Origin of the sequence: Psychrobacter sp. 4Bb (genome assembly GCF_002836735.1) — a bacterium.
Taxonomy (GTDB): Bacteria; Pseudomonadota; Gammaproteobacteria; order Pseudomonadales; family Moraxellaceae; genus Psychrobacter.
Window position 1 is genome coordinate 1 of record NZ_PJAS01000071.1, and the last position, 57,671, is coordinate 57,671.

Consider the following 57,671-nt stretch of genomic DNA (forward strand, 5'->3'; position numbering starts at 1 on the left):
TATGGACTTCTCTAGTTTTAGAGGAGTTAAATTTAATTCTGGATTAGACTTCTCAAAAACTAACTTAAAAGATACACCTAACTTTCTTAATGTTTATATTAGTCCAATAAACACAAATCGCGAAACATTTAGAATTATAAAAAACTCATTTGATGATGCAGGCAATAAAATTGAGGCAAACAGGTTCTTTATCGAAGAAATGAAGGCTTATAGAAGAGAGCTGAAAATTAAAGGTGGGGAATGGTTTAATCGCTTTATACTTTTTTTCAATAGATGTGCTTCAAATTTTGGTGGTAATTATATTTTACCCATAATTTGGTTAGTAATCAGTGTTGTGATTTACTCAGAAATTATTGATTGGCACAATAGATTTTTTGTTGAAAACGAGTATTTTTGGAATCGTGATTTTAATACTCTATCTGTCAGAGCAAATAGTATTGCAGAAAGTTTTTTACCTTTTAGTAGATTCTTACAGGGTAGAGAGGGTCTCGAATTTACAAGCTTATTATTTTATATATTGTTTGTCATACTTACTTGGCAGACTATTGTTGCGGTAAAGAGGCATACTCAACGTTAAGGAACACCATGAACCATCTCACCGTCGGACAACGCGCGCCTTTAAGCAATCTTGCTATTGACGATACCGCACCAATCACGCTTAAGTTCACACGCCAAAGTCCAATCGAAATGGACATCAGCTGCTTTGCCTTAGACGCAGCGGGCAAACTGATCAATGATGATTACATGGTGTTTTATAATCAGCCAACCTCACCGTGCGGGCAGATCAAGCTCACCCATTATGAGTCGCAGCCAACGGCGAGTAAGGGCATCCAAGCTGAGTTTGAGGTTAACTTATCCAAACTGGATGCGAATATAGACAGCTTGTTTTTTGTGTTATCAGCCGACACGCCGCTGAATCAAATTCAATCGTTAGAGATTGGCATTTGGCAGCAGTCGCAAAAGGCGCAGGCAGAATATCAAGCAGCAGACTTTGCCCAGCAGCAAGCCAGTATGCTGATGCAGCTTTACCGTAAGGGTGGCGTTTGGCGAGTATCTAACGTCGCGCAAGGCTTTAATGGTGGACTTGCCGCCATCGTGCAGCATTTCGGCGGTGACGTAGAAGAGGGCAGCCCACAAGTACTCGAACCGACCGCAGCGCCAGTTCAAGCAAAACCGTCGTTAGAGAAGGTGATGCTAGACAAAGCGCCAAAACTGGTCAATCTGGCTAAAAAAGCCACGATATCGCTTGAGAAACGCCAATTACAACAATTAACGGCAAAAGTGGCGTTGGTGCTAGACGCCTCAGGCTCAATGAATAGACAGTACAAAAAAGGCCGCGTGCAAGAAGTAGTCAATCGCATATTACCATTGGCAGTGAACTTCGATGACGACCAAGCGCTAGACTGCTGGGCATTTGCCCGAGATCCGCAGTATTTGGGCGAGATTGGACTGAGCAATTATGACGGTTTCATTAACAACGCTCATGGCGGCTGGCGCAAATGGGCACTTGGCCCACGCATTAATAATGAAGCAGAGGTCATGAAAGCCGTGACAGAGTTTTATCAAAAGGACGGCTTGGATGTGCCTGTCTACGTGCTATTTATCAGTGATGGCGGGGTAAATGACAATCGCGGTATCACGAGAGTCATGACGGAAGCGGCGAAACTACCGATATTTTGGCAATTTGTGGGCTTGGGTGGTCGTGGTTATGGCATCCTAAAAAAACTAGACGACATGACAGGGCGCGTGATTGATAATTGCGACTTTTTTGAATTAGATGACTTGGATGATATCAGCGAAGAAGCGTTGTATGAAAACATGCTAGAAGAGTTTCCAATGTGGCTAAAAGAAGCCAAGCAACTTGGTATAGTCACTTCACTATAAAAGTATGACTGCGTTAACCTCATTATTCGATTACAGCTCAATAAAAAACCGACATAGCAAACACTATGGCGGTTTTTTATGACTCAAAATATCTTAACTTCTAAAATCTCTACAGCGCCCACAGCGATTGATACTGCTCATCAGTCAAGGTCACGATATCGATTTCAGCTAGCATCTCGCGCAGTTCTTCCCATTTATTTGCATCAGGCTTAATCGGCGTGATCAATCTGCCTAGCGTGTTGTCAATGATGGCATCCATCAGCGTATCTGCTTCGGTTTTACTATAGTCATAATACATACGGTGAGCGGTGGCTGGCTCGTTTTTACACAGTTCTGTCATCTGGTTGGTCACTTGGATAAAGGTATCTATCGCATCTTTTTTCGCGCTATAGATCTCATCCGTTGTCAGAATCTCTAACGCCGAGAAGTTAGGATAAGGTGACAGATGCTGATCGATAAACTCAAAGTCTAATCCTTCATGGGTTGCCTCAACGCCTTCAAAATTATAAAAACAAAGCCATGCGCCATCGAGGCTTGGGTCTTCTTGTAGGTTTTTTATATGATAAAAGTCTTTTTGTACAAAGGTCACATTATCACGGCTAATACTAAAGCCATTTTTCTTGGCATAGCGAGCCAATATCTCAAAGCCAATACGATTGGTTTTTTCCTCAGCAGCAGGGGTACAGATGCGGATAGGCTGATTGTTTTCTAGCTTGTCCATACTAGACTGCTGCATCAATATGCCGCCATCAGTCTCAAAAAAGCAGCCTAGCGCACGTAAATTAGGCGCGTAATGCTCAAACAGATGGATAGGCTCATTGACATGCAGATCGATACTTTGGTTTTGTAATTCGGCAAAGCCATCATAGTGGTCATCTGGCTCGATGATAGTAATATCAATCCCTGCCTGCTCATACGCGCCCGTGGTCACACCAGCGATAAAGGGCAGATGATCAGGGTTTAAAAACCATTCGAGGGTCAGAGTAAGTTTGGTAGTCGGCTGCATGGTTGTTTCCTTTTTAGGTATGGAAAACAATCAGACTGATACTATTAAGGTAAAACAAGAAAGGCCAAATAAGAAAGGTAAAGTCTCGATGCTAACTGTCAGATGCTCGGTATTTGATATGGTCAACACTACCAGTGCATCATCTATAGACTGCTCTTATTTATAGACCTCTGAGGGTATGTCACGCTTGTTTCCTACGTCAGTGCTAACTGCTTCAGGTTCACGGGTGTGTCTCAGCGATGATGTGGGCTGTGTTTACAGCTTTAAATCAAAGCACCCCGACAAGATTGATTGTTATTGCATTATTTTTGAGCAGTACTGCTATTTTTGATTAGTACTGCGAATGGCTATTATCGATAGCTACTGCGTCATCATAGACGACTTACAAGATGGGATGCAAGCGTATCGGGAATGACGATGGCAAGTAATGACTGATGTTCGTTAACCGCTCTTTATAACAGTTCTCATTTGTGACGGCTTTTTATAAGCGCTTTCAATCGACGTGTTAATAGAAGAATGCAGCATTTATTATTAGTACTTACCCAATTACTAACCAAACATACCTATCAATAGCAAAAACCTTATATAAATAGTCTTGAGCGCAGACGGGCGATATTGCATGATTAGCCTTCTATATTAGCCTTCTATATTAGCCTTCTATATTAGCCTTCTATATTAGCCTTCTATATTAGCCTTCTATGCCGCTGCTTATATAATAGGCGCTACTCTAGACAATTGACATTTGGCATAACTGACAACTTACACGACCGACAACTTATATGACCGACAATAAAAAAGCGTTCTATTACCGACCCAAGACTGATCAATCCAACAGCCCAATGCTGCGTTGGACCTTTGTGACGCTTGGTTGGTTGTTTTTTATCTTGGGTATTATCGGTATATTGCTGCCAGTGATGCCTACAGCGCCTTTTATTCTGCTAGCAGCAGGCTGCTGGGCGCGTAGTTCTCGACGCTTTCATTTTTGGCTGATTAATCATAAATACTTTGGTAAATTCGTCCGTGATTGGGAAGAGAATCATGCCGTTCCGCTTTATGCCAAGTGTTTAGCGACGGTTATGATGGCAGCATCGACAATTATGTTATTTTATCGTTTGCCTGCTGATATGATGTGGATGGCATGGGCGGTAGCCACTGTCTGTAGTGGGGTAGCGATATATTTGTTCCGTTTACCAAATGCCTAAATCCGTTGCAATTTGTGCCAAAATCGGTCAATAAACGGCTCTGGTTACACGAAATATGAGATAAGACTTGCGATACTGGGATGTACCCCTTATAATACGCCCAAGCTTAAGAGCAGTTCTGCACCAAATCATTACCTCGTAGTATTAGTTATAATCCTTCGTTTTAATATTTATCGTTCAGTAGCTATTTGCAAGCGTTACCGGTCACTAGACCATTAATAAATTTAAAAGTAGGATTATACTATGTCAGACGTTCAAAAAGGTACAGTTAAGTGGTTCAACGAAGCTAAAGGCTTTGGTTTTATCGCTCCAGAAACTGGCGCAGACGTTTTTGCTCATTACAGCGAAATCACTGGTTCAGGTTTCAAAACTTTGGCTGAAGGCCAAGAAGTTGAGTTCACTGTAACTCAAGGCCAAAAAGGCCCACAAGCACATAACATCGTTGCTATCTAATTTGTCTTTATAGACAGATAGATGAATAGATGTAGAAAAGCGAACCTTCGGGTTCGTTTTTTTTCGTCTGTGATTTGGTATTTAAGATATGAGTACTTAAGCGAGTAGAAGTCTTATTCGAAAGATTTTAACTAATCATATTAGACCGCGACCAATGCAAAAAGGCCTCTAGCTATTTATAACTAGAGGCCTTTTATGTTGTGCAATGAAGTAATAAGCTAAAAATGAACAGTCGAATTATTATATAAAGCTAATGCCGATATTGATCAGACCACCGCCCAGTATCAACCAACCAAACATAATGGCACCCAATATAAGCGGTCTAACGCCAGCTTGCTTGATCGCACTTAGATGCGTGGTCAGACCTAATGCAAACATGGCCATCGTCAGTAGTACATCGTCCAACATAACCATACTGCGTACGATACTCTCAGACATCGGCACCCAAGTATGTATCAACACAATGCCGATAAAAATAAATGCGAACCATGGCACTTTGACTTGTTTGACCCGAGTCATAAATGACGCTGTCTCGTTTTTATTATCTTCTTCTACATCTGCACTATCTACGGTACGATCTTTGGTTAGCGCAAACGATAACACAAGCAGGAAAGGCGCGAGCATCATGACGCGTATCATCTTGGTCACGACCGCGGTATCGCCAATCTCAGTATTGATTGCATTGCCCGCGACTACGACTTGCGCTACTTCATGCACGGTTGAGCCAGTGTACATGCCGTACTGTTGGGCGCTGAGCCAAGGCTGTAACCAACCAAGATGATATAAAAAAGGATAAAGTAGCATTGCGATAGTGCCAAAAACCACCACAGTTGCAACGGCGATAGTGACTTTATGAGCTTGCGCGTTGACGACTGGCTCTGCAGCAATGACAGCAGCAGCACCGCAAATACTTGCCCCTGAGCCAATCAAGATCACCGTTTCTTTATCGACTTTTAACCATCTAGTACCTAACCAATAGGTCAGCATAAAGGTCGATGTTAGTACCAGTGCGTCAGTCATAATCGCTGGCATACCGACGCTCGCAACTTGTGTTATGGTCAGCTTAAACCCATAAAACATAATCGCAAGTCGCAATATCTGACCCTTGGCAAAGCAAACGCCGCCGTTTAAACGTTCAGCGAATTTAGGATAGACGGTATTGCCTAATATCATGCCTAGCAAAATCGCTAACGTTAAAGAGGATAGTCCAACGATACGTCCGTTTGACCATACATCCAGACTACTGTCCAACCATAAGCAAAATAAACTACCAATCAGAACGACTACCAATCCCGCCAAGTGACGGTGATTAGGGGTATAGTTGTGAACGGAGTTGCTGACTGATTGGACGAGTGTGTGCATGATGCGGCATCCTATTACTTATATTAAGATAAGCATAAGCTTATGAATAGACAGTATATGCCCGCTACATTTATAATAAAAACAGATTAATAAGATATAAACTATCGATTTTTTAGGTTAAAGTTTATGATAGAAGTCGATGTACCGCGCATAAGCATCAAAAAAGACAAACGTCACGAATAAAACAGCGCAAAAACTGGCATCAGGCAATATCAATATTATGAAAAAATCTGTGCAGACAGTGCCAAAGATTACGCTTAAGCAGCTTGCTGTTTTTGTCAGTATTTATCAGACAGGCAGCACCAGTCGCGCCAGTGAGGAGCTGCATTTATCACAATCAGCAGTCAGCAGCGCATTGACAGAGCTAGAGTCTAGACTACAGATGCCACTGTTTGAGCGCGTCGGTCGTCGGCTCAATCAACACCCCAATGCCCATCCGATTTATATACAGGCACAGGCTATCTTGGGGCAGTCACTTACGCTGGAGCATTATCATCAGTATCAAGCAGGACAGATTCATATCGGTGCTAGTACCACTATCGGCAACTACGTGCTGCCGTCATTGCTTGGCAAGCTCTATGAGGCGCTACCCGATGCCAATGTCGATATGTATATTGCCAATACGCAAGAGGTAGTGAGCGAAGTTGAGCAACTCAATATCGATATCGCGCTGGTAGAAGGAATGCCGCGTCCGGTAGATATGAAAGTTATTGAGCAGCACAAATGGCGTACCGATACGCTAATGATATTTGCCAAGCGTGATAGCAAGTGGCTAAAGGGTATAGCTACCTATAGCCAAGATAAGGACTACTATCAGCTAAGTATCAATCAGCTAGCGCAGTTGCCGTTACTGGTGCGCGAGGCAGGGTCAGGCACACGGCAGATTATCGATGAGCAATTGCTTAAGTATCTACCTAATGCAGAAGTGGTGAAGGCGATACATCAATCAGAGGCCATCAAGCACATGGTGAATGCAGATATTGGGCTTGGTTGTCTATCGCAGCATGTGATTGAGACAGAGCTTGCGACAGGTGAGCTAGTGCAAGTGAACGTGGCGGGGATTGATCTATCACGCACATGGTGGCTGGTCTGGCATAAAGCCCGTCACCAAAGCCCCATTTGGCAAACCTTTATAGATATTATTCAGTAAGGTTAAACGATGAGTCTGGATGAACCTAAAACCTATTAACCATAAAAAAGCGCAGCGTTAAAAGTTACGCTGCGCTTTTTTTTAGAGATTCTTTAATAATATAAGACAATCAAAGTATATTGTTATGCTGAAACAGGCTTGTCCAGTCGCACCACAAAGCTGTCGCAAGGTACATTGGGCAAGATATTATCCGCAGTTGCCCCACTGATCCATGCAGCTATACCCGTACGCTTATGACGACCGATGACCAATAAATCGACATCGTGTTTATGGCAGTAGCTAACGATACCTTCACTGCTAGAGATGGCAGTCGTGACTTCTGACGTTGCTGCATTTAGCTGATTGCGTTCAAGGAATTGCGCCAGCTTTGCACGTGCTTCTTGGCAGCGTTCATCATCAATCTCATCGTAAAGGCTAGAGGCAGGCACCAGCTCATAGCCGAAGCCAACCATAGTGTCTTTGACAATATGCAAAACAGATAGCTTAGAGCCTGGACGGTTTTCGACGATGCGCTTGGCCTTTTGGGCGACTATATCTGCATCAGAGAGTAAGTCGGTGACCAGTAAAATATGTTCGTAACTCATAGCGTCTTCCTCATGTCAGATAGTATTTACTATAGCACTACTCTAGGGCGCTGTTAAGTAAAGCTTGTCGTCTTTAGCAGCGGATGGGAGCGATACCAATTATTCCAAGACAGGCTGATCAAGCTTCACCACTAAGCTGTCGCAAGGGACATTTGGCAAGATACTATCGGCTGTTGCTCCTACCAACCAAGCAGCGATACCATGACGCTCATGGCGTCCAATGATAAGTAAGTCAACGTCTTTTTCACGGCAATAGTTAATGATACCTTTGCTGTTAGAGATGGCAGCGGTGACCTCAGAGTTGATTGCTTCTAGCTCGTTACGTGCCAAAAATTGCGCTAATTTCGCCCGTGCTTCTTGCCACTTTTCACTATCGACATCACCCGAGAGGCTAGAGGCAGGCACGAGCTCGTAACCGAAGCGAACCATGTCATCTTTGACTATATGCAAGACAGACAGTCTGGCTTCAGGAGAGCCTGCGAGAATACGTTTGGCTTTTAGCGCCACTTTGTCCGCATCGGATAGTAAGTCAGTGACCAGTAAAACATGTTGGTAGCTCATAAGGTACTCCTAGTTAGTCATTAACTTTATAGTAGCAGTGCAAATCACCTTTGTTAAGTAATAAATCCATAATAAAATTGTGGATATTGATAAGTTTGTAACTATAAGGCTTTAATAGCTAAAGTTGCTAGCCGCGTAGGTTATGTGGTGGATTATTGCGTGACTGATGCCTTGACTTATCCATGTCGCAGCCCCACTAATAGCGCTAAGCCAACTCTTTTTCAGCCAATTTATTACTCTATTTTCCCTGGCATTCAGGGCACTATACGCATAATAAGCGATAAGGATAACTATGACGGACACGCCATTTACTGCTGATTTAACCTTGCATCCAGCATTTGAGCTGATTGAGCATCGCCATATTGAGGCGCTATCGATGGATGTGCTGATCAGTCAGCATGTAAAAACAGGAGCGATGCATTATCATCTGGCACACCCAAGTGATGAAAATGCGTTTTTGGTCGGATTTCGCACCCAGCCGATGGATTCAAAAGGCGAGGCGCACATCTTAGAGCACGTGGCATTATGTGGTTCTAATAAGTTCCCAGTACGTGATCCATTTTTCTCAATGATTAAACGTTCATTAAACACATTTATGAATGCGATGACCGCAGCTGATTGGACAGCCTATCCGTATGCAACGCAAAACAAAAATGACTACTTTAACTTGCTTGCTGTATATCTTGATGCGTCGTTTTTCCCAAATATCCATCCGCTCGATTTTGCTCAAGAAGGCATTCGCGTGGAGCTTGATGAAAATGATAAGCCGCAGTTTAAGGGTATCGTTTTTAATGAAATGAAAGGCGCGATGAGTGGCGAGATTGATCAGCTATATCATACGGTTGCTCATCATCTGTTCCCAACGACGACCTATCATTATAATTCAGGCGGCGATCCTGCCGATATTCCTGACTTGACGCACACTGAGTTGACCGAGTTTCACCAGAGTCATTATCATCCGTCAAACAGTGTCATCATGAGCTTCGGTAATATTCCTGTTGCCGAGACGCAAGCGAAAATACACGAAGATGCTTTGATTCAATTTGAGGCAGGCAAGAAGCATGTATCGCGTCCAGAGCAGCGTTTGTCTGCACCAATCAGCGCAGTCGATACTTATACTGCTGATGAAGCGGGCCCAGATCAGACGCATCATGTGGTTGCTTGGTTATTGCCATCGATTACCGATCCTAAGCAGCGCTTAGCGTTACGTCTGCTAGAAGGCGTATTGATTGAGCATGCAGGCTCGCCATTGCGTGCTTATCTTGACAGCCATCCACTGGGTAAAGCGCCAAGTCCGCTATTGGGACTTGATGACAGTCATTATGAGATGGTCTTTTATACGGGACTGCGCGGTTCTAACCCTGAACATGCCGAAGCGGTCGAGCAGGGCATTATTGATTTGCTGATCGAAGTGGCCAATTCACCAGTTGATGATGAGACAATCGAAACCATTCTGCATCAGATTGAGATTGATCAGCGTCACATCGGCGGCGATAGCATTCCTTATGGTCTAAACCTTATGCTAGAGGGCTTTAGTACCGCCATTCATGATGGCAACCCTATCGACGTTTGGGAAGTAGACGAGCATCTACAGTGGCTACGCGAGCAAGTCGTCGATCCACAGTGGCTACCGAACTTGATTAAGACGCATCTATTGGACAATCAGCATCGCGTACGCGTAACGATGACGCCTGATAGCGAAAAAACAGCCCGTTTGGCAGCAGCTGAGCAGACTCGTTTGGATACTATCGCGATGAATTTGACTGCTGATGACAAAGCTATCTTGAAGCAACAAGCCTTAGATCTGGCTGCACGTCAAGCCGCGCCAGATGATTTAAGCTTATTACCAAAAGTAGGTCTAGAAGACGTACCAACAGATATTAGCTTTAAAGAAGGCACCCAAAAGCAGGTGCGTTTGAGCGGGCAAGACAGCACGCTATTTGAGTATGAAGCTGGCACTAATGGCATTTATTACTATCAAGTGATTGTCCCACTCACTGAAGCAATTGGTAATACGAGCGCAGATGCGCTACCAGTTAATGATGTGATTAATCATCCATTGTTGCCTATTTATTTAAGTCTATTATCTGAGCTAGGTACTGACTCGCTTAGTGCTCATGAGATGCAAGCCAAGCAGGCCGCGCATTCTTCTGGTGTGACCGCTCGTATTAGTCAACGTACCAACGTCGATGATAGCCAAGCGATTAGCAGCTACTTTGTCGTGGCAACGCGTGCGCTAAATCGTAAGCCTGAAGCGATTGATTTGCTCAAAGAAGTGATGGAGCACAGTATCTTTTCTGAGCATGACCGTATCAAAGAAATCTTGCAGCAGCGTCAAGCGGGTTGGCAGTCAAACTTAGCGGGCTCAGGGCACTCTTATGCCATGCAAACGGCCAGTCGTGGTATGAGTCGCCAAGCGCAGTTAGAGTATGTGCGCAGCGGTCTGCCAGCACTAAACGCGCTAAAAGATTTCTTAGCCCATGCCAGTACGGATGATGCGCAGTGGGATAAATTGGCAACCAGTCTGATGGATTTACATCAGCGTTTAATCAGCTTGCCTAAGCATGCGGTTATTATCTGTGAAGCCGAGCAAACCGAACGCTTGAGTAGCTTAATCGTCGATAGCTGGAAAGACAGCCAAGCGACGACCGCTTCTAATGATCTAACGAACGAAGCAGCAAATATCCCAAGTGAGTTTGCAAACCTGCAATTAGATACTGCGTTAAATGGTGCGACTGATGCGGGTAAGACGTTAGAGAATGGCGACGATGTTAAAAACGACGTGTTAGATGTTGCAGATTTAGCGTGGTTAGTGCCAACCAACGTCTATCACAATGCCAGTGCTTATACTGTACCTGCTGCTGACCATCCTGATACCGCTGCACTCATGGTATTAGCGCCTTACTTACGTAACGGTTATTTGCACAGTGCGATTCGTGAGCGCGGCGGTGCCTACGGTGGCGGTGCAGGTTACGATGCCAACGCTTGTGCCTTTAAATTCTTTAGCTATCGTGATCCACAATGTGCTGAGACCTTTGCTCACTTTGAAGCCAGTATCGAGTGGTTATTAAACGAGCCACAGACCGATGAGCAATTGGAAGAAGCTATTTTAGGTATTATCTCAGGCATGGATAAGCCAGGCTCTCCTGCAGGAGAAGCAATCAAAGCCTGCTTTGCAAATCTACATCATCGCGGTGTCGACTGGCAGCGCAAAATGCGTGCGTCAATATTGGCCGTGACAGTCGCTGATTTGCAGCGCGTTGCTAAGCAATATCTACAAGGGCAAAAGCATGTACGTGCAGTACTAGCGCCTTACGACAAAGAAGAGACGGTAAAAGGTCTTGGTTTTGAGGTTTGTAGAATAAAGAGCTAAGACAATTAGGTTTATTTTTGATTAAAAGTTAAGCACAGAAAAGCCAAGCATCATGCTTGGCTTTTTGCGGTTAGGTAATTGACTAATATCGTTTGATACTCAAATCTTTGCCAATTTTGTCTTGATGAATCGGAAATTCTGACAACTCGTTATACTGCTTACGATCAGCAAAGTAGCTTTTTAGAGTACGGCGAATGGCTTCAAATGCCAGTGTATCCCATGGGATGTCTTCTTCGCTAAACAGTGCACAGTCGAGACTTTCTGAGCCAATACCATACGCGCCATCTTTTAGATCGGCCAGATAAATAGAGTAGATCTGCCCAATATCTGGCAAATCATAAATGCAGTATAGATGCGGATTTAGTACGATAGCATCAGCTTCTTCGTAGCTCTCGCGCGCAGCACCCTCAGCCATGGTCTCACCATTTTCCATAAAACCTGCAGGTATCGTCCATAGCCCATATTGTGGCTCAATGGCACGGCGGCAGAGTAGTACTCTATTTTCATGTACCACCAGCGAGCCACAGATAACTTTTGGGTTTTCGTAGTGGATATAGTGGCAATTGGGGCATACCAAACGCGGCATATTGTCCGTAGGTGGGATTTTTCGTTCTGCTTCATGACCGCATTGGAGGCAATAGCGCATATCAACTACCTTTATTAATAAATATTGTGTGTCCACTTATCTTAAAAGTTTTTTCGCCATGCTGATGTTTGCTTTTGTATACAGCAACGATAGTGGAAAATGCTTTTAAGCATATCCTTTTACTTTTAATGAGAAAAGCTATTTTATTTAATTTTTATGATTACAATGAAAACGCTCTAACAGCGCATTTCAATCGCCATCAGAGCGTTCTTATCTTATCGAGTATATCCTACTTAGGAATTAGGTCATAAAAATTAGGTCATAGCAGTTAGGTTTTTGTTTCGAGCAACTGTGTGCGTAGACCACCAGCTACCGACGCAGAAATAGGAATCAATGGTGTTACAGTGGCTTGAAAGTCATGATAAAGATCTTCGCGCGTCGGATACACGACCGTACTTAAATTGCCATCTGCATCTACCTCATGACGCCAGCCGCCGTGCTCAAGATCAATCAAAGTACTGGCGATATAATCCCAAGCTAAGCGATAGTAAAGTTCAAAGCGCGGATCATCCGTACGGCGCGATAGCATTAGCGCGGTATTTGCCATTTCAGCCTGTACCCAGTAAGGACGGTTTGATATTGAAATCTCATCATCCCAGCCAATGGTATAAACCATGCCGGACTGACCGTCAGGTGCCCAGCCACGAGAGATAGCGCTATCGAATAATGCAACGGCATCGGGTAACAACCAATCAGGTACGTCATAACCATGCGCGATACATGCAGACTCAATCTTGAGCAGCAGTCCTGCCCATTCTGCAAAATGACCAGGTGTGAGTCCCCAAGGTCGTAGGTCATCAGAAGGTTCATTCGCATCGTAGTCGGGCAACAGATTCCACCCACTATCGAAATGTTCAGGTAGGCGACCATCGTAAGTACTAGGAATATCATGACCGAAACGCTTTGCTAAGTGTAGTGCGCGGTCTAGCCAACGCAGCTCACCCGTGGCATCTGCCAGTGCTAAGCAGGCTTCGGTCGTATGCATGTTACAATTGGCGCCGCGATAATATTCTGGATCAGACCAGTCAGCCGCAAAAGAAGGCAGCATCGATTGTTCATTTTCTAGCCAGAAATACTGATCGATAATGGTTATTGCCGCTTGCATGAGCTCTGAACCGCGCGGGCGACCAGCAATGCTAGCAGAAGCGCCAGCAAGCGCGACAAACGCATGTAGATAGGCGTTTTTGCGTGATGGGTTTTCATGAGTTGAAGAAGCATCACTGAACCAACCGCCATGTACTGAGTCGCGTAATGGGCCATCAAGCAACGCATCTAGGCCATGGTCAGCAAGTGTTGCTGCACCCGGTATACCCATTAGTGCCGCTAGCGCATAGCAGTGAACCATCCTCGCAGTGATGATGCTCTTTGCAGTGTCATCTACCATGTTGCCATCGTGACCGAGAGTAGCAAACCCTGAGGGCACGCGTGCTTTGGCATAATGTTCGAGCAAACGTTGTCCTTCAGCAAGCAACCAATGGCGATGAGTACTGCTATCTGCCCAACAGACAGATAGCAAATCAGAGGAGTCAGGAGAATCCATGATATCAGCCATTGGTAATCATTCCTCCGTTTATGTGCAAGGTCTGACCAGTCACAAAGCTACTGTCTTGGCAAGCCAGGAATACATAGGCAGCACCCATCTCACGTGACTGACCCATACGACCCATTGGTGAAGACATGGACTCTAAAATATCTTTATCAAAGTCTTTAAAAACCAGTTGAATCTCACTCACTACAGGACCTGGCGCCACCTGATTAACACGAATACCGCGACTAAGTAGTTGTTGCGATAGCGCACGGGTGTAGCCAACGATAGCGCCTTTGGTTGCGGTGTACGGCACCAATACATCATTGCCGACATACGCATTCACTGAGGTGGTATTGATGATGCTATCGCCTTCTTTCATATACTCAAGGGCGGCGCGGGTTGCATAAAACATTCCTGCCATATTGACATCAAAATGCTGTTGCCAGTCTTCATCACTGACTTCAGACAGGTCATGATACGGCTTTTGCATACCAGCATTGTTGACTAACACATCAATGCCGCCCCATTTTGTCACGACGGCTTCTACTGCCTCTTTGCAACTACTACTATCTGCGGTATCACCCTGCAATACCAACGCATCTGTGCCTTCTGCTTCAATACCTTCACGCGTCTCATTCGCGCTTTCTTCATCAGAGTGATAAAGGATGGCAACTTTGGCACCTTCGCGTGCCATATGAAAAGCCACTGCGCGACCGATACCACTGTCTCCGCCAGTGATTAAAACGCGCTTATCAGCCAGTTTTCCTGAGCCTTTATAATTATCATTGATGTATTCAGCAGGTGGCATCATGTTGTCGATTTGGTCTGTCATAATCTGTATCCTTCGTTCGTTTGAGGTGTCATCTATTTTTGTTACAGCAAACCTATGACGCTGGCATCGATATTTTTATAATGCTATTTTAGAATGTCCGCCTCATAGCCCTGCTAACAACTATCATAATGCTCAGATACATTTTTTGAAATATTACTAGGTTAATGTTTGGTAATTTAAAATGCGGTTATGAGACTTATTACCATGAACGAATATCAAGAAAAAAGGATATTGGGAAAGTCTTATTCAATAAAGTTATCACCGTCTAAGAAAGACGAGATAAGGAATTTAGTGATTTAAAAAGTTGTGAAGGCACGGAAAAAAAACAGTCATTTAGTTGAAATATTCACCTTGATAGAGACTTAGTCTAGATAACAAAGCATATACATAAGCGGCAAGAAATTTTATATTTATCATAATTACCCGATATATGTATAGCAATCAGCCGATACGTTAATAAGTCGCACTTTGCCTGAAACGACATCAATATGAGATGCATCTACTAAAGCGATAGTCGGACTAATAAGAAAGGCTGCCATACTAGCAACAGGTTATACTGGTATGCTGGCACAGGCATTTTCATGAATAATATGAAGATGACCACTCATAGGATTTGATAATGACCGTACCCGAAAATATTGATTTCTTTAACAAGTTTAGCGTCGCTGTCCCAAGTTTTATTCGTCATCCGACGCTTCGTCAATTAGCTGAACGAGTGCAACATGAGACCTTAAATGCGCTGACAAGTCCGGCGATGTACGAGGCACATAATGCCTCTCATAGTAGCCGTGTATTAGACAGCCTATATCAGACACCGATTGCTGATGCCTCAATACTGGTCGCTATTACTCATGAGCGCAGGCCTAAACTACTATTAACACGCCGCGCCGCCCATATGAACAGTCATGCGGGTGAAGTGTCTTGTGTGGGTGGTAAACATGATCGAGGCGATGGTAATAATGTCGTTACTGCATTGCGTGAAGCCTGTGAAGAAACAGCGCTACCACCCAATAAAGTCCAATTGCTTGGTCAGCTACCGATCCAAACTTCAAAAAGTGGTATGAGCGTACGTCCAATCGTGGCACTCATCGCCCCAGGTCTAGTGCTAGTTCCTGAAGCGGGAGAAATATCACGTATCTTTTGGGCAGACTTAGAATCGTTAGTCACTCAACCAACGGTAGAGTATGAAATTGAGTATAAGATGCAAGAGCAAATGGCTACCATACTGACGCCGAGCTGGCAGGTCGATGGTGAGACAGTGTGGGGACTAACAGGACGGGTAATTGCCAACCTATTAGAAACAGGGTTTGATCGACAGCTCGAATGGTATTACCGCGTAGAAAAAAAACGCTGATAAATGTCATCTACTTATAATATAGTCGATGCAATTCAAAAGTAGTACAAGGCAACCGAGTGTAGATGTATATGTGATACTTCAAACGAGGTTAACGCAGTAATGCTTTTATAGTGGAATGACTATGGTCATCTATTTATAATAATCATCATTTTTCTTAAGCCACCAGTTCATATTGTCTTGGCGCTTGGCACGGAATGCTTCTAGCTTATGAGCAACGGACGAATTATGCTGCCGTGCAGTATCGAGCGCAAAAAGAATCGGTACAGAAGATAACACGCCAAAGCGTATCTTCGATTTTGGTAAGTCCAGCCCATCGCCTATATCATCACCAACTAAGGTGCGAGTGACACTTGCGTTGACCATTTCAACAAAACGTCCACGCCGATTGTCTTCACCCATCAGCTGACGCGGTAAATCATGCAATGCTTTTGCCAATGGCTGACCCATCTTAAAATCTAGCTGCTGTATCGATAGATAGGTATAGAGCCATTCCCAACACGCGGCCTCATCTTTTGGTAAACGATCTAGATCAACACCCATCCAATAACTGGCAAGATTCCATAGATGCAGGATACCTTCAGCTTCTTCTGTGCTAATACGTGCGCCTAACAATCTTAGACCGCGCATAATTAGTAACGAGAACTGTAAGTGGGTGGCAATCATATCGGTTTGATTGATAGGGATGCCCCAATAGTCAGTATTCCAACTACCATCAGGGTTATGATGTTGCTCGGCGTTTGGTATCACGCCTGTAGCAGCATTGCCTTTACCTTTGAGTAGGTTCTGCCTTACCAAGGTATGTATCTGACGTACTTGGATCGATTGTCGCCAGCCCTCAGAGCCAATGGCCAGCACTTGCTCGACAGGTTTATTTTGATTGCCTGCGCTCATATTAGATGAAGGGTGTTCAGACACGGCCAAGATATAGGCATAAGTACGCATCAGTCGTGGTAGCGCATCGTGCATCAGTGCGCCCGTCTGAATGAGCGGTAGCGAGAGGGCAGGGATGCTATAGCCAGCCATCAAAGCAACATTACGCAGTAGCCAAATGAGCATGAGTGGATAGCGCCGATAGGCAACCGCACCTATCCGAGCAAGCTTTGGGTCGAACCAATCAGGATGGCTGCTAAATTGCTCAGTGAGCGCTTTAAATGATGGGTTGGTTGCAAGGTCCTTGTTTACAAGGCCATTGTTCGCAGGATTATGATTTGAATTATCGCCAAGAATAGTATGCTGTAAAGGCTTTGCAAATTTTATGCTTTGAGCAGCTAACGCGTCTGCGAGTGGATCGCCAATATCGTAACCTGCCACGATCTCATCAAGTAGAGCAGGCGATATTGTAAAGTCTTTTGGTAATAGATAACGTTTAATGCGTTTTAAAACCTGCAAATCGCTATGGTCATCGATAGCAGTGGTACGTCCATGACGCTGATAAGCGTTCGATGATGGAGCGTTCGATGACTGAAAGTCAGGTTTGTCAGTTGGAGTACTTGCCGTATTGATGATTTTCTTATCCATAATTATCAAGTACCATTTTCAGAGTGAGGACATGCCTTAGAACGTAAAACTTGCATTGCGATAGCTTCGCATCCCAGTCATTCGTAAAAACTACTGGATCGGTTCAATGAGTCTAATTGCTGCTGTGTTGTTCGGATACGGCGTTTGGTATCACGAATCTCATCAGATAGAGATAGCAGCCGTGCACGGGCTTCTTTTTCATTAGCAAAATCTAGCATTTCACCATTTTCTAACTTATCGAATTCTGATTGGTAAGTATCAAGGAGGCGATTGTCTTTGTCCAACTGACTGTCTAAGGTGTAATAATCTAGCCCTTTTTGATTAGCCGTTTGCAATGTGTTGGCCATAGTAATCGGGCAAACGTTGTTCAACTGACGACCACGTCTACCGATGTTATAGGCATTATTGATGGTGCAGTATTGTTGCAGACCAAGTTTACGACCACGTTCCCATGCTTGATAGTCAGGTGCGACATTGGCTTTGGCACAGGCTTTTGTATGAGATGCTAGGCGATCTGAGTGATAACCTGCCACGCCATCGTTATAGCCGATAACCTGCCAGTCACCGACGAGACATTCTTGCTTGGAGAGTGTTGCACAGCCTGCTAGCAGATAGACACTACCGAACACAGATAATCCTAATGCCAGTTGACGTACAGCATGGTATATAGGTCGGTACATGGTTAGCTCCGATAGCTGTGATAACTATGATAACGATAATAACTATGAACACAAATAAATGATGTAATCAATCACGTTATGTAGTCTTGTCATTGATTGCTAAGTCACTTATAGATATCTCGATAACGCATATACAAATAAAATAGAGCAGCTTATAAGTGGCATCAATATTAGTCAGTACCACTATAAGCTACTCTACGTTTTATTAATGCGGGCGAGTCAAATCGACCGATGTACCGCTAGCATTGTCCTTCAAGCTCATTTTTAGCATGATGTAACCTGCAATACCAGAGACGATTGAACCCATGATAATACCTAAGCGCTCATCAAACATAGTAGTGTCGCCAGCGAACGCCAAGCCACCGATGAACAAACTCATGGTAAAACCAACACCGCACAATAGAGCTGCGCCGTAAATCTGCTTATAGTCCATACCTTTTGGCATGGTTGAGATACCAAGTTTGAAGATTAACCAGCACATGAACATGACGCCTAACTGCTTACCAATAAACAAACCAGCGGCAATACCTAGCGGCACTGAGTGGAATAACTCAGCAAAACCTGCGCCTTCGAGCGAGATACCCGAGTTGGCAAAAGCAAAGATTGGCAAAATACCGAAAGCGACGGTATTGTGCAGATCATGCTCTAGCTCTTCAAGCGGAGAGTGCTCAGGATCAGTGCGGTCGAACATCGGGATAAACAGTGCTAATACCACACCGGCCAATGTTGCATGGATACCAGACTTGAGTACGGCAATCCACATGATCAGACCGATGAGTAGATATGGCGTGATATTGGTGACGTTACGGCGATTAAGAACATATAAGAACGGCAAACATAAACCAGCTACTGCCAATGACTCTAACGACAACTCACTGGTATAAAACAAAGCGATAATCAGAATCGCACCAATGTCATCGAAGATAGCAATAGAGACTAAGAAAACCTTTAGGGAGTTGGGTACGCGATTACCTAAGAGGCTCAAAATACCGAGTGCAAAAGCAATATCTGTCGCAGCAGGAATGGCCCAACCTTTCCAAAACTCAGGCTCGTTGTAGTTAAAGAGCAGATAGACAATCGCCGGCATAATCATACCGCCGAGTGCAGCCCCTGCAGGCAGTATTATTTGCTTGACGTTGGACAGCTCACCGATGAGTACTTCACGCTTAAGCTCTAATCCAACCAAGAAAAAGAAAACCGCCATCAGACCATCGTTGATCCAGTGATGAGCGTCTTTGGCAATCGCAAATTCACCAATCTGAATGGCGACTGGTGCATGAATAAAACCTTCATACCAAACATTAAGAGGGGAGTTGGCAATGATCATTGCAGCAATGGCAGCCAATGCTAAGACGATACCGCCTGCTGCCTCAAATTCAAAAAATGCCTTAATCCTTCGTATTGCCATATCATCCTCATTCGCTAAATACAATTTACTAAATAACCTCAAATATCCATCAATGTCTGCGCTACCTATAATTTCGAGGTAGCAAATAGACAGAAACAGTTTCTCATACTCTTATCAATATAGACAACAAAATACGTTGAGCCAGTGCCAACGGTCTACTTTTTTATATTCACAATAGCAATATTATAAAGAGGATTTGACGAGCACAATAGTTGTAAGTCGTTACATCTTTTTAATAAGTCGCTATTCGGCTGAGCAGATTCGGAACGTTATTAGACAAATTTAGCAGACTTTGTTACGTTTTTGGCTTTTTTTATGGTTTTATCTTTATAATGAGCAGCGCTGTGCGACGTGTCATTATTTCTTTTGCTAGCACTGGTAAGCTGTCAGCTTATCGATAATGATATTTTAGCCTTATCTCATAACTCCTTTTTCTCTTCTTATCATATTTTGCAGGTCAGTGTCATGGACTTAACTTTCTCGTTAGAGATTATTTTAATGCTTACTGCGGTGGCCGCATTGGCAGGATTTATTGATGCTATTGCTGGCGGCGGCGGGTTATTGACTATCCCTGCCATGCTACTGGCCAATATCCCACCAGTATTGACGCTCGGTACCAATAAACTGCAAGCGGCATCAGGCGCACTAGCGGCATCTATTACTATGATTAGAAAAGGGGTCGTCAAACCGCAACGTATCAAAGTAGCTATTATCGCCGCTTTTATTGGTTCCGTTATCGGCACTATCGCTGTACAGATGTCACCACCTGACTTGCTTGAAAAGGTGATTCCATTTTTGATCGCTGCTATCGGTATTTATACGTTATTTGCCCCTAGATTGGGTGAAGTAGAGGCTGCACCGCGTATCTCAGAGAGCAAATGGCAAAAAGTCGTGGCACCGTTGATTGGTTTTTATGATGGTTATATTGGTCCAGGTACTGGTATGTTTTTTGCGCTTGGCAATGTGGCATTACGTGGTCGTCAAATTATCGAAGCAACAGGTACGGCTAAAGTATTGAATTTATCGACCAATATTGGCTCGTTAATTTTCTTTATTTTGGGTGGCAACGTACTGTGGAAAGTGGGGCTAGCGATGATGGTTGGACAAACCATCGGTGCCTATTTTGGCTCGCATATGGTGGTTAAAGGCGGTAGCAAATTGATTCGTCCAGTGATTGTACTGGTCTGTCTGGCGATGTTGACCAAGTATGTGTTTGGCTAATTAATTGTTGATAGAACCGTATCAACCATGATTAGTTACTGGTTATTGATCATAAAAAAACCTCAGCCAACTTGACTGAGGTTTTTTATTTTATGCACTTCTATCTCGCAGGCGTGGGTTAGCGGCGACGATCAACATCATCGTATTCACTACCCATGATGCCATCACTAAAGACTTCAGAGAACTCACGCTCATTGTCTTCATCGATATGACCATCAAATACGTCTTTTGCACCAGCGTTAGGATCGTTGTAAATAGCCAGATCCATTTTGCCTTCTGATTTTGCCACGATAGTAGTAACAGCAGCATCACCACCAACGTTTACAGCAGTACGTAGCATATCAAGGATACGATCCACACCCAAGATTAGACCGATACCTTCGATTGGTAGACCCACTTGAGCGAATACCATAGACAGCATGATTAGACCAACACCAGGTACACCAGCCGTACCAACAGACGCCAGTACTGACATCAAGATGACGGTTAAGTATTCGGTCACGCCCAAATCAATGCCGTAAATGTTGGCAATAAAGATGGTCGCAGTACCCTGCATGATAGCCGTACCATCCATATTGATGGTAGCACCAAAAGGAACAGTGAACGACGCAACTGAGTTGTTTACACCCATACGCTTGGTAACCGTACGCAAGGTAATAGGAATCGTCGCGTTTGAGCTAGAAGTACTAAAAGCAAAGATCTGTACTTCACGCATTTTTGCCAAGAACGTCTTGATAGACAGGCCTGAAGACACTTTAAGTACAATCATCATGGTGATAAAGAAGTGGAAGGCCAATGAACCGACCAATACCGCAACATAACCGAGTAGTGACCAAATCAAGTCTAAACCTAGCTCTGCCATTGCTTTGGTCAATAGCGCAAATACACCATATGGTGCAAGGTTCATGATGATCGTGACCATCTTTAAGATAACTTCGTTGATTAGCTCTAGGCTCTGCACTAAGCCTTTGGCAGGTTTACCGACCATCAAGATACTGACGCCGATCAAAATAGCAAAGAAGATGATCGATAACATATCGCCATTTGCCATCGCGCTGATGGGGTTCGATGGGATAATGTTAGAGAACACATCAAGTAGAGGCGGCGCTGACGCAGCTTCAAACTCGGCTTCCGTTCCGATATTCATGCCTTTACCGATACCGAATAGCGAGCCAAGACCAATTGCAGTCGCAATAGCGAGTGCAGTAGTTATCATATAAATAATGAACGTTTTGGTACCAATACGTCCAAGTAGGCGAATATCACCAATACCGCATACACCGCAAATCAGTGAGATAAGCACCAAAGGTACGACCAACATTTTTAGCGAGTTGACAAATAGTTTACCAACAATGGCAAGGAAGCCATTGGTGATGTAAGTATTAACAAAGCTACCTTCGCCGTTCAATCCTGAGTAGTTTAGAAATAGGCCCAGTCCAATACCGAGCACCATGGCAACAATAATCTTGCCCGTCAGTCCCAAATTCTTCCACATAATTCATATCCTTTGTGTGCATAACAGCTTTATAGTAAGTGTTCATTAGCCAACATGATCGTACTTATCAGCCTTACTACAAAGCTTGTTATGACTATTAAGTTCCCGTGATTGTCGCTCGATGTCACATTTTCGTGGACAATATAAAAGAATAGCTAAGGGCACTGCAAGATTTTTTTCTGATTTTATTCTAAATGTACATTCCTCGTTACAACTATGTGCCCATAATATAGTCAATATTTATTCTAAACGGTTTGTTTCCCATATGAAACAAAATATTCATGAAAGAGTTTTTAGGGTAAGCGAATATGTCAAACTATTGATATCAAACCGTTGATTTTAAATTATCCAAATGCAAAGGAAAGAATATGATTAATTAAGCTTGAAATTTCTAATAGACCAAAAAAAGCCAGACTATCGTTTATAGATAGTCTGGCTAATGAAAAGTAAAAATTTTACTATAAAATCTAATAATACTCAGTTTCTAATACTAATATCAAAAACAGCATAGACCTTTAAACTTTATCGTCTTCTTCGCGTGATAAAGGTGATTGGCGTTCTAAAGGTTTGATATCATTATCACTTACTTCAGTATTGATCTCGTCAGGTGGTGCAATATGACGATTATGATTATTGCCCATACGCTCGTTAAGATGTGATTCAGCATCACGATGGCGATGATCGAGTGCCTCTCTCTCAGGCTTTGACTCTTCAAAATCTGTCTGCGAATTTACTTCTTTGACAGTATCTTGCTCACTGACCAACTCTACATCGCCATCACTTTCATAACCATGATTAGGATTGGCATCGCCAGTATGATTGTCTGTGTTTGCAGGACTGTCTAGATCGTTAATAGTTGGTTCGTTAGTGGCTAGCTCATCGACGACAGATGCATCGGTATCCACAGCGATACCGTTTTTACTCTGAGCTTGTCTTTTTAGCTGTGCGTAATCAGTCAGTTGGTGAACTGCATTTTCAAGCGCATGTGGATTGTCACGTTCTAGCGCTTCCGATAGATGCTCGTCAAACGTATCAGTCAATAATGAATCAAAACGCATGGCGTTATATTGAATCAGAACTTCTGCCTCTTCTTCGGTAATGCCACCATTTTGACTGGCGTGTACCACATGGTCTTCAAAGGTTAGACCTTCAAAGCTGTCTTGATGCTCTGCCTTTTTGAACTTCTGCCACAATGGTTCGATTTCGACTAAGGTCTGATAAGCATGTTCCATACGACCAGTTACATCGTCTGCATCTGTGTTGTAATAAACCATGGTTTTTAGATAATCGCGGAACGGGTTGGCTGCAAAATCATCCATGAAAGTCTCGCCCAACTGGCGTTTTAGCTCATCGCTTGCTGGGGTAAAGATACGTCCACTTGGGAAAGTCACAAAGCTAACCACATTGGCTGCCATACGATTCGGGAAGTTGGCAAAGAATGACACAAAGGCTTCTTGAATCGTGTACAAGCTGTTTTGTAGCGCAACTTCGGCATGTAAGCGCTCAGACTCTGACTTACTACCGTGTTCATAGAATTGCAAAATAGCAGTCGCAATAAATAGATGACTATGAATATCTGCTAAACGACCAGAGAGCATCTCTTTACGCTTTAAATCTCCTGCTAGTAGTCCTAATGCCATATCAGCAGTCAAGGCAAAGCTCGCACTTAAGCGGTTAATATGTTTGTAATAGGGACGGGTAAAGGCGTCTGCGAAACTCGGGGCCTTATCGCTACCACCAATATAGCCTGCGACAAAGGCTTTGGCGCCACGGTTAAACGTATAGCCTAAATGCTTAAAGAAAAGGATATCGAATTTTTCAGTGACAGCCGCTTTATCTTCGCTCTGTAGTAACTGAAGCTCGTCGAATAAATAAGGATGACAACGCATCGCACCTTGACCAAAGATCATGAGTGAGCGGGTCAAAATGTTGGCGCCTTCGACAGTGATAGAGACAGGAATCGCCTGATAAGGTGTCGCCAAAAAGTTACGCGGACCCATTTGTACAGCACGACCACCGACCACATCCATACCGTCGTTGACGACGCTACGCATGGTTTCAGTCGCATAGTATTTTGCCATGGCAGTCATGACTGATGGCGTGCCACCTTGGTTTAATCCGCAAGTGACCAAATGACGGAACGCTTCTAACATATAAGTGTTACTCGCCATACGGCTAGTGGCGTCCTGTACACCTTCAAATTTACCTACTGATATCTTGAACTGTTCGCGAACTTTTGCGAACGCACCGACAGATAGGTAAGTCATTTCACTGGCTGATGTCGATAGAGCTGGTAGAGAAATACCTCGACCAACGCCTAAGCATTCCATCAGCATACGCCAGCCGCGACCAGCATTCTCGACACCGCCGATGATGTAATCTAATGGGATAAAGACGTCCTTGCCATCGACTGTACCATTCATAAATGGTGAGCCGATTGGATTATGACGTGGCCCTGTTACGACACCTTCGTGGTTGGCTGGAACGAGGGCACAAGTAATACCGTAATCGGTCTTTTCAGGATTGCCAAGTAGACCTTCAGGATCGTGCATTTTAAATGCTAAGCCAACGACAGTGGCGACAGGTGCTAGGGTAATCCAGCGCTTAGAGAAGTTCATGCGTAGGCCAAGCACTTGCTCGCCTTCGTGCATACCATAACAGACCACACCTGTATCAGGAATGGCACCTGCATCAGAGCCCGCTTCAGGCCCAGTCAAACCAAAGCAAGGTACTTCGTCACCTTTGGCAAGACCTGGCAACCAGCGCTGCTTTTGCTCGTCCGTACCATAATGCATCAGTAGCTCACCAGGGCCGAGCGAGTTGGGAACCATACAGGTCACAGCGGCAGTCGGCGAGCGCGAAGCGATTTTACTCATTACGCGGCTTTGCGCATAAGAGCTAAATTCTAAGCCGCCAAATTCTTTTGGAATGATTAAACCTAAGAAACCATTACTTTTAATAAATTGCCATGCCTCAGGTGATAGGTCTTTATCTTTATGCTGAATTTGCCATTCATCAAGCATACCACATAAGGTTTCTACTTCATTATCAATGAAACTTCGCTCTGCTTCTGAAAGCTGCGGATAAGGATAATTGGCAAAGGTATCCCAGTTCGGCGCACCCATAAACAGCTCTTTTTCCCACCAGCTAGTACCTGCATCAAGCGCCTCACGTTCCGTATCACTCATACTTGGCATCGCACCGCCCAGCGCTTTATAGACAGGCTTAGTGACTAACGATTGGCGAAGTGGTGCAACGAGTAAGACCAAGCACAGTAGTGCCATTGGTATACCCAAAATGAGAGACCATGGGCTGATAATTGCAGTGACGATAACCGTAATCAAGGTGACGATGCTACCGGTGACCCGTGATAAGGACAACAAAAAGATGGCCAAGACCACGGCTAACTGAATGATGACTGCCAAAATAAACAAGCCAATTGCCATGACTATCTCCTTTAAAGCGCTGAATAAAAAATGCGAAAAGTACGTAAATGAAAGAGCTAACTATAATTATTTTTCGTCTTGCCATTTACTGTCTTACAAGTAAATCGAATGATTTGTTAATCCATAAATGCTTGGTTGTACGTCTTTTAAATACTAGTATTAATGGTCTAGTAAGTAATTAACAAATAAATGACAAGAATGGCTACTAATATGAAACAGTTGTCGATAACTATCAAGAGCCAAAATGCTACGCTCTGTCGATGATATGTATCAAACACAATTGTTTACAGGTTAGTTATATGTCTAGTCGAAACACGTAGCTAGCCATTATCGAAAACTAGCCAAATAGCTAGTTAAAAGGGGCAAGGCAGCTTTCGGTATAAGATAAAGTGTCGTTACGTCCGACGATGATGTGATCGACAAGCGAGATATCTAACAGGTCACAGGCTTTTTTTAGCTCATAGGTCAGTAAGTTATCTGCGGTCGATGGCTTGGCATCGGTATGAGGATGATTGTGAGCGATGATAAGTTGGCTAGCAGCATGGCTTAGTGCGTGTCGCAATACATGCTTGATGCAGACCGAGCATGATGAGATACCACCCGTGAATAATATCTCAAAGTTTAAAAGGTTGAGGGCATTATCCAGACAGAGTACGGCAAATACTTCACGATGCTCACCGCGCAACTGAGTACTGATATAGTCTTTGACCGCTTGTGAGCGTCCTAGTGCTTGTCCAGTTTTGAGCTGGCTGTCCAGATAGCGCGTACCCATCTCAAGTGAGGCTAATATTTGGGCGTACTTTGCAGGGCCCATACCATGACAGGCAAGAACCGTCTTTTGAGGGGCGGCTAATAGCTCGGCTAAGCTACCAAACTGATCAATCAAATGCCGCGCTAATTCAATCGCTGATTGAGACTGAGTACCGGTGCGCAAAAATATGGCCAGTATCTCGGCGTCAGACAAATGAGCTGCACCAAATTTTAAAAGTTTTTCGCGAGGCCTGTCATCCTCATGCCAGTCTTTGATCGCCATTGTCACTCCTTGAAAATGGGTTGATACTCGTTATCTAAGATAGATACGGAAAATCTTACCCAATTTATCTCATAATTGTTACTATAAGCGCAATTTTATCTTTTCACTTTTTTGTTGATGCCACGCTTATGTCCAATATTGTGCTTGCTATTACTGGCGGTATCGCCGCTTATAAATCTGCTATATTTGCCCGCTTGTTAGTCAAGGCAGGCTTTGATGTGCGCGTTATCATGACGACGGGTGCACAAGCATTTATCACACCGCTGACGCTACAAGCGTTGACTGGTAACGAAGTGCATGTCTCGTTGCTCGATGAGCAAGCAGAGGCAGGCATGGGACATATTGAGCTGGCTAAGTGGGCCGACTTAATCGTGATTGCACCAGCTTCAGCCAATACGCTTGCGCGTCTGGCCATGGGTATGGCTGATGATCTATTGACCACAGTGTGTCTTGCCACTACAGCGCCCGTCATTATTGCGCCTGCCATGAATCAGCAGATGTGGGCGCATCCAGCAGTCAACCTAAACGTGCAAACATTGCGCGATATGAATTATCAGATTATCCAGCCAGCTAGCGGTGAGCAAGCGTGCGGTGATGTCGGAGCAGGGCGATTGCCTGAGCCTGAGCAGTTATTGGATGAGGTTTTACTGTTCATAGCGATGAACACGACGCCGCAATTGCTGGCAGGAAAAAGAGTGGTCATTACCGCAGGTCCAACAGTAGAAGCGATTGATCCTGTACGTTATTTATCTAACCACTCTTCAGGAAAAATGGGCTTTGCATTGGCGCGCGCCTGTGTGGCTGCTGGTGCAGACGTTGTCTTAATCGCTGGTGGTAAAGTGGCATTGCCCACGCCGCTTAATGTCACACGGATCGATGTGCTGTCTGCTGAAGATATGCTGATAGCGGCGCAGCAATGTGTAGATGGCACGCATAGCGAGCTTCAATTGGTCTTTGAAGATGAGCATAACCATTCTCATGAGCATATGCACGATCATTTTCATAACCATACCCATTCTCACGAACACCATCATGGCGACTGTGGTTGCGGTGATGACGATGTAAGCGACCATGATCATAATGACTTGCTACATTCTCATGATGACAACCAATTTGTAAAAGCAGATATCTTTATCGCGACCGCAGCCGTGGCAGATTATCGTACAGAAGAAGCCGCACCGCAAAAAATCAAAAAGACACAAGATGCCATGACGCTCAGTCTGGTTAAAAACCCTGATATTCTAGCGACGATTTCTCTGGCACATCCAGAGCTATTTGTCGTTGGTTTTGCCGCAGAGACGCAAGATGTTGAGCGTTATGCCCGTGGTAAGTTGGTCGCAAAAGATTTAGATATGATTGCTTGCAATGATGTCTCACGCGCAGATATTGGTTTTGCCAGTGATGACAATGCGATGCAGGTGTTTTTCTCTGAGCGCTATGAGCGTGATGCGGTAACACTTGAGAAGACCAGTAAAGATAAAATTGCTGAGCAACTAGCTAGCATCATCGGTCAAGCAGTCGGTCAACGTAAAGATAGTTAGAGCTACAGGCTCAAAGCGTGTAGATAGCATGTAGATATGGACGCTAAGCCTAAAACGGTGTGACCGATATGATGAATATAGCTGGTAACGATAGCACTCAAATGCTAGTGCTGACAGTCATTTTTGCGCTTGCTTCACTGCTACATGGTATTAGTGGACTTGGCGCAACGCTAGTGACGACCACCGCGCTTGCTAGTATGTACCCATTGCAACACGCCATTGTGTTAGTGATTTTCCCCTCGCTAGTCGTTAATGTGATGACATGGCTAGTAGGCGGTGAACGCACCATTTGGCAAAACTTTATCTACTACGGCAGACGCTATTGGTTGCTTGCGCTTACTAGCCTATTGGGTAGCATTTTAGGTGCGAAACTATTGCTATGGGTTGATAGCGCTTATATTCTCTTATTGTTGGCCGCGGTCATTGCTTTCTACGTTGTGAGTAGTTTACTCGGTAAGCAAATCCGTCTACCAAACACCAAGCCTATGTTAATTGCCGTTGGCTTTGGTGCAGGCGTCATCGGCGGCTCGACCAATGCAATGTCGACCATCCTGATGATGTATTTGTTGTCTGCTAGTGACGATAAAAATACCATCGCCAAAGTTGGTAACATGTGCTATTTCTTAGGAAAGATTGCCCAGATTATCGTGTTGCGTGAGCCTATCATGGCACTGAGCAGTGGTGAGTGGCAGCTGATTACTTTTTTGAGTGTGTTATCTATAGTCACACTGCTAGTTGGAATCCGTTTGCGACGTTATTTACCGCAAGCGCGTTTTCGTCAGCTTATTTTATTGATTTTAATCGTGCTTGGAATACGCGTTGGCTGGCAAGGCATTACCGCATTGTTATAGCTAGGGTATATGAGCCATTCCAACGCTGGACTCATCTTTACCTTTCAGCAATATTTTATTAGACCAATTCCTCAAAAAATATCTGCTGTGCCAAACGAAAGGTATTACAATGCGCTTCGACCACGTCTTCGATATCTTCTGAGTAGCCGCCGCCCATCACGATAGCGACAGGGATATTGGCGGCTTTTGCTTGATGCAGAACATATTCATCACGCGCCTTGCATCCTGCTTGTGTCAAACCAAGTTTGCCGAGCTTATCGGTAGCGAGCACGTCGACTGCAGACTGATAAAAAATCATATCTGGCGCAACTTCAGCGATTAAACGTGGCAGTGTATCTTCTAATATCTGTAAATACTCAGCATCGCCAGTATCATTGTCTAGCTCAATATCTAAGTCTGATACTTGCTTACGAAACGGGTAGTTCTTTGCCCCATGCATACTAAAGACAAGGACACGTGGTTCATTTGCCATGATGCTGGCGTTGCCATTGCCTTGATGAACGTCCAAATCGATAACTAAAATCTTCTTTGCCTGTCCACGATTTAGCAATAAATTGCTAGCGATACAAACATCATTAAATACGCAAAACCCTTCTCCATGACCAGCAAAAGAGTGATGGGTGCCGCCTGCGACGTTCATGGCCACGCCATATTGCTGAGCATATAGCGCGCATTCATACGTTGCATGAGCAATATAACGTCCGCGCTCGACCAACTGCGGTGTCATCTCAAATCCGATCGCACGAGCAGCCTTGCGCGGTAGTGTTTGAGTTTTAAGCTGATACCAGTACTCTGCGGTATGCGTGGTCAAAATCTCATCTTCGCTTAAGCGAGCAGGGGCAAAGAAGTTATCTTGGCTGATCGTTCCTTCTGCCAGCAAACGCTCAGGAATCATAATGTACTTTTGCATGGGGAAGCGGTGCTTTTCTGGCACGGAATATCGAAAGACGTCAGAGTAGGCAATTTTTAGCATAAGATTTCTAGCTTAGTATTGATGGTTTTTGGATAGAAAAATAAAGAGATAAGTATCCGCTATCGTAGATTATGGCTTGATTGAAAAACCGGTTCATCGAATGAACTTAATTATCGAACAAACTGAGTTATCGAACAAACTGAGTTATTGAACAAACTGAGTTATTGAACAAACTGAGTCGGCAGAAAGAACGTGCGCGCGTCTGACTGTTGACGTAGCTCTACGAGTAGCGTTTGCATGTCTTCGGCAGGGTCTTGATTATTAACCAAGTTGCCAAATAGCTCGTTGGCAACCGTGGTCATAGCAACCACGCTTTGTAATAAATGCTCAATAATCTCATTATCTATACCAACTGCTTCGACATCGATAGCATTTTTGTAGCGTATTTCACCATCGTTGACATCCATTTCCAAATTACCGACTAGCATGTCATAGTTGATTTGGGTGATAAGTAGCATCGCAGCGCTTTGATGAGTTTCTGGTATCAAAAATGGCAAGATGCCGTAGATTGCCAATAGTTTGTTTTTTTCTTGCACTCGAAACAGATAGCCACAGTTTATTTGCTTATGACGCATTCTCAAGGATAAGTGATGCGATTTTTGGCTGTCGTTGGTTTTGGGTCGATAATGCGTGTAGTGCCATTGTTTGTCATTGAAGTATTGCTTTAAACAGTCGACGATAGGCGTGTTACTTTGGTTTTGAGGCTCTGCACTTGCGATATCGGTTTTTAAGTTATCGGTTTTGAGTTGAGATGTATTTGCTTGTGCTTGTGCTTGTGCTTGTGATTGAGGGTTATCCTGTTCGCTGCCCTGATTCGCCTCTAACTCATGAGAGATATCAGCTGATATATTTTTTGTATTATTAACCTCGCTGTCAGCAAGTGATGCATGTCCTTGCTCGCTTGCACCATCGATGACTGACTGCGGGGCGGCAGCAGTCAGTAACCGTTTGACCTTTTGCCACAAGCTGAGTTTATTGCGTTGACTCATAATAGTATGCTGACAAGTAAGAGTTATAAATTAATCGTGAGTGAATGCCAAACCTTCTTTGATAGCAGGCTGTGCATAGAACGCTGCTAGCATTTCACGAATATGAGCCGTCAACCAAGGCGTCTCAAGAGCATCGTACACGATAGGCAGTAGTGTAGTGCTACATTGCTTCATGGCCGCTTCATCAATGTGCAAACTCGCCGCAATGGTCGCCATCGTGTCAGACTGATGATTGGCATACCAAGTGTCAATGCTTGCCGAGACTAAGCTGTGCAGATACGGTGACAGTCGCAGGCGGTTATAGCTTTGTTGGATACTGGCTTCGATATGGTCAATGCTACTATTACCGGGCTCATCGCTTAAATAGGTTTGTAGCTCACTAATTGGTTGGTCTTTGATGCGATCCCAGCCCATGACCATCAGACGCGCTACTTCTTCATTTGACAAGTGTTCTTGGGCATTGGCTTCAGCTTTGCGCGTCAAATCTTTGATATTGCGATGCAAGTAGGTTTGTAGTTTTTCATCGAGGTTTCTGTTGGTCGCCTTTTCAAAAGAGCTACGCCCAAGCTTCATCAATTTACCAACGCCACCTGCTTTATCGAGGGTGCTTTCCATAAAGTCATTGATAGCGTGATAAAGTGTTTGGGTCAATAAATCTGCAAAGGTTTCGTTACCGACCAGCGTATGAATCAATATGTTGCGCTGCTGCTCATGGCTACCGATATAGTTGGCCAGCGTTTCAACTTGGGCATCATCAACCAGCTCAGACAAAGGCACGTTGTCATTGACTGGATGATAAATAATAGTGTGCAAAATATCACGGATGTCGGTACGCATCACTTCAGTCATCGGCTGATTTAACAGCCAGTCTTTCATCAGCTGCTGTAAATGGTCACAGGTAATATATTTGCTTAAAGGCTGCGCACCAAACCATTGCCAAGCTTCCATCGCTAGTGGCTCAGCTTGATTGTGCAACCACTGCTGTATAAAGTTGACTTGAGCATCGATCAAGCTATCTACTGTCAAACGGCTGGCTGATGGCTCTTTTGACAAGTTAGTGTCTGCGTTGTCATTTTTAGTCTCTGCAGCAGTATTATGTTTTTGGCTATCTTGTGAAGTCGGCATAGGTTTTGAAGTCATATTTTAAAGTCGTATTTTTTTGAGGTCGTACTTTTTGAAGTCAGAGTAATCGACAATTTGTTATACTGTGTGTTTGTAGCGAGCATAGGGTATTATGCCACGAACATTGCCTTTGTTTGTGATGAATATTGACTGCTGCTTGATAAATAACCAGAGGTTTTGATGACGGTTTTGGGTACGCCTTTACTTGCACTTGATGAGCTGACGGTTCAGCGCGGTGAGATACCGCTGTGCGAAGGCGTTGCGTTGCAGCTATCTGCTGGTAGTATTTGCCATCTAATCGGGGCAAATGGGACGGGAAAGACTACGTTACTCATGCAGTTAGCTGGATTGTTACCTGTTCTGGCAGGTAGAGTTATTTATCAAGGACAATCGTGCCTGCCTATCCAGCCCTTATATGTCTCACACCAGTTGGGCATCCATCCGAATCTGACAGTAGCACAAAACCTAACGTTTCTACTGAACTTATATGGTATTACTCCAAGCGCTGCTGATATTGATAATGCGCTCACATGGGTTGGGCTACAAGGGTTTGAAACGATCAGCTCAAGTCATTTGTCCGCTGGGCAAACGCGGCGCATCACGCTGGCGCGATTGTACCTACTAACTCCTGATGTAACACCGCTCTGGTTACTTGATGAGCCTTTCACGGCGCTAGATGTCGATATGGTGGCGCGTATGGAAGAGCGGTTATGCGAATTTGCACAGGCTGGCGGGTCGATACTAATGACCAGCCATCAGGCAGTCGGTGTCGCCAATCAAGTGCTCGATTTGTCAAATTACATGGTATAAGTTTGATTGCTATCAGTACCATCAGTATATGTGCAAGGACGAATAATGACAGACAGTCCAATACAAGTAGGATCAGTAGCAGCCATGAATAAAAGTCCAAATGCTATTGTCGTAGCACCTCGCAGTATTGGGTTTATGCAGCTGTGGCGACGCGAATGGCAAGTCAAGCAGCAAGGAGCGGTACAATGGTTGTATCCGTTAGTACTGTTCTTAGTGATTATTACTTTGTTTCCGTTGGCAGTTGGTAGTGAGCCTGCGCTATTGCAGCGTCTGGGTGTATCAGCGGTGTGGATTGCTGCATTGTTGTCACTGGTGATGGGCGTTGATGGATTGTTTAAGCCTGCGCTCGATAATGGTACGCTCGCGCAATTGGTCGTGGCCAAAGCGTCACTACCGCTATGGGTGTTGATTAGACTGGTCATTCATTGGATTTTTAGCAGTGGTATTGTGGCAGCGCTTAGCTTGCTTGCCGTGCCGTTATTTCAGCTCAGTTGGTTTGAAGCGTGGATATTGATGGCGTCTATCGTGACAGGTAGTCCAATGCTCCTAATGCTATCCGCAGTGGCCAGTAGTTTGACGCTATCGTTAAAGAATGGGGCAGTATTGGTGCCTTTGATTGCTTTACCGATGCAGTTGCCAGTCTTGATTTTTGCTACAGGTGCAGTTGATTTATTTGCTTCTGGGCTGAACGGTTTGCCTATTTTAGCCTTATTACTAGCAGGAAGTATTGTTTCTGTCTTGGTCATGCCATGGGTGATTGCTACAACTTTAAAAATGTCATGGCTCAATTAAACGATTTGCTTGTTGCAATCCTAAAGTCCAATTGTCGAAATTTGGTCATCTAAACTCAGTTATCTAAACCTAGCCATCTAAATCCGGTCATCGAAATTTAGTTATCTGCATCACATGTATTAACATCGTGGTGAAAACTGGCAATTTTGCTATAATAGTCAATTGAATACGTAAACAGCTCTTTGTAGATTCTATCCAGTGTTTAACGCCAGCAGGTGAGTTGATAGTGGTACTTTGGTAGACCGCATCCTTTATCGCCAGTAAGCTGTGTAATAGGTTTCTTCCCATGCCCAACCTGAATAACGTCTCATCCCCTAGCTTGTGGCAGCGCATTTGGCAGGGTTTCTTGACCACTGTGGGTACCAAGCAGTTTTTTCGTATCTTTAGCCCTTGGGTCAAGTGGTTAGCGATACTAGCCAGTCTCTGTTTGCTCATTGGTAGCGTATGGGGCCTTGCTTTTGCGCCGCCTGATTATCTTCAGGGTAATAGCTATCGCATTATCTTTATCCATGTGCCAGCGGCCAGTCTTGCCATTTCTATCTATTTTTCCCTTGCGGTCTTGGGGGTAATTTATTTGGTGTGGAAGATTAAGACGGCCAGTCTGGTCGCGCAGGCACTTGCTCCGATGGGGTTTTTGCTGTGTGTCATCAGTTTGCTTACAGGCTCTATCTGGGCAAAGCCAACATGGGGTACTTACTGGGTATGGGATGCACGTCTTACGTCAATGCTGATATTGGCGTTTTTATACGCGGGCGTAATGGCTCTGTTTGCCGCTTTTGAGCATACGGCCAATCGCGGTAAAGCGGCCGCTATTTTATCTATCGTGGGCGCAGTGAATCTGCCTATTATTAAGTATTCAGTAGAGTGGTGGAATACTTTGCATCAAGGCGCGACTTTTAGTTTGACCGCCGCACCGAAGATGTCGGCAGATATGTGGATGCCCTTATTACTGATGATTATCGGCAGCTATTTACTGGTTGCAACATTAGCGATTTATCGTACTAACACGTTGATTCTATACCGTGATCAAGGCAAAGCTTGGGTCAAAGAATACATTCGTGGTCAACACAAATAACGGCTAGGAAAATACTATGCAGCCTTACTTTTATAGCGTATCTGAGTTTTTCGCCATGGGTAAGCATGGGGTTTTTGTGTGGTCGTGCTGGGCGATAACGATCGGCGTGATGTTGGCATTTATTATCTATAGCCGCAGACAGCGACATTCACTTATCAAACAGCTGACCATCCAGCAAGCGCGTCAAGCACAACGGACGACCAAAACCTCAACGCCTGTAACCAAACAAGCTGAATAAAAATCATCTTAATATCATGGTTTTAGCGTAAGAAACCGTATCCTTACACTGACAAAAATATGACCTTATAGGCAGTGATGAGGCTTATTGATTCGGCCGAAAAATGCTACCATATAGCGATTAGAAGAGTACGATTAGAAAGACATTTTCAAAACGTTTTTCTAATGGTAGTTTCTTCAAAATTTTCTGTTTTGTAGATTGATTATGGTTTATAAAACAGTGACTCATTAATGGGGTAGTGGTATGAATGCAGTTCGTCGGAAAAAACTGACGTGGGTTATGTTTACGCTGGCAGGTGCGGCAGTAGCAGTTATGTTGGTTATCTATGCCATCGGGCAGCAAACTGACTACTACTTTGATGCAACCGCTATTGCCCAAGGCGAAGCGCCTCAAGACAAACGTATTCGTGCTGGTGGTATGGTGGTTGCCGGTAGTGTGCAGCGTGCAGCAGACAATCCATTAAATGTTGAGTTTGCGATTACTGATTTTCAATCAACCGTGCCAGTGACTTACCAAGGTATTCTACCAGACCTATTTGCTGAAAACTCAGGCGTCGTGGCTACGGGTAAAATGCAGGGCGATACTTTCGTTGCTGGGGAAGTACTGGCTAAGCATGACGAAAACTATATGCCACCAGAAGTCGCCAAATCTATGAAAGAAAATAATCGCAGCGGAGCGATACCTACTTCTGAACAGTATAATCCTGCTGAAAAGATTCATGAGACCGAAACGCTACAGCAGTAATGATTATAAGCTTTCGTACCATATAAAAAAGCCACCGATAATCGGTGGCTTTTTATTGCGCTTTGTTTAGCTAATCAGTTAATCGTACTTATTAACCCTGTTAGTCATCCCATACTGGACTATAGTCAGGATGTTCAATTTTACGACCGTCAGAGCTGGCTAGGTTACCGATTTTTTCTAACTCATCTGCACTTAACTCAACTTTAATGGCATCTAGATTGCCTTGCAAGTGATCAGGGTTAGACGTTTTCGGAATAGCCACACGATGCTTATCTGACAAGATCCATGCTAATGAGATTTGTGCTGGCGTTACGTTGTGCTTATCTGCAATCTCTTTAATTACTTCATTATCAAATACATCACCACGTGCTAATGGCGAGTAGGCTTCTAGTAGAATATGATGATTATTCAAAAAGGTCTGCAATGTGTTTTGTTTAATGAACGGATGAAACTCTACTTGGTTCACGACGATAGGTACATCAGCATATTTCTTGGCTTCAATGATATTAGCAATATTGAAGTTTGAAACACCAATATGACGCGTCAAGCCTTGCTTTTGGAGTTCACACAGCGCAGGAATGGTCTCAGATAATGGCACGCGGTCATCAGGCCAATGCAATAGCAACAGATCGACATAATCTGTACCCAAGTCTTCCAAAGAACGTTTCGCTGCTGCGACCAGTTTTTCTGGCTCAAACTTCATATCATCTGGAAAAATCTTAGTAGTCAAAAAGAATTTATCGCGAGCCACTCCTGACTGTCTGATACCTTCGCCAACTTCTTTTTCATTACCATAAGCCTGAGCGGTATCGATATGCTCATACCCCATTTCTAACGCTTTTTTGACCACGTCTACGCAATCTTGCCCAGTTGACTGCCAAGTACCTAGCCCTAGGATTGGGATATTTGCTTGTCCAGCGGTACGAATATTATAGTTTTTAGCGCTCATATTATTATCCTTGTTATGTGTGTCTTATAATTTTCATTAGTTTTAAATGTTATCAATAGTATGGTCTAACGAGTAAACTGCTATTGAGCTTGTCCACTATAGGAAAAACCAAGGACAAGTGGAAGCGCGAGTGACGGTTTCCTACAAAGGGCAAACAGGCTGTAACGTGATTTTTAATAGTTATTTGATAGTTATTTAATGCACAGTTAGTCTTTTGATAACGGTATTGGAAGACAGCACTCCCAAAATTAAAGACAAAAAAACGCCCATCACTCTAAGTAATGGGCGTTTCTATCAATCATAACACCTAAAAAACTAGGTAATTTTGATTTAAAGTCTTACTGAGCAGCAGCTTCTGTAGTTTCTGGAGCGTCAGCACTTTCAGTTTTAGCAGCAGTGTCCATGTGTGCGCTATGATCAGTACCCCAGATTTTTGGGTACTTGTAGCCAGGGAACGTTTCATGAGCGTACTTTTTGAAAGCTTCTGAGTTATAAGCGTTGGTCACATCTTCAACCCATTTTTTACCAGTATCAGCAGATTTGATCGCTGACCAGTTTACATAAGCAAAGCTTGGCTCTTGGAACAATGCTTCGGTCAATTTGATACCAGAGTCAGTAGCATAGTTACCGTTGATAACTGCGAAGTCAACTTCATCACGTGCGCGTGGTAATTGAGCAGCTTCTAGCTCAACGATTTCGATATCGTATTTGCTGTTGTCAGCAATATCAGCTTTTGACGCAGTCAATGGATCGATGTCGTCTTTTAGGGTAATCCAACCAAGATCATCCATCATTACCAAAGCACGAGCAAAGTTACTTGGATCGTTTGGTGCAGAAACACTCATACCTTTGAATGCAGCGTCAAGGCTAGTCTTTTTACCTGAGTAGATGCCAAGTGGAGCCGTTGGTACTTGGAATACTTCAACCAAATCAAGGTTGTTTTCTTTTTTGAAGGTATCAAGGTAAGGCTTATGTTGGAAGATGTTGATATCCAAATCGCCTTCAGCCAATGCAAGGTTAGGACGGACATAATCAGTAAAAGCAATCAACTCAACTTCATAACCTTGAGCTTCAAGCGTGCTCTTTACTTGGTTACGAACCATATCAGCAAAATCGCCTTCAGTCGTACCGATAACAATTTTGGTATGGTCAGGATCGATATCGCTAGCGGCAGTTTCTGCAGTGGCACCCTCGGTTACTGGCTCTTTAGTCGCTTCTGGCGCTGATGAATTGCTGCAACCAACTAAGACTAGACCTGATACACCAACAGCAGCAAATGCGGTAGCTAACTGACGGCTGATATCTGTTAATTTCATAATATGTCCTTAATAATGAATGGGGTTGAGTAAAACGTTTATCGTCTGAACATTAAAAAAGCAACATTATAAATAGTAATGCTGCTTTTGTTGTAAGAGCTGAGATAAGGGTTAAGTGTTGCCAAAAATAAACCTAGTCGCTCGTAAAGTCAAGTATTCTCTAAAGCGGTTTAACGTTTGTCTAAACGATTGGCGAGCCAGTTACCAGAGGCTTGAATCGAGACGACCATGATGGATAGTACAATCACGATAAAAATCATTACCTCGGTTTGATAGCGATAATAGCCATAGCGAATGGCCAAATCACCCAAACCGCCACCACCAATCATACCAGCCGCCGCTGAATAAGAGAGCAAGCTGATACAAAGAATAGTGACTGACAATACTAAACCTGAGCGAGCTTCATTAAGTAGTACTTTAATAATGGTAAAAGGTCGTGCACCCATTGATTCAGTGGCTTCGATAATACCGCGCGGCACTTCACGTAAATTTTGCTCGACCAAACGCGCAAAATAAAACGAACCAGCGATAGCCAGTACTAGTGATGCAGCAATTGGTCCGATACCCGTACCAACGATGGCCTTAGTAAACGGACTCATTGCAATCATCAAAATCACGAAAGGGAAAGCACGCATAAAGTTGGTAATACCGCCAAGCACACCGTACAACGTCTTGTTTTGCAAAAACTGTCGATCACTAGACAAAAACAAGAATACGCCAAACAGTCCACCGATGACGATTGCGACTGTGGTTGAAATACCGAGCATCACAAACGTATCAATAAACGCGCTCACGATCTCTTTGCGTAACACAAGTAGCTTGTCTATAGAGGCGGATAATTCAGTACCAGTTAACATATCTATTTCTCCTGCCTCATTAGTCCTCGACGACTAGGCCTTTGCCAATCGGGGTGGTTGCTTGAATCAGACCGTCTCGCACATCCGCAACTTCCAAAAGTTGTCCTTGATGCAATAACGCTGCGCGATCACAAAGTCTACGAATCACACTCATCTCATGAGTCACGATGACGATAGTCACGCCAAGCTGCTCATTGATATCGCGCAGACAAGTCAGCAAACTACGGGTCGTTGCAGGGTCAAGCGCACTGGTTGGCTCATCGGCTAACAATACTTTTGGACTAGGGGCAATCGCGCGAGCAATACCCACACGCTGTTTCTGTCCACCTGATAGCTGCGCAGGATAGTGACCAGCACGATCGGTCAAATCAACAATCGCAAGACAATCCATGACGCGCTTATGAATGTCACGACTTGGATAACCAGAGATTTTTAAGTTAAATGCCACGTTATCAAAAACCGTTTGATTAGACATCAGATTAAACTGCTGAAAAATCATACCGATATTATGACGAGCAATACGCAGCTCACTGGCAGACAGCGTGGTTAGGTCAGTACCATCTATCACGACTTGACCCGAATCTGGACGCTCAAGCATGTTAATTAGGCGCAATAAGGTAGATTTACCTGCCCCTGAATAACCCATTAGACCAAAGATTTCGCCTTGTTTGATAGTCAGAGATGTCGGCTCAACAGCGGTAAACCAATGTGGTTTGCCGTCTTTGTCTTTGATTGATCGGTCGCTTAAAAAACTTTTGGTCACATCGTTTAAGACAATCATGTCATTCATGGAGGGCTCAAAATTTAATAAATTTTTTAATGGTCAAAAACGCGTCATCAGGCCTCTTTCAATATGTAAGAAGCTGGTCAAAACGACAACAGTCAATAACCGTATAATAAGGGGCGGTAATATAGCATATTATCAGGCACTTTGGATATGCACATACGTGTCCGGCTTATGATTAATAGCTATTAAGAATAAGCAGTTAAAATGGCAAGTGTGAAGGCGATAGCTTGATAGCTATCTATATAACGATGGGGATTGATTACTCGTGATAGTTGTAATGAGGGTCATGATGAATTGGGATAGTCACCAAAAATCTAGTATGACCATTTAGCGTATCTGTAATAATACGTCCTTGATGAGCGGTAACAATTTGTGAGACTAACGATAACCCTAATCCAGAGCCTTTGTTTTTTTGCTGTAAACGTACAAATGGGCTAAAGACTTCTTCCCGCTTGCCTTCAGGGATACCAGTGCCTTCGTCGATTACCGCTAGCACGGCATATTTTGGCAGTGGACGTTCGGGTTCAGTTTTGGCTTTCTTCATATGCTTAGCAAATAAGCCTTCTTTACGCACGACTGCGCCTGAGTTCTCATTGTTTGAGCTATTAGATTTGGCGTCATCTTTCGTATTATTTGAGCTGTTATTTTTAGTAGCGGCATCAGTAATAGAACTATCTGATTTTTGAACACTGTTCTCGATAAGAGTGCCAGTATTCTCGCTTTCTACGTTGCTTATAGAGCTTGTTGATGCTACTTCAGTCACGTTAGCATTGTTGGTATTATCGGCGTCGCTAGCAGGTTCAGTAGAGTCTGGAACAGCCTTCCAAATAACTTTCTTAATTCTGTCAGTTAATTCACTGGTAAAGCTGTAATAGTCAGCAAGTAGTGATGTTTCGCCAGTAGTAGGTTGGGGTTTGCTAGCACTGTCTATTAAGCTGCCATCTGAAAGGCCATTATCAATACTGACTTCACCATTGCTCTCGTTGTTCTTATTGTTGGCAGCTATATCCTCACCGTTTTTGTAGATAGTCGGCGTTGGTAGCTCTACTATTGAGTCAGTCGTTTCGGATTTATTTTTATCAACCGAACTAGTAGCTTCCTGCTTAGCAGTTTGGTGTTCAATTACCTTGGCATCAGTGTTTTCTTCATAATCATCAAAGTCTAAACTGTTGTAATCGACAAAGCTGCTGCATAGCACTGTTTGTAATAGATAGTCAGGTACAGTTCCAGCTTCTTCTATGCTCTGAACACCGTATAGCAATACCGTAACAGGTGGCTTGCCATGTAGCATAGCGTTGGTAAGTAAATTACGAATCAAATGAGTCAACATTGATGACTGACCATCTATTACGATGTGCTCACCAATCAGCGTGGCTTCAGGGTAATGCTGACGCTCTTGATTTACCAAATCGTATAAATCGAGGTTTTCAACTTGCTGTAAGGCATGTCCCGCATCCAAACGGCTAACCAGTAATATGCTTTCTACTAAGTCATTAAGACCTGATAAGTCTCTATTGATCGCTTGTGCCCGTTTATCAAACTTTGCTTTGGTATCAGTTGGTAGTGCACCAGCCAACATATCCATCATTTCAATCTGTAGACGGATACGTGTAATCGGTGTACGTAGCTCATGAGAGGCATGTGCTAATAGCAAGTTATTAGCATCAATTAAGTGTTCAATTTTTTGTGCTGCTTGGTTGAATCCACGTGCTAGTGCAGCGATTTCATCATTACCACGTGCATTCACTCGCACCGTAAAATCACCATCACCCAATTGAGTCATTTGTTGGCTCAACTGGTCAATACGCCACGTCATCGTCCGGGCAATCAACCATAGTACACCTGCCATAATGAGCAAGAGTAGTAGCGTACCAGTGAACAAGTTCAAGGCTGCAGAAAGGACAGGTTTTTTAGGTGTTAAACGTGATTCATACAGTAAGGTATAACCTGTACTGCTATACACTTGGGCTTGCTTGGTAGGTGATGTATCTGCAAGTGACGGAAAAACGCGCGAGAACAAAGACGGAGTAGGGGGAAGCTCTAGGGGTAGGTCGCTATTGTCAGTTTGCATAAGCAGTCGACCTTCGCTGTCATACAATCCCATTTTTGCTTGCAGTGATTCATCAAAAATATCGAAGCTTTTCTTAACGACCGCCAGCATAAAACGAGACTGCAAACGATTGTCTTTGCTGATAGAAATATTCAATTCGTGCAAGAAGGGATCGATTTGCCCCAAGATCTGCGTGGCTAATATCTCTGAGCGAATACCAGCATCTTTGTCATGAACAAGTTGGGTCAACAACACCATTGCTACAGCAAATAACGTAAGTGCCAGCATAACGCTGGCAAATAGTTTGGCAAATACGGAACGAAAACCCAATTGCTGCATTAAACGATCTCTATTATTAAACGCTTGTACCGACTCATGATATAGAGTTTACACCATGAGTCAGCTAATTAGGCATCCTTTACAATCAAACCTGATCAGTGGCAAATTGATAGCCGACGCCGCGTACAGTAATAATACGCTTTGGCTGGCGTGGATTGTCTTCGATTAAAGCACGTAGACGCGAAATATGTACATCAATTGCACGGTCAATATTGTCTGAGCTGTCATCATTTGGCATCGCTTGCCAGAGCTGCTCACGATTCAACACCTTACCAGAGTGAGTGGCAAAGTAGTGTAACAACTGAAACTGATGCGTGGTTAGACGTACCGGTTGGTCATCGATAGTGACTTCATGACTATCAGGGAACACACTCAAACGGCCAAAGGTTAAGCTGTCTGATTGGCTATCGGCTTGATTTGGTTGTTCATGACGACGAATAACCGCACGGATACGAGCTAAAAGCTCACGTGGCTCAAAAGGCTTGGCGATATAATCGTCAGCACCCATCTCTAGCCCCAACACGCGATCGGTCGTGTCGCCTTTTGCGGTCAGCATAATAATAGGTACTTTATTGGTCATGTTGTTCTTGTTGCCACGAATCTTTTGACATACTTGCATACCGTCCATATCAGGCAGCATAAGATCCAATACAACCAAGTCAATATCGCGCTCTTTGGTGTCTAATAAGTCGAGACCTTCTTGACCAAGACCAGCATGATGCACATCATAATAGTTCATGGTCAAATAATCGCTGATCAGCTCAGCCAAATCTGGATCGTCTTCAATCAATAAAATCTGCTTACTCATGGGGTGTCCTCTAATTGTTATTGTGATTTATAAAAAGTATAATGTTCTCGGTAATGATTAGCTGTTAGTAATGATAAATAGTTAAACTATTAAGCCTCTACGTTTTCAAATGTACAGAATAGCGCATAATTACATGTGAGTCGTATTTTAATACTCGGATAATGCTATATATGGTAGGGCCATATTGCCTAATTATGCTGTTACAAAACAAGAGAAGCTTTGTTAATGTTTCTACCAAATGTAACTGTCAGCATAAGCTATTATGACACAATGACTTTTTTACCTTTAGAATCAACAGGTAAGTCAGCCAAACAAATCAAGCTATCATTGCTCACACCTGCTATCAAATACTGCTGCGTAGTAGGATCGTATTCAACTACTTCAATAGGTTGGCGTGTTAAACGCTGATCTTGTCCGATTATCCAAACATTTGCAGTCAATGGTTGTAGCGGCATATAAGGAGGAGTTTGCAACTCTGTCAGGTCGACATCGTGTAGCGCGCGCCTAGGTACGATAGTGCCTACATCTATTTGACCATAATTGACGCGCCCTGTGACTTTCATATTTGGCAATAACTTATCACGACTTACTTCGTTGTCGATGACATTAACATAGACCAAGAGCTTTTTTGGCTGACTGGTCGATACTAGTTTGCTGACCTGTCCCGTAAACTTGTCTGAGATACCTTCGGCGGTAAAATTGACCGTTTGGCCAACTGAGAGCTGTGGTTTTGCTTGTATAGGCAGGGTAGCCATAAAGTGCAGCTTGGTTTCGTCACTGATCTGTAGTAGAGGTGCGCGCTCCGCTAGCTGTTGTCCTGCATTAGCAGCCAAGTTTTCTACTCGCCCCGAAAAGCTGGCATGAATGGTAATCGAATTATACTGGGTATCTTGTTTAGCCGTATTAACGTCTGCATTTTGATTAGTAGAGGTATTGCTATCAGTATCTGTCGCAGAATTTGCTTCTAGCGTTTTGTCACTGTCAGTTTTTCTCACAACAGCGATATCTGCGTCTGGCGCAGCTTGTGCAGATTTAGCATCAGAGTTTTGCGTATTTTCTGGATTGGTTTTATTAACATCGTTTGATTCTACATTATCTTGTTCAGGCTTTTTCAAACCTTCAGCTTTGCTAGCAGTACCTACACGCCTAAATACGAGCAATGGCGTGCCTTTTTCTACCCATTGACCTTCACTAACCAATGTTTTTTCTATACGAATCGGATGTACCGCAACGAATGTGGTCTGCTTGATAGGTTCGATATTACCTTGTAAGCCGAGACTCGGCTGATACCTTGAAGGTTTGATACTCAGGATATGTTCTGGCGTCATGGTGACACTATCACTTGTGATGATAAGTGGCGTGTCTGCGGTTTCTGCTTCAGTGTCAGTAACGGCTGATTCATTTATAGGTGACGGCTGACAAGCAGCGATAAATAGTACGCTGAATAAATAGAGGCTTTTTCTTAAATGTCTAGAAGCTGTCATAGCAGTCACCATTGTAATCGTCATATTATTATATAGTGAATTGTAACGCGGTGGAACGACTGTAAGATATTTACTGAACTTAAGAAAGTTGATAACTCAGTATTAAGAAGAGTTGAAATTATACCTTTAATAAATAAGAACAGTTATTTATGATACCAACGAGTTCGAACATAATTTTGCTAATTACTGGAAAAGCAATAATAACTATGCTAAAACAAACACTATAAAATATACTGATACATTTTTATTACAAATGAAAATTATTCAGTAATATGATTGCCAGTTATATACAATACAAAATTATAATAACGATGCCTTTTATTTGAACTCTAATCTATTTATATATCAAAGAACGGATTTATGATTAATTGGAATCATTGTTATATGTGACTTTTTTATTGGATATGCGAAGGGTAAGTTATCTTATTCAAGGCACTTAAATAACGCTAGATTTTGTAAGATTAATAATAATAAAGTGCGTATAGTACGCTATATTGATACCGCGATTAGTCAGTAGGCATCAATCGTAGAAGATTCGCTGTTATCACAAATTTCAACGCAGACAATGCAAATATAGGTACTTATATCGATCTGACAATAGATGATATAAAAGTTTAAAATAGCCAAGCAAATTTTGTATTACTAGATAGAGTTACGAACAAATAGTCGTTTACAGGACAATGAGAATGGAAAATAATTTTGAAGGTTTAAAAGTAATGGTAATTGATGATTCAAAAACCATTCGCCGTACTGCAGAAACTTTATTACAAAAAGCGGGCTGTGAAGTAGTGACCGCTATCGATGGTTTTGATGCGCTAGCAAAGATTGTAGATAACAATCCAGATATTATTTTTGTCGACATTATGATGCCACGTCTAGATGGATATCAGACTTGTGCGCTGATAAAAAATAACCCCGATTATGCTGATAAACCGGTAATCATGTTGTCATCTAAAGATGGTCTATTTGATAAGGCACGTGGTCGTATTGTGGGTTCTGATGAATATCTGACTAAGCCATTTAGTAAAGATGAGCTTTTTGATGCCATTAATCAGTACCGTTAATCGAATAAATATAGACTTACAGGGAGTGATTGATATTATCGCTCCAGATTATTCAATACTGAATAGTTATGATTAAAGAATCGCTACCAGTCGATTTATAAGTGCTATTTTTAATCATTTTATCTGAACCATATATCAATATATCTTCACAGATATTTTAGAACATAAAGGAACCTCCTATGACTACCGTTTTAGTCATTGACGACTCGCCATCAGAAATGGCGAAATTTCGCGATATGCTTGCCAAAAACAACTTCCAAGTGTTGGAAGCGACCAATGGTGACCAAGGCTGTCAAATGGCAGCTGAACATTTACCAGATGTGATTTTGATGGATGTGGTAATGCCTGAAATGAATGGTTTTCAGGCCACCCGCAAGATTACTCGCGGTAAAACCACTGCTCATATCCCTGTCATTATGATTAGTACCAAAAACCAAGAAACAGATAGAGTTTGGGGCAAGCGTCAAGGCGCTAAAGAATATATGAACAAACCAGTTGATGAAAGTGGATTGGTCAATATGATTCGCAAAGTGATGGAGTAACTTGTGGCTTCTAGAGGATTTATCGAGCTTCTGCGTTTAGCAGATTTGGCACGCGCGCGCAAAAGCGGTCGCCGCGGTGGCCAAGAGTTTGATTGGCAAGGTGTGGTATTTGAAATTGGTGGACAGCGCTTAGTTGCCCCTATGGGTCAGGTATCAGAAGTATTATCTATGCCAGAATATACTAGCCTACCTCTAGTAAAGCCATGGATGCTAGGTATTGCCAACATTCGTGGGCGACTATTACCTTTGACGGATTTGTCGCATTTTTTGCAAGTACCTAGTCGCTTGACACAAATGAGCCAACGAAAAGTTATCGTTATTGATTATGACAATAACTTTTCAGGACTGCTGGTGGATCAAGTGCTTGGTATCGAACAGTTCACACAAGAACAGTATCGTCCAGAAGCCATAGATCCAGAGTCGCCGTTTGCGCCTTATAACCATGGCAAGTTTTTCAAAAACGACCAAGACTGGTATGTATTTATGCCAAGTTTGCTCGCACAGGATCCTCGGTATTCAGATGCTGCGATATAGCTATTACTTATAAAATACCTGTCTATTGAGTAACGATAGAGGAATAGCGACTGACATAATAAAGTTCGATGTCAGCATTTATACAGGCTTTGCTAATCATTGTTTAGATAACAATACGATTGTCAAAGTCAGCCACAATTAGACTTTGATGACTGTTTGAAAGGAAAACGCAAGATGAGTGATGTGATAAAAAAACCTGTAGCTGGTATGTCCAAAACATCAGCAGATGGCAGAGACGCTGATAGTACTTGGAAGCTATTGTTAGGATTTTTTGTTCTATTAAGTTTGGCTTGTCTGATTTGGCTAGTTAACTCGCTATCATCGGTAAGTCAGTATTTCGATAGTTTCAATCAATCCGTTATCTTGCCAGCGGCTGTATTTGCAATCGGCGCATTAGGGATTCTGTTTGCTTTGTACCAGCTACTGAAAAACCGTGGTGGATCAGAGCGATCGCTTATTGAAAAAGAAACCTTGCGTCGTCGTCAAGAAGCAGAAGCTGAGTCTGAGCGAGCGCGTCAAATTCAAGAAGAAAACGAACGTAACCAGATCGCTATTTTACGTCTGCTTGATGAGTTGGGTGATTTGGCAGAAGGTGATTTGACAGTCAATGCGACTGTATCAGAAGACTTTACAGGGGCGATTGCTGATTCAGTCAACTTTGCAATTGACCAATTACGACAGTTGGTACTGGTTATTAACAGCACTGCTGACCGAGTCTCACAGTCTTCAGATCAAACGCAGATGAATGCTGTTGAACTGGCCGAAGCTTCTGAACACCAAGCACAAGAGATTGCTGGTGTATCAGCCGCTATTAATGAGATGACTGTCTCAATTGATCAGGTTTCAAACAATGCTGCGGAATCTGCAACGGTTGCCCAGCGTTCAGTTGCTATTTCTCATAACGGGGCAGAAGTTGTACAACGCTCTATTGAGGGTATGAACGTTATTCGTGATCAGATTCAAGAAACATCAAAACGTATTAAGCGCCTTGGTGAGTCTTCGCAAGAGATTGGTGATATCGTTGGACTAATCAACGATATTGCTGACCAGACCAACGTTTTGGCATTGAACGCCGCTATTCAGGCATCGATGGCAGGGGAAGCGGGCCGAGGCTTCGCGGTTGTTGCTGATGAGGTACAGCGTCTGGCTGAGCGTTCAGCTAATGCTACTAAGCAGATTGAAACATTGGTAAAAACCATTCAGGCCGATACCAACGAAGCGGTTATGTCAATGGAATCGACAACTTCTGAAGTTGTACGCGGCGCACGCTTAGCGAAAGATGCGGGTGAAGCACTAGAAGAAGTACAGAGCGTTTCTAACACCTTGGCTGACTTAATTCAAAACATCTCAAATGCTGCATTACAACAGGCTGAGTCTGCTGGTCATATTTCTCACACCATGAACATCATTCAAGATATTACCTCACAAACTTCTTCCGGAACGATGGCAACAGCCCGTTCTATTGGTGAGCTAAGTGAAATGGCAGCAGCACTACAGGAATCGGTAACAGGCTTTAAGGTATCGAACGACGACGAGCTAGTAGATTATGAAGTGTTAGATACGGAAGGCGCATTGAAAGAAAGCGTTTAGTGATTATTTATTCTTTTAGGACAAGATCGACAGCATTTGATTGTTCTGCGTATTGAATAAATTTGCTGCTGTAAGAGTGATAAAAAGAAACCGTAATTATAGTAGGTGACTTATCTAGCTTAGGTAATGTTGGTAAGCCAAATCATCTGCTTATACAGTTGATCTGACATTAGGTAATACTTTGATGAAAGTCGACAGTTTGGATGTGCAGCGATGGCAGAAGTACATAGAGCAGGAAACTGGATTTGTGCTGCCAGACATACAGCTACAGTGGCTGGCTAATGCAATCGACTGTACGGCGATGTCGAACGGATTGAGCGTTCAACAATTATGGTATCAATTATCGAAAAGTGATGAGTTGCGTCAGCAGTTGCTAGATAAAGTACTCATTCATGAGAGTCGCTTCTTTCGACATAGACCCTCTATCGACTTTGTTACAGAGTATGCATTACAGCATCATAAAGCTGACAACATTGATAGTTTATTTCGTATTTGGAGTGTTGGTTGCGCAAGTGGACAAGAAGCTTGGTCACTGGCCATGAGCTTGGCCGCACAGCGATGTCAAGACTATGTCATATTAGGGACAGACATCAGTGAAGAGGCTATTAAAAGCGCACGGTTGGGGCAGTATGATAACAGGCAGCAAACTTTAATCCCGCAATCATGTCAGTCGTTTGTTCAGCCGCTGCCATCTAAAAGTACATTGAATAGATTTAAATCTGACACGTCAGAAGCGGCTAATAGTATGCAGGAGAATTGGCAGGTAGCACCTGTATTGCAGCCATATATCAATTTTTCTGTACACAATATTATTGAACAAAAACCACCCACTACGCATCTTCAGCACGTGATTATTTGCCAAAACATGCTGCTATATTTTCGTAAATTTGATCAGCGTGATATTTTGGCACGGTTATCAGAGCAGTGCGCGTTAGAGGGATATATTATATTGGCTCCAGGTGAGGCGTTGTTCTGGCGTCCTTCAAATATGCGCCGCATTGCGCACCCACAGGTTAATGTGTGGCAAAAAATTAGTGCCTAAATTAGTGCATAGACGAGTTAGGATAAACCTATGAAAAACCAGCCCAATGACATCGTGACGTTTCAGTGGTTGCTACCATTATTCAATCAGCAGTTAACACAGATATCTGACGGTTGGCAATTAGGTGAATCTAGCATCGATCATGAGCAGCTGATATCAAGTTATCATCAGATTAGCGGTGCGCTAATCATGCTTAAGCTTCCCTTATTAGCGGGTGCTGCTAGTAAGTTGAGTCAACTCGCAGGATTACAAAGTTGTGACGATTTTTCTATTAAAGAGCAGCGTATAGGTCAGTTCTCTCATCGATTATTACAACGAGAGATCAATCAGTATGCCCGTACAGGAATTTATCATATAGGCCTAATAAATAGGGCAGTTGATGAGCTGACCAAAGCTTTGTCTCAACGAGATATAGAAACTGTCATTCTTCTAAACATTAGTGATATTCAGCATGAATACGCAAACGATCATGCGAATAACGAAAATATTATCAGTAGTATTGAAGTGGCCGTGCCTACACAACAAGCTACCGCTAGCTTGACAAGTGAACAGTGTCAGCAGTTGCTACTCGTATGGCGTCAGCAAGTACAAGCATTACTGCTCACTAATACAAATCAGTCATCAGCACTCAGTACCTTAGAAAAAGCTAGCCAGTATCTTAGGCAGACAGCACAAGATAGTGGTTTACAAAGACTATGGTGTTTGACTGAGTTATTGCTAAGTGATCTGGCTCATAATGAGACGCCACTTCCTGAGCGTTATGCACCATTATTAGGTCAGCTTGATCAAGTTATAGAATCTTGTGCCCAGTCAAATGAAGTACCTTCAACGATAGTTGTAAGATTGACCACCGCAATCTATGTCGAATTGAGTTATCTAGCGCACAGTAGCAAACGTACCCAGTCTATTTTGGATAAAGTATCTCAAAGCACCACGACAGCGTCTCGTTTTTTACCGCAATTATTAACTCAGCTTGATGCGCTTATTTTCAAGCTAGATGAGCCAGATACTTTGGTAGCTCCTTTACAACATATCAGAGAACAGCTCAAAAACCGAGGCTGGACTTACTACGTGTCTCAGGTGGAATCAATCCTTGCAGATTTGAAACAGTCTCTTGTATCAGAAACAAGTTTTGCGCAAGAGCAATGGCAAATTGAACGCAAGCTGCAAGAGTTATACAACGCTATTTATAGTACTGAGCAAACTATTTCACTTAAGATTGGTGATGCAACCTCTTTTGCTACTTTGCCTGAAGTGATAAGTAGTAACGAGATAGAATTAACAGGTAAACATGAACTCATTAGTACCGATGATGGCCTACGTGAGCTTCGAATTGCAGTAGAAGAGATAAAGCAAAATTTCAACGATTATATACAACATCAAGATATTAGGTTATTACCAGCGTCTACTGATTTTACCAGTATTGGTCAAGCTTTTGACGATATGGAATTGCCAGAAATTCGTCATACTATGGATGATATCGGTAGTTTATTTACACAGTTAACTACTCGTAATATTACTACCCCGAGCTGGAGTTTGGTGCAGGCGTTGGCTGAGAGCTTAACGTCTATGGAGCTATTACTTGATTATCTTGCGCAGCAGGTTTTCGATCAGCAGTTGCTTACTTTAGCAAACGAACATACAGCCAGAGCAACACAGCTTCTTGATACTGACATCGATTCACCAGAAACGATTAACGAGACTGTATTCGCTCAAGAATCAGCTGCGACGAATGTTGTACGTTACGATGATAGTGGTGAGATCAGCCCTGTTATCAATGTAGACGATGCAAATATAGTTGAACAAGATAATGCGAGTCTGTCCAACAGTATTGAAAGTGATGCACTAAAGCAGGCTCGTGAACACGTAAAGCCTGATAACTTTGAAACAGATGAAGATGTCCATGATATCTTTATTGAAGAAGTGACTGAAATCATCACTGATCTTGAAGATTTTCTTCCTATCTGGGCGCAAGACTCACAAGATCTAACACCATTGACTGAAGTGCGTAGAGGTTTTCACACTCTAAAAGGCTCAGGTCGTATGGTTGGTGCCTTTAGTATCAGCGAGATAGCATGGTCAATCGAAAACCTACTCAATCGTTTATTAGATAAAACATTGCCAGTAACAGATGATGTGGTAAATCTAGTGGTTGATACCACAAAAATTCTACCAGCATTGGTAGCAGATTTTTCAGCCCAGCGACCACCAAGCTTTGACCCTGCGATTACTATCTTACAAAGTAGTAATCTTATGAATCAGCAGCCGGTCAACACTGGTCTGACGCTAACTGAACTTGCTCCTAAAGAGGTTATGTCAGATGATGCAGAATTAGAAAAATCGCTACTAGAAATTGATGATTTTGATAACGATTCTAATAACGATAGTACTGAGTTTGTTACTGACTCGAATAACAAAGAAGCGAATATCAACGAATATCTCTCTACGTTGGATATTCCAGAGAGTCTTGCACCTTTTATTAAAGAGACTAATCAACTACCAGCTGATGCCGACGATGCAGATCCTGATATCAAAGAGATATTTATAGAAGAGGCCAATGAAGTATTGGCAGAAATTGTGCCGTTGTATGAAAGCTGGCAGAAAAATTCGACCGATCTAGAGGGCTTGACAGATATTCGCCGTGGTTTCCATACCTTGAAAGGTTCTGGCCGCATGGTAGGCGCTAACTATACAGCGGAACTAGCATGGTCTATAGAAAACATGCTCAACCGTATTTTAGATAACAGTGTCGCTATCTCAGCTGATATGCGTCAGTTGATTATAGATGTACTGGCAGTTTACCCCAAGATGCTTGTAGCATTTGAACAGGGTACTCAAGACTATCCAACTGTAGTTCCAGTGTGGATTGCGTGTGCTGATGCGTATAGCAAGCAGCAGGGTAATGGATTTAGCTATGCTGCTTTGTTTGCACAGTCAGTAAGTAGTTCTATAGATGAGATGGAAGAAACAACGCCATGGTCTGATACGGCTGAGACTGGCAATGCTTATGATGACAACAGTAATGAAGCAATAGACTCTACCTTACAGACCTTTCATTCGGTCAATGAAAAAATGGCAGAGGCAGCGGTTGTCCTGACCCCGCAAACTGAGGAAGAAAAAGCATTTTGTAAGATATTTATTGATGAAGCAGAAGAGCTGCTTGATTGTATCGAGCAGTTTGTCAAAGACAATAGAGAACAGCATCATATAGAAATCACAGATGAAATCGTACGCGCATTTCATACTTTGCGCGGCGCTTCTGGTTCTAGTGCTTTGGCCGCTATCAGCGAAGTCAGTGCGACTATCGAACATAGCTTGGAGTCACTACAACAACAAGATATAGGCATGAATGCTCAGCACTTAGCAGCATTAGCCCAGTCAGCCACATTAATAGAGGGTTATCTAAACAACTATAAGCAAAATATAGAGCAGCATGATGCATCAACAGAGGACGATGGTTCGCAGAGTCAGCATGATATAGCGTCATTGCAAGCCATGCTTGGTGAGCAATACGTGGCTAATGACACTACTGTCATGACCAATAAGAAACTGACGATAGAAGAGTTATTAGACAGTAATATTGATACGTTGCTTGATGCTGAGTGGGAACTAGATGATGCGTTGAATCATACTGAAATAGAGCATATTCAAAGTTATATAGAGCAGCAAATCTCTCAAATAGCCTCTCTCATGGAAAAGGCGCAAGCATTTCCAAAATTTGTCACGATTTTAGATGAGCTGGGTAATGCGTATCGTTATTTGAGTAATCATATCGATAAAGCTCAAAATCAAGACATTCAAGCGATATTGCATGCAGGTCATGCTCAACTGATTGGCTTGTTTGATGCCTTAGCTGGAAGTACCTCCTTAAAAATAGATAAACAAGTCATTGATGATCTACAGAGTATTTATCAAGAAAGGGATGAGAACGAGGACGTTGGCTTCACCGTTAGAGTTGTTCCAGCAACTGAGCTACAGTTCGAAACCATTGATACTGATATCGAGCTATTAGAGATATTTTTAGAAGAAGCACAAGAGCTTGATACTGCACTAGATGAAAGCTTCAATAAATGGCGGGCCGATATCACCAATATCAATGCGCTGAAAGTTCTACAGCGTCATTTGCACACGATTAAAGGCGGTGCACGGATGGCCGGTATCCGTAGTATTGGTGATTTAACCCACGAAGCAGAAAGCGTCTATGAGTCGTTTGTAGAGAACCGAAGAGCGCCAACCGCGCAGTGGCTTGAAATCATGCAAATGGTGCAAGATACGATGTCACTACAAGTGATGCATATTGTGAGTCATAAGAAATCTTTCTTTACTCCAGAGCTAATTGAACAGTTGCATCAGCTTGAAAAAGCAAAAACGTTACCAGAGGTAGTCGATCTAGTCATACCAGTACCAAAAAATCACTTTGAACCTACAGAGCGTAGCATTGCTGCCAATGTTGTTGATAGTGATAATGAGGCATTGAGTACCCTAAGTCTGGATAGCATGATTAAACAATCATGGGCTAACGGACTCCCTGATCCTGATATATTAGCAGTATTTTTAGAAGAAGCAGAAGAGCTTACTAATCGTAATAAGTATCTGCACTTGTTCTTAAAAGATACGAGTAATACTACAGCGTTGCAAGCGCTCCAACGTGACTTGCATACCATAAAGGGTGGCGCACGAATGGTCACTGCCTCTGGTATTGCTGACTTAGCTCATGAAATGGAGTCAGTCTATACAGATTTTGTCAGTAATCGACGTCCAGCCACCAAAAAAGTATTAGAGTTGCTGGTTGCAAGTCATGACTGGCTGGCTGATGCAGTATTTATTCTTCAACAACATGTTAATCCACCGACGCCTACGCTATTAATTGAAGCGTTGGAGCAATTTGGTAGAAACCCTGATAGCCTAAAAACGATACCTAAAGAGTCTCTACAAGCCCAGCGTGAAGCAATCTTGATTGCCAAAGAAAACCAAGATTCACAGTATCTTGCAAAAGACATCAGTGAAATGCCGTCTATGCTTAGAGATACTCACGAGGAAGATCAGAGCGCTAGTAGCAATGAGATGATTCGTATCTCGGGTGGTTTGATTGAGCACATGATTAATCTATCTGGTGAGTCAGCGATTAACCGTGCTCGTATCGATATGGGTATCAGTAGTTTAACAAACAGTATCGAAGAGATGGGTACGACAGTACAACGCCTGGCAGATCAGCTACGTCGTATGGAGATCGAGCTAGAAGCACAGATTTTGTCTCAAATAGATGAGGAACTCATCGATAATGAAGACTTTGACCCTCTAGAGATGGATCAATACTCATCTTTGAATCAGCTGTCTAAATCTTTAACAGAGTCGGCCTCAGATTTGGTTGATATTAATCATACATTATTAGAAAAGACACGTGATAGCGAAAGCCTGCTGCTACAGTTGTCTCGTACCCAGACGGAACTGCAAGACGGTTTGATGAATTCACGTATGGTGCCATTTACACGCTTGACACCACGTCTTGAACGTATCGTACGTCAAACAGCTAACGAGCTTAATAAGTCTGTTGAGCTGACCATCATTAATGCTGATGACGAGATGGATAGAACCATCCTAGAGCGCATTACGTCACCGCTTGAGCATATGTTACGTAATGCTGTCGACCATGGTATTGAAACCACGTCAACCCGTCTGAAGTCAGGCAAAGAGCGTAGCGGTCGTATCACCCTTGAGGTCCGTCGTGAAGGTAGTGAAATCGTCATTCAATTAACAGATGATGGGCGAGGTATTGATGTTGAAGCAGTACGTAGTAAAGCCATCTCTCAGGGTCTAATTGATGCAGATGATAATAGTCTGTCAGACCTTGATATTATGCAATATATTTTCAACGCTGGATTAAGTACTAGTCAGCAAGTGACTCAGATTTCTGGACGCGGCGTTGGTATGGACGTTGTTATTAGTGAAATTCGTCAACTAGGTGGAGCGGTATCCGTCGTTTCAGAGTTGGGTAAAGGCTCAAGTTTTACGATGCGCCTACCATTGACGGTAGCCGTGTCTGACGCGTTGGTTGTTCGTGCTGCAGATCGCTACTATGCGATTCCATTGGTACAGATTGAGCGCGTGGTTCGAATGAATCCAGAGAAGCTCTATGACTACTATCAATCAAATGATGCCACATTGAATTTTGAAGACACTGAGTATCGAGTACGTTATCTAAATGAAATTTTATCAGGCAATAAGTTAAATGAGTTGGTGGTAAATACCAATACCAGCTTACCGCTTATCATTATTAAAAACCGTACTGGACAGAATATCGCTTTGCAAGTGGATCAGATTGCAGGTTCGCGCATAGAAGTTGTTGTCAAACCTTTAGGCCAACAGTTATCAAATATTCCAGGGGTTTCAGCTGCTACTATTATGGGTGATGGCTCGGTCATGCTCATCTTAGATTTGATTGCCCTTATGCGTAATGCGCAATTGGTCAAGAATATTACGAAAGCTGCTGATGCCAAAAGAGGACGTATAGAGTCCAAACCTACCATTCTAGTCGTCGATGACTCCGTGACGGTACGTAAAGTAACCTCACGTTTCTTAGAGCGTCAAGGGTTCAATGTGGCAGTCGCTAAAGATGGTATTGACGCAATTGAGATATTGCAAGATATGACACCAGACATGATATTACTTGATATCGAAATGCCTCGTATGGACGGCTTCGAGGTCGCCACTCAAGTCCGACATAATAGTCGTCTAAAGCAAATTCCGATTATTATGATAACGTCACGTACTGGCGAAAAGCATCGTGAGCGTGCCTTAGAGATTGGTGTGAATGACTATATGGGTAAACCATTCCAAGAAAAAGAGCTGCTTGATAAAATGCAAAAATTACTAGGTGAAGGGGTCAGCCTGACTAATGAAGGATAATGCACGTGTTTTAGCGCTGCGAAAAAAAAATAGAAACGATATTAAAGTGATGGTGGTGGCAGAAGACCATCGCCAGCGCATGGCGTTTTCAGATACGGTACGTGGCTTCGGCTTTACGCTGGTCGGCTGTGTGTCACGAGCACAGTGGCGGGAAACAGGTGCGCTTTCTAATTCAGCTATCGATATTTGGCTGATAGACAGTGATTATGATGACAGTGTGGCAATAGCGACGGTGGCATCCAAACCAGCAGCAGTACTGGTTGGCTTCAGTCAAGCACCGTATCTAAATGAATCCCAAGAATATGCAAAATGGCAGCGTAAGTTGAAGCGTAAATTTGCCCAATTACTTGATTTGCCAACACTGGTAGATGCTCCAACTTACAAGAGTGCTGATACTGACTGGCATTATGTCGTATTTTTGGGTGCTTCTATGGGTGGTCCTAGTGCGGTCAAAGAATTCTTAGATAACGTACCAGCCACACTGCCAATTTGTATTTTATTGGCGCATCATTTCAATCAAGCCATGATTGGTACGTTGCCCCGCATACTTAACCGTCACAATGACTGGCGCTGTAAGATTATCGCTTCTTCACAGCGGCTACGTGCAGGAGAGTGTCTGATAGTACCTATTGATAAGCAGGTTGTCTGTGATTCAACAGGTCGCGTGATACTATTGGATCAAGATTGGCATGGTGAATATAAGCCTGCAATTGGGCAGCTGCTCAAAAATACCAGTGATGTTCATGGTAGCGAGCTTATTAATATTATATTCTCAGGTATGGGTAATGATGGCTCTCAGTATCTAGACTTAATCCAAGACAATAACAGTCAATTATGGGCCCAAGATCCGAGCTTGAGTGCATGTCCAAGTCAACCTCAGGCTATCATTGACTCAGGGTATTGCAATTTTGTTGGTAGCCCTACCGATTTAGCAAAAAAACTAACCGATTACATTGGTGAAAGGGCAGATAGCCATTCACATTAACTTATTGCGAGTGACGTATGACACAAATTTTAAAACATTCGTTTGAGGCTGTGAGTCTGTTGACTACCAACAACGGTATGCTTGACGTCACTATTGTTCCAGCAGTTAACCAGCCGGACTGGATCATTCCAAGTAGCCTAATTTTGAGTGTGGATGAGTCCCAGCAGCAGGTTTCTAGGTACGACTGGCAACAGCAAGATTTGGCTGTATTTCATTTGCTACTGCAAGATCAAATCCCAGACAAAATGGTTGTTTTGGAAGGTAATACGACTGATCACCGTTTTGCCTTACAGACAGCAGGTGATTTGCGTCAGCTGCAAGCACGAATTTCTGAAGTCAAAGATGTAGAGACACCTGAACAGTTTAGTACTGCCAATGGCGAAGATAGGGAAGAGTACTTTAATAAAAATGACGTCTCATCCTACCTATATCAAACAGTGATGATTGATGACGAGCTATACTTAGTGCCAGATTTGGATAAAATAGCCCACCACCTGATTGATTCGGATAGCTAGATTCTCACCTGTATTTAAGGTATTCTTCA

At 43.2% G+C, this 57,671-nt stretch carries 45 protein-coding genes, 1 pseudogene and 1 riboswitch; of the genes and pseudogenes, 23 read left to right on the top strand and 23 right to left on the bottom strand.

The window, feature by feature from the left end; genetic code table 11:
* Both CXF60_RS14470 and CXF60_RS09865 read left to right on the top strand, forming a co-directional pair.
* Positions 1-577, top strand: a 577-nt coding sequence (locus tag CXF60_RS14470) for a hypothetical protein (RefSeq protein WP_180958131.1), incomplete at its 5' end; no start/stop codon positions are given.
* Between the two features lie 8 nt (positions 578-585).
* Positions 586-1,884 carry a VWA domain-containing protein gene (locus CXF60_RS09865; RefSeq protein WP_102091799.1) on the top strand — a complete coding sequence of 433 codons (1,299 nt, stop codon included), beginning with the start codon at positions 586-588 and terminating at the stop codon, positions 1,882-1,884.
* Positions 1,885-1,993: 109 nt separating this feature from the next.
* Here CXF60_RS09865 and CXF60_RS09870 read toward each other — a convergent pair whose 3' ends face one another.
* Complete coding sequence (locus tag CXF60_RS09870; protein WP_102091800.1) at positions 1,994-2,890, bottom strand: ABC transporter substrate-binding protein; 897 nt, start codon at positions 2,888-2,890, stop codon at positions 1,994-1,996.
* 174 nt (positions 2,891-3,064) lie between these two features.
* Positions 3,065-3,181: riboswitch (TPP riboswitch) on the bottom strand.
* A gap of 488 nt (positions 3,182-3,669) precedes the next feature.
* Here CXF60_RS09870 and CXF60_RS09875 point away from each other — a divergent pair.
* Both CXF60_RS09875 and CXF60_RS09880 read left to right on the top strand, forming a co-directional pair.
* Positions 3,670-4,092 carry a YbaN family protein gene (locus CXF60_RS09875; protein ID WP_101206048.1) on the top strand — a complete coding sequence of 141 codons (423 nt, stop codon included), beginning with the start codon at positions 3,670-3,672 and terminating at the stop codon, positions 4,090-4,092.
* A gap of 243 nt (positions 4,093-4,335) precedes the next feature.
* Positions 4,336-4,545 (top strand): cold-shock protein, encoded by a 210-nt coding sequence (locus tag CXF60_RS09880; RefSeq protein ID WP_045453470.1) that lies wholly within the window; start codon positions 4,336-4,338, stop codon positions 4,543-4,545.
* Positions 4,546-4,785: 240 nt separating this feature from the next.
* Here the strand turns inward: CXF60_RS09880 and CXF60_RS09885 are convergent, their stop codons facing one another.
* Complete coding sequence (locus CXF60_RS09885) at positions 4,786-5,907, bottom strand: YeiH family protein (protein WP_102091801.1); 1,122 nt, start codon at positions 5,905-5,907, stop codon at positions 4,786-4,788.
* 220 nt (positions 5,908-6,127) lie between these two features.
* Between CXF60_RS09885 and CXF60_RS09890 the strand changes: the two genes are divergently transcribed.
* Positions 6,128-7,057 (top strand): LysR substrate-binding domain-containing protein, encoded by a 930-nt coding sequence (locus CXF60_RS09890; protein ID WP_102091802.1) that lies wholly within the window; start codon positions 6,128-6,130, stop codon positions 7,055-7,057.
* Positions 7,058-7,179: 122 nt separating this feature from the next.
* On the opposite strand, the gene CXF60_RS09895 is transcribed toward CXF60_RS09890, so the two are convergent.
* Entirely contained in the window at positions 7,180-7,641 is a 462-nt protein-coding gene (locus CXF60_RS09895) for a universal stress protein (protein WP_057761630.1), read from the bottom strand.
* A 99-nt stretch (positions 7,642-7,740) separates the two neighbouring features.
* On the bottom strand, positions 7,741-8,202 hold the full coding sequence (locus CXF60_RS09900; protein ID WP_102091803.1) for a universal stress protein: 462 nt from the start codon (positions 8,200-8,202) through the stop codon (positions 7,741-7,743).
* Positions 8,203-8,494: 292 nt separating this feature from the next.
* Between CXF60_RS09900 and CXF60_RS09905 the strand changes: the two genes are divergently transcribed.
* Positions 8,495-11,575: an insulinase family protein gene (locus tag CXF60_RS09905; RefSeq protein WP_102091804.1), complete on the top strand. Its 3,081-nt coding sequence runs from the start codon at positions 8,495-8,497 to the stop codon at positions 11,573-11,575.
* Between the two features lie 82 nt (positions 11,576-11,657).
* Here CXF60_RS09905 and CXF60_RS09910 read toward each other — a convergent pair whose 3' ends face one another.
* The 3 genes from CXF60_RS09910 to CXF60_RS09920 form a co-directional block, all read right to left on the bottom strand.
* Positions 11,658-12,221 carry an NUDIX hydrolase gene (locus CXF60_RS09910; RefSeq protein WP_102091805.1) on the bottom strand — a complete coding sequence of 188 codons (564 nt, stop codon included), beginning with the start codon at positions 12,219-12,221 and terminating at the stop codon, positions 11,658-11,660.
* A gap of 268 nt (positions 12,222-12,489) precedes the next feature.
* The gene (locus tag CXF60_RS09915; RefSeq protein WP_228707100.1) at positions 12,490-13,773 is read right to left on the bottom strand and encodes an AGE family epimerase/isomerase; all 1,284 of its coding nucleotides are present in this window, start codon (positions 13,771-13,773) and stop codon (positions 12,490-12,492) included.
* Positions 13,766-14,581: an SDR family oxidoreductase gene (locus CXF60_RS09920; RefSeq protein ID WP_102091806.1), complete on the bottom strand. Its 816-nt coding sequence runs from the start codon at positions 14,579-14,581 to the stop codon at positions 13,766-13,768. The genes CXF60_RS09915 and CXF60_RS09920 overlap by 8 nt, the downstream gene beginning before the upstream one ends.
* A gap of 619 nt (positions 14,582-15,200) precedes the next feature.
* Between CXF60_RS09920 and CXF60_RS09925 the strand changes: the two genes are divergently transcribed.
* Positions 15,201-15,935 carry an NUDIX hydrolase gene (locus CXF60_RS09925; protein ID WP_102091807.1) on the top strand — a complete coding sequence of 245 codons (735 nt, stop codon included), beginning with the start codon at positions 15,201-15,203 and terminating at the stop codon, positions 15,933-15,935.
* Between the two features lie 132 nt (positions 15,936-16,067).
* Here CXF60_RS09925 and CXF60_RS09930 read toward each other — a convergent pair whose 3' ends face one another.
* From CXF60_RS09930 to nhaA, 3 genes are all read right to left on the bottom strand, one after another.
* Positions 16,068-17,456: an oxygenase MpaB family protein gene (locus CXF60_RS09930; RefSeq protein WP_102091808.1), complete on the bottom strand. Its 1,389-nt coding sequence runs from the start codon at positions 17,454-17,456 to the stop codon at positions 16,068-16,070.
* 77 nt (positions 17,457-17,533) lie between these two features.
* On the bottom strand, positions 17,534-18,136 hold the full coding sequence (locus CXF60_RS09935; RefSeq protein WP_102091809.1) for a DUF2799 domain-containing protein: 603 nt from the start codon (positions 18,134-18,136) through the stop codon (positions 17,534-17,536).
* 205 nt (positions 18,137-18,341) lie between these two features.
* A complete protein-coding gene (gene nhaA, locus CXF60_RS09940) occupies positions 18,342-19,544 on the bottom strand; it encodes a Na+/H+ antiporter NhaA (RefSeq protein ID WP_102091810.1) in 1,203 nt (400 codons plus the stop codon).
* 465 nt (positions 19,545-20,009) lie between these two features.
* Between nhaA and CXF60_RS09945 the strand changes: the two genes are divergently transcribed.
* Complete coding sequence (locus CXF60_RS09945; protein WP_102091811.1) at positions 20,010-20,765, top strand: TSUP family transporter; 756 nt, start codon at positions 20,010-20,012, stop codon at positions 20,763-20,765.
* Positions 20,766-20,883: 118 nt separating this feature from the next.
* Here the strand turns inward: CXF60_RS09945 and CXF60_RS09950 are convergent, their stop codons facing one another.
* The 3 genes from CXF60_RS09950 to radC form a co-directional block, all read right to left on the bottom strand.
* A complete protein-coding gene (locus tag CXF60_RS09950) occupies positions 20,884-22,260 on the bottom strand; it encodes a dicarboxylate/amino acid:cation symporter (protein WP_102091812.1) in 1,377 nt (458 codons plus the stop codon).
* Positions 22,261-22,775: 515 nt separating this feature from the next.
* Entirely contained in the window at positions 22,776-25,706 is a 2,931-nt protein-coding gene (locus CXF60_RS09955) for an acyl-CoA dehydrogenase (protein WP_102091813.1), read from the bottom strand.
* A 349-nt stretch (positions 25,707-26,055) separates the two neighbouring features.
* A complete protein-coding gene (gene radC, locus CXF60_RS09960) occupies positions 26,056-26,739 on the bottom strand; it encodes a RadC family protein (RefSeq protein WP_102091814.1) in 684 nt (227 codons plus the stop codon).
* A 194-nt stretch (positions 26,740-26,933) separates the two neighbouring features.
* On the opposite strand from radC, the gene coaBC reads away from it, so the two are divergent.
* Together coaBC and CXF60_RS09970 are read left to right on the top strand one after the other, a co-directional pair.
* Complete coding sequence (gene coaBC, locus CXF60_RS14730) at positions 26,934-28,280, top strand: bifunctional phosphopantothenoylcysteine decarboxylase/phosphopantothenate--cysteine ligase CoaBC (protein WP_416376877.1); 1,347 nt, start codon at positions 26,934-26,936, stop codon at positions 28,278-28,280.
* Between the two features lie 68 nt (positions 28,281-28,348).
* Positions 28,349-29,131 (top strand): sulfite exporter TauE/SafE family protein, encoded by a 783-nt coding sequence (locus CXF60_RS09970; RefSeq protein WP_102091816.1) that lies wholly within the window; start codon positions 28,349-28,351, stop codon positions 29,129-29,131.
* A gap of 58 nt (positions 29,132-29,189) precedes the next feature.
* Here the strand turns inward: CXF60_RS09970 and CXF60_RS09975 are convergent, their stop codons facing one another.
* The 3 genes from CXF60_RS09975 to CXF60_RS09985 form a co-directional block, all read right to left on the bottom strand.
* On the bottom strand, positions 29,190-30,104 hold the full coding sequence (locus CXF60_RS09975) for a histone deacetylase family protein (RefSeq protein ID WP_102091817.1): 915 nt from the start codon (positions 30,102-30,104) through the stop codon (positions 29,190-29,192).
* A 161-nt stretch (positions 30,105-30,265) separates the two neighbouring features.
* Entirely contained in the window at positions 30,266-31,093 is an 828-nt protein-coding gene (locus CXF60_RS09980) for a type III secretion system chaperone family protein (protein WP_102091818.1), read from the bottom strand.
* A 30-nt stretch (positions 31,094-31,123) separates the two neighbouring features.
* A complete protein-coding gene (locus CXF60_RS09985) occupies positions 31,124-32,233 on the bottom strand; it encodes a hypothetical protein (RefSeq protein ID WP_228707101.1) in 1,110 nt (369 codons plus the stop codon).
* Positions 32,234-32,395: 162 nt separating this feature from the next.
* Here CXF60_RS09985 and ccmA point away from each other — a divergent pair, with 162 nt between their 5' ends.
* The 5 genes from ccmA (at position 32,396) to ccmE (ending at position 35,874) form a co-directional block, all read left to right on the top strand.
* The gene (ccmA, locus tag CXF60_RS09990; protein ID WP_102091819.1) at positions 32,396-33,025 is read left to right on the top strand and encodes a heme ABC exporter ATP-binding protein CcmA; all 630 of its coding nucleotides are present in this window, start codon (positions 32,396-32,398) and stop codon (positions 33,023-33,025) included.
* Positions 33,026-33,160: 135 nt separating this feature from the next.
* Positions 33,161-33,817: a heme exporter protein CcmB gene (locus tag CXF60_RS09995; protein ID WP_180958136.1), complete on the top strand. Its 657-nt coding sequence runs from the start codon at positions 33,161-33,163 to the stop codon at positions 33,815-33,817.
* A gap of 286 nt (positions 33,818-34,103) precedes the next feature.
* On the top strand, positions 34,104-34,892 hold the full coding sequence (gene ccmC, locus CXF60_RS10000; protein ID WP_057761594.1) for a heme ABC transporter permease CcmC: 789 nt from the start codon (positions 34,104-34,106) through the stop codon (positions 34,890-34,892).
* A 16-nt stretch (positions 34,893-34,908) separates the two neighbouring features.
* Positions 34,909-35,130, top strand: a complete 222-nt coding sequence (ccmD, locus tag CXF60_RS10005) for a heme exporter protein CcmD (RefSeq protein ID WP_102091821.1) — start codon at positions 34,909-34,911, stop codon at positions 35,128-35,130.
* A 243-nt stretch (positions 35,131-35,373) separates the two neighbouring features.
* A complete protein-coding gene (gene ccmE / locus CXF60_RS10010; RefSeq protein WP_102091822.1) occupies positions 35,374-35,874 on the top strand; it encodes a cytochrome c maturation protein CcmE in 501 nt (166 codons plus the stop codon).
* A gap of 100 nt (positions 35,875-35,974) precedes the next feature.
* On the opposite strand, the gene CXF60_RS10015 is transcribed toward ccmE, so the two are convergent.
* The 7 genes from CXF60_RS10015 to CXF60_RS10045 all read right to left on the bottom strand — a co-directional run bounded on the left by CXF60_RS10015 (position 35,975) and on the right by CXF60_RS10045 (position 44,464).
* Positions 35,975-36,823 (bottom strand): aldo/keto reductase, encoded by an 849-nt coding sequence (locus CXF60_RS10015; protein WP_102091823.1) that lies wholly within the window; start codon positions 36,821-36,823, stop codon positions 35,975-35,977.
* 338 nt (positions 36,824-37,161) lie between these two features.
* On the bottom strand, positions 37,162-38,139 hold the full coding sequence (locus CXF60_RS10020) for a MetQ/NlpA family ABC transporter substrate-binding protein (RefSeq protein ID WP_102091824.1): 978 nt from the start codon (positions 38,137-38,139) through the stop codon (positions 37,162-37,164).
* Between the two features lie 170 nt (positions 38,140-38,309).
* A complete protein-coding gene (locus tag CXF60_RS10025; protein WP_370587210.1) occupies positions 38,310-38,966 on the bottom strand; it encodes a methionine ABC transporter permease in 657 nt (218 codons plus the stop codon).
* Positions 38,967-39,015: 49 nt separating this feature from the next.
* Complete coding sequence (locus tag CXF60_RS10030) at positions 39,016-39,786, bottom strand: methionine ABC transporter ATP-binding protein (protein ID WP_057761581.1); 771 nt, start codon at positions 39,784-39,786, stop codon at positions 39,016-39,018.
* Between the two features lie 256 nt (positions 39,787-40,042).
* Complete coding sequence (locus tag CXF60_RS10035; protein ID WP_102091825.1) at positions 40,043-42,172, bottom strand: sensor histidine kinase; 2,130 nt, start codon at positions 42,170-42,172, stop codon at positions 40,043-40,045.
* 85 nt (positions 42,173-42,257) lie between these two features.
* Positions 42,258-42,980, bottom strand: coding sequence for a response regulator transcription factor (locus tag CXF60_RS10040; protein WP_057761578.1), 723 nt, complete (start codon positions 42,978-42,980; stop codon positions 42,258-42,260).
* Positions 42,981-43,240: 260 nt separating this feature from the next.
* Positions 43,241-44,464, bottom strand: coding sequence for an efflux RND transporter periplasmic adaptor subunit (locus CXF60_RS10045; RefSeq protein ID WP_102091924.1), 1,224 nt, complete (start codon positions 44,462-44,464; stop codon positions 43,241-43,243).
* 686 nt (positions 44,465-45,150) lie between these two features.
* Here CXF60_RS10045 and pilG point away from each other — a divergent pair.
* The 8 genes and pseudogenes from pilG (at position 45,151) to CXF60_RS10085 (ending at position 57,642) form a co-directional block, all read left to right on the top strand.
* Positions 45,151-45,528: a twitching motility response regulator PilG gene (gene pilG / locus CXF60_RS10050; RefSeq protein WP_102091826.1), complete on the top strand. Its 378-nt coding sequence runs from the start codon at positions 45,151-45,153 to the stop codon at positions 45,526-45,528.
* A gap of 179 nt (positions 45,529-45,707) precedes the next feature.
* Entirely contained in the window at positions 45,708-46,070 is a 363-nt protein-coding gene (locus tag CXF60_RS10055) for a response regulator (RefSeq protein WP_102091827.1), read from the top strand.
* 3 nt (positions 46,071-46,073) lie between these two features.
* Positions 46,074-46,604, top strand: a complete 531-nt coding sequence (locus tag CXF60_RS10060) for a chemotaxis protein CheW (RefSeq protein WP_102091828.1) — start codon at positions 46,074-46,076, stop codon at positions 46,602-46,604.
* 303 nt (positions 46,605-46,907) lie between these two features.
* Positions 46,908-48,194: pseudogene (locus CXF60_RS10065) on the top strand (methyl-accepting chemotaxis protein); the annotation flags it as partial.
* A 184-nt stretch (positions 48,195-48,378) separates the two neighbouring features.
* A complete protein-coding gene (locus CXF60_RS10070; RefSeq protein WP_102091830.1) occupies positions 48,379-49,236 on the top strand; it encodes a CheR family methyltransferase in 858 nt (285 codons plus the stop codon).
* Positions 49,237-49,266: 30 nt separating this feature from the next.
* Positions 49,267-56,142, top strand: coding sequence for an Hpt domain-containing protein (locus CXF60_RS10075; protein ID WP_102091831.1), 6,876 nt, complete (start codon positions 49,267-49,269; stop codon positions 56,140-56,142).
* The gene (locus CXF60_RS10080; RefSeq protein ID WP_102091832.1) at positions 56,132-57,127 is read left to right on the top strand and encodes a chemotaxis protein CheB; all 996 of its coding nucleotides are present in this window, start codon (positions 56,132-56,134) and stop codon (positions 57,125-57,127) included. Before CXF60_RS10075 ends, CXF60_RS10080 begins: the two co-directional genes overlap by 11 nt.
* A gap of 17 nt (positions 57,128-57,144) precedes the next feature.
* Positions 57,145-57,642: a hypothetical protein gene (locus CXF60_RS10085; protein ID WP_102091833.1), complete on the top strand. Its 498-nt coding sequence runs from the start codon at positions 57,145-57,147 to the stop codon at positions 57,640-57,642.
* Positions 57,643-57,671: the final 29 nt, after the last annotated feature.

What these genes read in the sequence shown, in the direction of transcription:
- CXF60_RS09865 (WP_102091799.1), top strand. Translation starts at nt 586, where the DNA reads ATGAACCATCTCACCGTCGGACAACGCGCGCCTTTAAGCAATCTTGCT.
- CXF60_RS09870 (WP_102091800.1), bottom strand. Translation starts at nt 2,890, where the DNA reads ATGCAGCCGACTACCAAACTTACTCTGACCCTCGAATGGTTTTTAAAC.
- CXF60_RS09875 (WP_101206048.1), top strand. Translation starts at nt 3,670, where the DNA reads ATGACCGACAATAAAAAAGCGTTCTATTACCGACCCAAGACTGATCAA.
- CXF60_RS09880 (WP_045453470.1), top strand. Translation starts at nt 4,336, where the DNA reads ATGTCAGACGTTCAAAAAGGTACAGTTAAGTGGTTCAACGAAGCTAAA.
- CXF60_RS09885 (WP_102091801.1), bottom strand. Translation starts at nt 5,907, where the DNA reads ATGCACACACTCGTCCAATCAGTCAGCAACTCCGTTCACAACTATACC.
- CXF60_RS09890 (WP_102091802.1), top strand. Translation starts at nt 6,128, where the DNA reads ATGAAAAAATCTGTGCAGACAGTGCCAAAGATTACGCTTAAGCAGCTT.
- CXF60_RS09895 (WP_057761630.1), bottom strand. Translation starts at nt 7,641, where the DNA reads ATGAGTTACGAACATATTTTACTGGTCACCGACTTACTCTCTGATGCA.
- CXF60_RS09900 (WP_102091803.1), bottom strand. Translation starts at nt 8,202, where the DNA reads ATGAGCTACCAACATGTTTTACTGGTCACTGACTTACTATCCGATGCG.
- CXF60_RS09905 (WP_102091804.1), top strand. Translation starts at nt 8,495, where the DNA reads ATGACGGACACGCCATTTACTGCTGATTTAACCTTGCATCCAGCATTT.
- CXF60_RS09910 (WP_102091805.1), bottom strand. Translation starts at nt 12,221, where the DNA reads ATGCGCTATTGCCTCCAATGCGGTCATGAAGCAGAACGAAAAATCCCA.
- CXF60_RS09915 (WP_228707100.1), bottom strand. Translation starts at nt 13,773, where the DNA reads ATGGCTGATATCATGGATTCTCCTGACTCCTCTGATTTGCTATCTGTC.
- CXF60_RS09920 (WP_102091806.1), bottom strand. Translation starts at nt 14,581, where the DNA reads ATGACAGACCAAATCGACAACATGATGCCACCTGCTGAATACATCAAT.
- CXF60_RS09925 (WP_102091807.1), top strand. Translation starts at nt 15,201, where the DNA reads ATGACCGTACCCGAAAATATTGATTTCTTTAACAAGTTTAGCGTCGCT.
- CXF60_RS09930 (WP_102091808.1), bottom strand. Translation starts at nt 17,456, where the DNA reads ATGGATAAGAAAATCATCAATACGGCAAGTACTCCAACTGACAAACCT.
- CXF60_RS09935 (WP_102091809.1), bottom strand. Translation starts at nt 18,136, where the DNA reads ATGTACCGACCTATATACCATGCTGTACGTCAACTGGCATTAGGATTA.
- nhaA (WP_102091810.1), bottom strand. Translation starts at nt 19,544, where the DNA reads ATGGCAATACGAAGGATTAAGGCATTTTTTGAATTTGAGGCAGCAGGC.
- CXF60_RS09945 (WP_102091811.1), top strand. Translation starts at nt 20,010, where the DNA reads ATGGACTTAACTTTCTCGTTAGAGATTATTTTAATGCTTACTGCGGTG.
- CXF60_RS09950 (WP_102091812.1), bottom strand. Translation starts at nt 22,260, where the DNA reads ATGTGGAAGAATTTGGGACTGACGGGCAAGATTATTGTTGCCATGGTG.
- CXF60_RS09955 (WP_102091813.1), bottom strand. Translation starts at nt 25,706, where the DNA reads ATGGCAATTGGCTTGTTTATTTTGGCAGTCATCATTCAGTTAGCCGTG.
- radC (WP_102091814.1), bottom strand. Translation starts at nt 26,739, where the DNA reads ATGGCGATCAAAGACTGGCATGAGGATGACAGGCCTCGCGAAAAACTT.
- CXF60_RS09970 (WP_102091816.1), top strand. Translation starts at nt 28,349, where the DNA reads ATGATGAATATAGCTGGTAACGATAGCACTCAAATGCTAGTGCTGACA.
- CXF60_RS09975 (WP_102091817.1), bottom strand. Translation starts at nt 30,104, where the DNA reads ATGCTAAAAATTGCCTACTCTGACGTCTTTCGATATTCCGTGCCAGAA.
- CXF60_RS09980 (WP_102091818.1), bottom strand. Translation starts at nt 31,093, where the DNA reads ATGAGTCAACGCAATAAACTCAGCTTGTGGCAAAAGGTCAAACGGTTA.
- CXF60_RS09985 (WP_228707101.1), bottom strand. Translation starts at nt 32,233, where the DNA reads ATGACTTCAAAACCTATGCCGACTTCACAAGATAGCCAAAAACATAAT.
- ccmA (WP_102091819.1), top strand. Translation starts at nt 32,396, where the DNA reads ATGACGGTTTTGGGTACGCCTTTACTTGCACTTGATGAGCTGACGGTT.
- CXF60_RS09995 (WP_180958136.1), top strand. Translation starts at nt 33,161, where the DNA reads ATGCAGCTGTGGCGACGCGAATGGCAAGTCAAGCAGCAAGGAGCGGTA.
- ccmC (WP_057761594.1), top strand. Translation starts at nt 34,104, where the DNA reads ATGCCCAACCTGAATAACGTCTCATCCCCTAGCTTGTGGCAGCGCATT.
- ccmD (WP_102091821.1), top strand. Translation starts at nt 34,909, where the DNA reads ATGCAGCCTTACTTTTATAGCGTATCTGAGTTTTTCGCCATGGGTAAG.
- ccmE (WP_102091822.1), top strand. Translation starts at nt 35,374, where the DNA reads ATGAATGCAGTTCGTCGGAAAAAACTGACGTGGGTTATGTTTACGCTG.
- CXF60_RS10015 (WP_102091823.1), bottom strand. Translation starts at nt 36,823, where the DNA reads ATGAGCGCTAAAAACTATAATATTCGTACCGCTGGACAAGCAAATATC.
- CXF60_RS10020 (WP_102091824.1), bottom strand. Translation starts at nt 38,139, where the DNA reads ATGAAATTAACAGATATCAGCCGTCAGTTAGCTACCGCATTTGCTGCT.
- CXF60_RS10030 (WP_057761581.1), bottom strand. Translation starts at nt 39,786, where the DNA reads ATGAATGACATGATTGTCTTAAACGATGTGACCAAAAGTTTTTTAAGC.
- CXF60_RS10035 (WP_102091825.1), bottom strand. Translation starts at nt 42,172, where the DNA reads ATGCAGCAATTGGGTTTTCGTTCCGTATTTGCCAAACTATTTGCCAGC.
- CXF60_RS10040 (WP_057761578.1), bottom strand. Translation starts at nt 42,980, where the DNA reads ATGAGTAAGCAGATTTTATTGATTGAAGACGATCCAGATTTGGCTGAG.
- CXF60_RS10045 (WP_102091924.1), bottom strand. Translation starts at nt 44,464, where the DNA reads ATGACAGCTTCTAGACATTTAAGAAAAAGCCTCTATTTATTCAGCGTA.
- pilG (WP_102091826.1), top strand. Translation starts at nt 45,151, where the DNA reads ATGGAAAATAATTTTGAAGGTTTAAAAGTAATGGTAATTGATGATTCA.
- CXF60_RS10055 (WP_102091827.1), top strand. Translation starts at nt 45,708, where the DNA reads ATGACTACCGTTTTAGTCATTGACGACTCGCCATCAGAAATGGCGAAA.
- CXF60_RS10070 (WP_102091830.1), top strand. Translation starts at nt 48,379, where the DNA reads ATGAAAGTCGACAGTTTGGATGTGCAGCGATGGCAGAAGTACATAGAG.
- CXF60_RS10075 (WP_102091831.1), top strand. Translation starts at nt 49,267, where the DNA reads ATGAAAAACCAGCCCAATGACATCGTGACGTTTCAGTGGTTGCTACCA.
- CXF60_RS10080 (WP_102091832.1), top strand. Translation starts at nt 56,132, where the DNA reads ATGAAGGATAATGCACGTGTTTTAGCGCTGCGAAAAAAAAATAGAAAC.
- CXF60_RS10085 (WP_102091833.1), top strand. Translation starts at nt 57,145, where the DNA reads ATGACACAAATTTTAAAACATTCGTTTGAGGCTGTGAGTCTGTTGACT.